Source organism: Lewinella cohaerens DSM 23179 (genome assembly GCF_000379805.1).
Lineage (GTDB): Bacteria > Bacteroidota > Bacteroidia > Chitinophagales > Saprospiraceae > Lewinella > Lewinella cohaerens.
The window spans coordinates 346,030-403,316 of record NZ_KB903532.1 but is presented as its reverse complement, the minus strand read 5'-3'; the positions used below and the strand labels follow the sequence as shown (position 1 = coordinate 403,316).

Annotated in this window: 38 protein-coding genes and 2 rRNA genes (1 of these 40 running past the window's edge); 12 read left to right on the top strand and 28 right to left on the bottom strand. The window is 46.6% G+C overall.

Annotated features, from left to right (window positions below; translation table 11 throughout):
* Positions 1-416 precede the first annotated feature (416 nt).
* The 3 genes from A3EU_RS0103800 to A3EU_RS0103790 all read left to right on the top strand — a co-directional run bounded on the left by A3EU_RS0103800 (position 417) and on the right by A3EU_RS0103790 (position 3,977).
* Positions 417-3,246, top strand: a 23S ribosomal RNA gene (locus A3EU_RS0103800).
* A 128-nt stretch (positions 3,247-3,374) separates the two neighbouring features.
* Positions 3,375-3,484: ribosomal RNA gene (gene rrf / locus A3EU_RS0103795) — 5S ribosomal RNA — on the top strand.
* 217 nt (positions 3,485-3,701) lie between these two features.
* Positions 3,702-3,977, top strand: a complete 276-nt coding sequence (locus tag A3EU_RS0103790) for a CBU_0592 family membrane protein (RefSeq protein WP_020534795.1) — start codon at positions 3,702-3,704, stop codon at positions 3,975-3,977.
* A gap of 82 nt (positions 3,978-4,059) precedes the next feature.
* On the opposite strand, the gene A3EU_RS0103785 is transcribed toward A3EU_RS0103790, so the two are convergent.
* The 4 genes from A3EU_RS0103785 to A3EU_RS0103770 form a co-directional block, all read right to left on the bottom strand.
* Positions 4,060-4,872, bottom strand: coding sequence for a hypothetical protein (locus tag A3EU_RS0103785; protein ID WP_020534794.1), 813 nt, complete (start codon positions 4,870-4,872; stop codon positions 4,060-4,062).
* 144 nt (positions 4,873-5,016) lie between these two features.
* Positions 5,017-5,772, bottom strand: coding sequence for a succinate dehydrogenase/fumarate reductase iron-sulfur subunit (locus tag A3EU_RS0103780; RefSeq protein ID WP_020534793.1), 756 nt, complete (start codon positions 5,770-5,772; stop codon positions 5,017-5,019).
* Positions 5,773-5,865: 93 nt separating this feature from the next.
* The gene (locus A3EU_RS0103775) at positions 5,866-7,866 is read right to left on the bottom strand and encodes a fumarate reductase/succinate dehydrogenase flavoprotein subunit (protein WP_020534792.1); all 2,001 of its coding nucleotides are present in this window, start codon (positions 7,864-7,866) and stop codon (positions 5,866-5,868) included.
* Between the two features lie 31 nt (positions 7,867-7,897).
* Positions 7,898-8,590: a succinate dehydrogenase cytochrome b subunit gene (locus A3EU_RS0103770; RefSeq protein WP_020534791.1), complete on the bottom strand. Its 693-nt coding sequence runs from the start codon at positions 8,588-8,590 to the stop codon at positions 7,898-7,900.
* 388 nt (positions 8,591-8,978) lie between these two features.
* On the opposite strand from A3EU_RS0103770, the gene A3EU_RS0103765 reads away from it, so the two are divergent.
* Positions 8,979-9,485, top strand: a complete 507-nt coding sequence (locus A3EU_RS0103765; protein ID WP_020534790.1) for a hypothetical protein — start codon at positions 8,979-8,981, stop codon at positions 9,483-9,485.
* A 279-nt stretch (positions 9,486-9,764) separates the two neighbouring features.
* Positions 9,765-12,059, top strand: coding sequence for a ribonuclease R (gene rnr, locus A3EU_RS0103760; protein WP_020534789.1), 2,295 nt, complete (start codon positions 9,765-9,767; stop codon positions 12,057-12,059).
* 175 nt (positions 12,060-12,234) lie between these two features.
* Here rnr and A3EU_RS0103755 read toward each other — a convergent pair whose 3' ends face one another.
* On the bottom strand, positions 12,235-12,921 hold the full coding sequence (locus A3EU_RS0103755) for a hypothetical protein (protein WP_020534788.1): 687 nt from the start codon (positions 12,919-12,921) through the stop codon (positions 12,235-12,237).
* 198 nt (positions 12,922-13,119) lie between these two features.
* Here A3EU_RS0103755 and A3EU_RS0103750 point away from each other — a divergent pair, with 198 nt between their 5' ends.
* A complete protein-coding gene (locus A3EU_RS0103750) occupies positions 13,120-13,584 on the top strand; it encodes a hypothetical protein (RefSeq protein WP_020534787.1) in 465 nt (154 codons plus the stop codon).
* 48 nt (positions 13,585-13,632) lie between these two features.
* On the opposite strand, the gene A3EU_RS0103745 is transcribed toward A3EU_RS0103750, so the two are convergent.
* Positions 13,633-14,343 (bottom strand): hypothetical protein, encoded by a 711-nt coding sequence (locus A3EU_RS0103745; protein ID WP_020534786.1) that lies wholly within the window; start codon positions 14,341-14,343, stop codon positions 13,633-13,635.
* A gap of 224 nt (positions 14,344-14,567) precedes the next feature.
* On the opposite strand from A3EU_RS0103745, the gene A3EU_RS0103735 reads away from it, so the two are divergent.
* The gene (locus A3EU_RS0103735) at positions 14,568-14,987 is read left to right on the top strand and encodes an Hsp20/alpha crystallin family protein (protein WP_020534784.1); all 420 of its coding nucleotides are present in this window, start codon (positions 14,568-14,570) and stop codon (positions 14,985-14,987) included.
* A gap of 108 nt (positions 14,988-15,095) precedes the next feature.
* Here A3EU_RS0103735 and A3EU_RS0103730 read toward each other — a convergent pair whose 3' ends face one another.
* From A3EU_RS0103730 to paaA, 14 genes are all read right to left on the bottom strand, one after another.
* Positions 15,096-16,328: a LamG-like jellyroll fold domain-containing protein gene (locus A3EU_RS0103730; protein WP_020534783.1), complete on the bottom strand. Its 1,233-nt coding sequence runs from the start codon at positions 16,326-16,328 to the stop codon at positions 15,096-15,098.
* 82 nt (positions 16,329-16,410) lie between these two features.
* On the bottom strand, positions 16,411-16,827 hold the full coding sequence (locus tag A3EU_RS0103725) for a YbaB/EbfC family nucleoid-associated protein (RefSeq protein WP_020534782.1): 417 nt from the start codon (positions 16,825-16,827) through the stop codon (positions 16,411-16,413).
* A 247-nt stretch (positions 16,828-17,074) separates the two neighbouring features.
* A complete protein-coding gene (locus A3EU_RS0103715; protein WP_020534780.1) occupies positions 17,075-17,818 on the bottom strand; it encodes a LamG domain-containing protein in 744 nt (247 codons plus the stop codon).
* A 313-nt stretch (positions 17,819-18,131) separates the two neighbouring features.
* Positions 18,132-19,268, bottom strand: a complete 1,137-nt coding sequence (locus tag A3EU_RS0103710; protein WP_020534779.1) for a T9SS type A sorting domain-containing protein — start codon at positions 19,266-19,268, stop codon at positions 18,132-18,134.
* A gap of 378 nt (positions 19,269-19,646) precedes the next feature.
* Positions 19,647-20,783, bottom strand: a complete 1,137-nt coding sequence (locus A3EU_RS32465; protein ID WP_020534777.1) for a T9SS type A sorting domain-containing protein — start codon at positions 20,781-20,783, stop codon at positions 19,647-19,649.
* A gap of 691 nt (positions 20,784-21,474) precedes the next feature.
* On the bottom strand, positions 21,475-23,139 hold the full coding sequence (locus A3EU_RS32460; protein WP_020534776.1) for a T9SS type A sorting domain-containing protein: 1,665 nt from the start codon (positions 23,137-23,139) through the stop codon (positions 21,475-21,477).
* Positions 23,140-23,224: 85 nt separating this feature from the next.
* Positions 23,225-23,809 carry a hypothetical protein gene (locus tag A3EU_RS0103690; protein ID WP_020534775.1) on the bottom strand — a complete coding sequence of 195 codons (585 nt, stop codon included), beginning with the start codon at positions 23,807-23,809 and terminating at the stop codon, positions 23,225-23,227.
* Between the two features lie 861 nt (positions 23,810-24,670).
* Complete coding sequence (locus A3EU_RS0103685) at positions 24,671-25,594, bottom strand: calcium/sodium antiporter (protein ID WP_020534774.1); 924 nt, start codon at positions 25,592-25,594, stop codon at positions 24,671-24,673.
* Positions 25,595-25,865: 271 nt separating this feature from the next.
* Positions 25,866-27,176 (bottom strand): adenosylhomocysteinase, encoded by a 1,311-nt coding sequence (gene ahcY / locus A3EU_RS0103675; RefSeq protein ID WP_020534772.1) that lies wholly within the window; start codon positions 27,174-27,176, stop codon positions 25,866-25,868.
* A 143-nt stretch (positions 27,177-27,319) separates the two neighbouring features.
* On the bottom strand, positions 27,320-28,420 hold the full coding sequence (locus A3EU_RS0103670) for a trypsin-like peptidase domain-containing protein (RefSeq protein WP_020534771.1): 1,101 nt from the start codon (positions 28,418-28,420) through the stop codon (positions 27,320-27,322).
* Between the two features lie 103 nt (positions 28,421-28,523).
* On the bottom strand, positions 28,524-29,654 hold the full coding sequence (locus A3EU_RS0103665; RefSeq protein ID WP_020534770.1) for an SGNH/GDSL hydrolase family protein: 1,131 nt from the start codon (positions 29,652-29,654) through the stop codon (positions 28,524-28,526).
* A gap of 81 nt (positions 29,655-29,735) precedes the next feature.
* Complete coding sequence (gene paaC, locus A3EU_RS0103660; protein WP_020534769.1) at positions 29,736-30,491, bottom strand: 1,2-phenylacetyl-CoA epoxidase subunit PaaC; 756 nt, start codon at positions 30,489-30,491, stop codon at positions 29,736-29,738.
* A gap of 91 nt (positions 30,492-30,582) precedes the next feature.
* The gene (gene paaB / locus A3EU_RS0103655; RefSeq protein ID WP_020534768.1) at positions 30,583-30,864 is read right to left on the bottom strand and encodes a 1,2-phenylacetyl-CoA epoxidase subunit PaaB; all 282 of its coding nucleotides are present in this window, start codon (positions 30,862-30,864) and stop codon (positions 30,583-30,585) included.
* Between the two features lie 159 nt (positions 30,865-31,023).
* Positions 31,024-31,983: a 1,2-phenylacetyl-CoA epoxidase subunit PaaA gene (gene paaA, locus A3EU_RS0103650; RefSeq protein WP_020534767.1), complete on the bottom strand. Its 960-nt coding sequence runs from the start codon at positions 31,981-31,983 to the stop codon at positions 31,024-31,026.
* Between the two features lie 270 nt (positions 31,984-32,253).
* On the opposite strand from paaA, the gene porN reads away from it, so the two are divergent.
* Positions 32,254-33,099: a type IX secretion system ring subunit PorN/GldN gene (porN, locus tag A3EU_RS0103645; RefSeq protein ID WP_020534766.1), complete on the top strand. Its 846-nt coding sequence runs from the start codon at positions 32,254-32,256 to the stop codon at positions 33,097-33,099.
* Between the two features lie 142 nt (positions 33,100-33,241).
* Here porN and alaS read toward each other — a convergent pair whose 3' ends face one another.
* A complete protein-coding gene (gene alaS, locus A3EU_RS0103640) occupies positions 33,242-35,857 on the bottom strand; it encodes an alanine--tRNA ligase (RefSeq protein WP_020534765.1) in 2,616 nt (871 codons plus the stop codon).
* Positions 35,858-36,635: 778 nt separating this feature from the next.
* Here alaS and A3EU_RS0103635 point away from each other — a divergent pair.
* Both A3EU_RS0103635 and A3EU_RS0103630 read left to right on the top strand, forming a co-directional pair.
* The gene (locus A3EU_RS0103635; RefSeq protein ID WP_020534764.1) at positions 36,636-39,767 is read left to right on the top strand and encodes a WD40/YVTN/BNR-like repeat-containing protein; all 3,132 of its coding nucleotides are present in this window, start codon (positions 36,636-36,638) and stop codon (positions 39,765-39,767) included.
* 83 nt (positions 39,768-39,850) lie between these two features.
* Entirely contained in the window at positions 39,851-41,062 is a 1,212-nt protein-coding gene (locus tag A3EU_RS0103630; protein WP_156825633.1) for a hypothetical protein, read from the top strand.
* A gap of 174 nt (positions 41,063-41,236) precedes the next feature.
* On the opposite strand, the gene A3EU_RS0103625 is transcribed toward A3EU_RS0103630, so the two are convergent.
* The 5 genes from A3EU_RS0103625 to A3EU_RS0103605 all read right to left on the bottom strand — a co-directional run bounded on the left by A3EU_RS0103625 (position 41,237) and on the right by A3EU_RS0103605 (position 48,031).
* Entirely contained in the window at positions 41,237-42,034 is a 798-nt protein-coding gene (locus tag A3EU_RS0103625) for a hypothetical protein (RefSeq protein WP_020534762.1), read from the bottom strand.
* Between the two features lie 141 nt (positions 42,035-42,175).
* Positions 42,176-42,964 carry a hypothetical protein gene (locus A3EU_RS0103620; protein WP_020534761.1) on the bottom strand — a complete coding sequence of 263 codons (789 nt, stop codon included), beginning with the start codon at positions 42,962-42,964 and terminating at the stop codon, positions 42,176-42,178.
* Positions 42,965-43,112: 148 nt separating this feature from the next.
* Complete coding sequence (locus A3EU_RS0103615; protein WP_020534760.1) at positions 43,113-43,871, bottom strand: LytR/AlgR family response regulator transcription factor; 759 nt, start codon at positions 43,869-43,871, stop codon at positions 43,113-43,115.
* A 1-nt stretch (position 43,872) separates the two neighbouring features.
* Positions 43,873-45,786, bottom strand: a complete 1,914-nt coding sequence (locus A3EU_RS29270) for a sensor histidine kinase (RefSeq protein WP_083937239.1) — start codon at positions 45,784-45,786, stop codon at positions 43,873-43,875.
* A 118-nt stretch (positions 45,787-45,904) separates the two neighbouring features.
* The gene (locus A3EU_RS0103605) at positions 45,905-48,031 is read right to left on the bottom strand and encodes a Tex family protein (protein ID WP_020534758.1); all 2,127 of its coding nucleotides are present in this window, start codon (positions 48,029-48,031) and stop codon (positions 45,905-45,907) included.
* Between the two features lie 288 nt (positions 48,032-48,319).
* Here A3EU_RS0103605 and A3EU_RS0103595 point away from each other — a divergent pair, with 288 nt between their 5' ends.
* Complete coding sequence (locus A3EU_RS0103595) at positions 48,320-50,767, top strand: ABC transporter permease (protein ID WP_020534756.1); 2,448 nt, start codon at positions 48,320-48,322, stop codon at positions 50,765-50,767.
* Positions 50,768-51,360: 593 nt separating this feature from the next.
* Positions 51,361-54,198 carry an excinuclease ABC subunit UvrA gene (uvrA, locus tag A3EU_RS0103590; protein ID WP_020534755.1) on the top strand — a complete coding sequence of 946 codons (2,838 nt, stop codon included), beginning with the start codon at positions 51,361-51,363 and terminating at the stop codon, positions 54,196-54,198.
* A gap of 734 nt (positions 54,199-54,932) precedes the next feature.
* Here the strand turns inward: uvrA and A3EU_RS0103580 are convergent.
* Positions 54,933-56,030: an alkaline phosphatase family protein gene (locus A3EU_RS0103580; RefSeq protein WP_020534753.1), complete on the bottom strand. Its 1,098-nt coding sequence runs from the start codon at positions 56,028-56,030 to the stop codon at positions 54,933-54,935.
* Positions 56,031-56,040: 10 nt separating this feature from the next.
* Positions 56,041-57,287, bottom strand: the 3' portion of a protein-coding gene (locus A3EU_RS0103575) for a DUF5690 family protein (protein ID WP_020534752.1). It continues 40 nt past the right edge of the window; only the last 1,247 of its 1,287 coding nucleotides appear in the window; its start codon lies off the right edge, out of view — the gene reads right to left on this strand; it ends in the stop codon at positions 56,041-56,043.

Genomic DNA, 57,287 nt, shown 5'->3' with positions numbered 1-57,287 from the left:
TAGAGGTTAACTGGTTCGTTACCAGCTTATGTTCCTTGAGAACTGTTTTATCCGCTGTTGTGGATTTCATTGTTAGGCAATGAGAGTGGGTTCTAGCCGACCTGAAGCAATAAGAAAGAACGTTAGGTTTTCAAAAAGTTCATTGACAAGGAGGGATAAAGTAACATCAAATATTATTTATAGTATTTGATTGTAGTAGACTAAGCATATGTTGTTGATTTTGTTCTTCGGAATAGAATTGATGTACATAAGCTCCGTTTAAAGCGTTTGAGATAAAGAATTGACTAATTGTTTTAACAATTTGTCTTACATATAATAACTCATTTGCATTCCATCTTTAAGTTGGAATTACCTGATTATTAATCAGGGTGCACTATTTGAGTTCTAAGATTAATTTTCCTTGTGGAAATTAAGACTAGGAAGCGAATAAGGGCGCACGGGGGATGCCTAGGCTCTCAGAGACGACGAAGGACGTGGTAAGCTGCGAAAAGCTACGGGGAGGTGCAAACGACCTATAATCCGTAGATGTCCGAATGGGGAAACCCGGCAGGTTGAAGACCTGTCGTCGAAAGACGGAAACCCGATGAACTGAAACATCTAAGTAGTCGGAGGAATAGAAAACAATAGTGATTCCGCAAGTAGTGGCGAGCGAACGCGGATTAGCCCAAACCATCATGATACGTCGTGGTGGGGTTGTAGGACTTGCATAAAGCTTGTTCACAGAAGTGGAAATGCTCTGGAAAGGCATACCATAGAAAGTGAAAGTCTTGTACACGTAAAGTGAACAAGTGGGCGAGTATCCTGAGTAAGGCGGGACCGGAGAAATCCTGTCTGAATCTAGCGGCACCATCCGCTAAGGCTAAATACTCCTGAGAGACCGATAGTGAACCAGTACCGTGAGGGAAAGGTGAAAAGAACCCCCAGAAGGGGAGTGAAAAGACCCTGAAACCGTGCGCTTACAAGCGGTCGGAGTCCCGATTTATCGGGATGACGGCGTGCCTTTTGCATAATGAGCCTACGAGTTACACCTTACTAGCGAGTTTAAGGCCTTCAGGGCTGTAGGCGAAGCGAAAGCGAGTCTGAATAGGGCGTAAGCTAGTAGGGGTAGACGCGAAACCTGGTGATCTACCCATGGGCAGGTTGAAGGTTGGATAGTCTCCAACTGGAGGACCGAACCGGTACATGTTGAAAAATGTTCGGATGACCTGTGGGTAGGGGTGAAAGGCCAATCAAACCAGGAGATAGCTCGTACTCCCCGAAATGCATTTAGGTGCAGCGTCAGATAGAGTGTCATGGAGGTAGAGCTACCGATAGGGCTAGGGGGCTTCACCGCCTACCAACCCCTGACGAACTCCGAATGCCATGACATTGCACTGGCAGTGAGGCAGTGGGTGCTAAGGTCCATTGCCAAGAGGGAAACAACCCAGACCATCAGCTAAGGTCCCCAAGTGTTTACTAAGTTGCATGAACGATGTGAGGATGCTAAGACAGCTAGGATGTTGGCTTGGAAGCAGCCATTCATTTAAAGAGTGCGTAACAGCTCACTAGTCGAGCGTTCTTGCGCGGAAAATACTCGGGCATTAAGTAAACCACCGAAGCTATGGAATCCGTAAGGATTGGTAGGGGAGCATTGTAGTTGGGCAGAAGCTGTGCTGTGAGGCATGGTGGACTGGCTACAAAAGCAAATGTAGGCATGAGTAACGATAAACAAGGTGAGAAACCTTGTCGCCGTAAGACTAAGGGTTCCTCGTTCGATGCTAATCAGAACAGGGTTAGTCGGGACCTAAGGTGTAGCCGCAAGGCGAAGCCGATGGCAAACGGGTTAATATTCCCGTACCTGCTCACAATGAAAGTGACGGAGGCGTGTAGATGGTGCGTACTGACGGAATAGTACGTTGAACCACATGAAAGTGTGGGATAGTACAGGGAGGGCTCCGGTCCGAACTGATAATCCATTGAAGCGACTTCCAAGAAACAGCGAGTGAAGCAGCCCGTACCGTAAACCGACACAGGTAGTCGAGGAGAGTATCCTCAGGCGCTCGAGTGATTCATGGCTAAGGAACTAGGCAAATTAGACGCGTAACTTCGGGAGAAGCGTCCCCACTCTAGTAGTGGGCGCAGTGAAAAGGCCCAGGCGACTGTTTAGCAAAAACACAGGACTCTGCGAAATCGAAAGATGAAGTATAGGGTCTGACACCTGCCCGGTGCTGGAAGGTTAAGGAAGGTAGTTAGGGGTAACCCAAAGCTATTGACTGAAGCCCCAGTAAACGGCGGCCGTAACTATAACGGTCCTAAGGTAGCGAAATTCCTTGTCGGGTAAGTTCCGACCTGCACGAATGGTGTAACGATCTGGGCACTGTCTCAGCCATGAGCTCGGTGAAATTGAAGTATCGGTGAAGATGCCGATTACCCGCAACGGGACGAAAAGACCCCGTGAACCTTTACTACAGCTTCACATTGTGTTAGGCTATAAGATGTGTAGGATAGGTGGGAGACTACGAAGCGGCAGCGCCAGTTGTTGTGGAGTCGTCCTTGAAATACCACCCTTCTTATAGTTTGATACTAACTCCAGCAACAACTGGAGGACATTGTGTGGTGGGTAGTTTGACTGGGGTGGTCGCCTCCTAAAGAGTAACGGAGGCTCGCAAAGGTACCCTCAGCATGGTTGGTAATCATGCGAAGAGCGTATGAGTATAAGGGTGCTTGACTGGGAGAGAGACATCTCGATCAGGTGCGAAAGCAGGCTTAAGTGATCCGGTAGTTCCGCATGGAAGGGCTATCGCTCAAAGGATAAAAGGTACTCCGGGGATAACAGGCTGATCTCCCCCAAGAGCTCACATCGACGGGGAGGTTTGGCACCTCGATGTCGGCTCGTCACATCCTGGGGCTGGAGAAGGTCCCAAGGGTTGGGCTGTTCGCCCATTAAAGTGGCACGCGAGCTGGGTTCAGAACGTCGCAAGACAGTTCGGTCTCTATCTGTTGTGGGCGTAGGAATATTGAAGAGATCTGTCTCCAGTACGAGAGGACCGGGATGGACGAACCTCTAGTGTACCTGTTGTGGCGCCAGCTGCATTGCAGGGTAGCTATGTTCGGAATGGATAAGCGCTGAAAGCATCTAAGCACGAAGCCAACTCTAAGATGAGTATTCCATGAGGGTCGTAGAAGATGACTACGTTGATAGGCTATAGGTGGAAGTGCAGTAATGTATGGAGCCAAGTAGTACTAATTACCCGAAAGCTTCCTTTTTAAAATATAACTTTACTTAACGCTTTGCGGTAGTAAGCGAAGTGTACTACAACTTTATCCCTTTTCTTGTCTGTGTTTATCATTGATAAACCAATAGAAATAACGCAGTTTACGAACTGTAAAGATTAATTGGTGGCTATAGCAAGGAGGTTCACCTCTTCCCATTCCGAACAGAGAAGTTAAGCTCTTTAGCGCCGATGGTACTGCCTTTAGGTGGGAGAGTAGGTCGCTGCCAATTTTTATGAAGGGTCATTCGCATATCGCGAGTGGCCCTTCTCCTGTTTTACTTACCTCCATTACATTACACATTACACAAGCTTGCCTCAGCACTGAAATGTTGGGCTTCTGTCGTTTACCTCCCTCCTCTGTTGAGCCTCTGTCAATCAATAGCCTAACCATCTATTACTTCCTCTTCTAAACAATCCTACTTAACTTTACAGCAAAAGTCGAATCCGATGGAAATACTGATTGAAACCTTTGGCTGGCTGGGGTCGGCCTTATTGATTTTAGCTTATCTCCTCAATAGCTTTAATTACTTGGCGGCACAATCATTATGGTATCAAGCCATGAACTTTGCTGGTGGTGGATTATTGATCATTAATACGATATTCCTGGGAGCATATCCTTCTAGTGCCCTAAATATTGTTTGGGTAATCATTGCAGGTGTCAATATGTTACAAGCCAGCCGTAAGGAGAAAGGAGTTAGTGCATTGGAAGTTGTGGGAAGTTGAGGTGATATGACGATTGTGAACTATCCTTTCATTTAGTTAAGGCATCTATCGCGAGAGGGTGTTGAGTTTTTATTATCAGGTGTCACCGCCTAAAACTATACTTAAGTTCATTAACCAGTTCAGAACTGATTTGCTGGATCAAATCGTTCATGAGTGAGTTGCACTCTGTCATATGGGCTTGAATAATTTCGTTACGACTCCCCTTGACCTTTTTCCCAATCTGACTTGCTGCGACAATTTGGCGAACCGATTTTGATCTTCTAAGAACTTTCCCGAAAGCATAGCAGGTGTATTCAATTTCTAGGTTAACTCTTGATGGGCCAATAACTTGAAAACGCCTATTCACACCGCTGCGTAGCCGCTGGTCATTGATTGGAACCATCTCATTTCCGTCAAAATAGGGAATAATCGCCTCGGTTGTTACTAGTTGTATTTGTAACGAATCCATTTGCTGATGAAAGGTTTGAGTGGCTAATAATCGGAGTAATTTTTGACGAAAATTTTCAATTAAAACGTCTTGATCGTCCTTGAAATGGATGACCTGGTAATAATCATATCTATTTTTACTGGCTAATAGGACAGGAGACCTTCTATCTCTTTTAGCAAAAGAGGTATCAGAAAGGGCAATACTATCGGTGTAGAAAATGTGTAGTTTTTTATTGAGGTCTTGATCCAAAATTCGTGGACCGGTATCTGGTGGTAGGGAAGTAAGGGTGATTGCACTCTGAATATTGGGGCCTTTAATACAACTACTCAATACAAAAAATAGACTTGCGAACAGGAGGATTTGATTCCTGTTTTTTACTTTAGTAAGAGTTGAGGATAGTATCCTTATAACCCAATAGAGGCCAAAACTTACAGTAATTATGGCTAAAAAGAGGAATAGGTGTTCCATTCGAGAAGCGTTTTGAACGATAATTATATAGGCAATATACTATTTTTAAAAAAACAAGGCCGATACTTACAGTTAAGTATCGGCCTCTTGGTATCCTATTATGTGGGAGGAAAAATGATAAGTTCTTCTCCAATAATTATAAAGTTATGCTTCTCCTGTAGAAGTTAATGCACTACTCAAATACTCTCGGTTCAAACGGGCGATATTGGTTACTGAGATTCCTTTGGGGCATTCCGCTTCACAAGCAGTGACGTTGGAACACATTCCAAACCCTTCTTCATCCATAACTGCTACCATACGCTGGGCACGACGAGCAGCTTCGACCTTACCTTGAGGCAATTGTGCCAAGTGGCTTACTTTCGCACTTACGAAAAGCATCGCTGAGGCATTAGGACAAGCAGCAACACAAGCGCCACAGCCAATACATTCGGCAGCATCCATAGCAAGTGAAGCCTGTCCTTTTTCAATAGCAATCGAGTTGGCATCCTGTGCCTGACCAGTATTGATAGAAACATAGCCCCCTGCCTGGATAATTTTGTCCAAGGAAGAACGATCAACTGCAAGGTCCTTAAGTATAGGAAAAGCAGATGCGCGGTAAGGCTCAATCACAACGGTCTCTCCATCTTTGAAGTGACGCATGTGTAGTTGACAGGTTGTGGTTCTGTGATTTTTTCCGTGAGGGTGGCCATTGATGACCAAGTTACACGTGCCACAAATACCTTCTCTACAGTCATGTTCAAAAACGACAGGCTCTTCTCTCTTTTGGACAAGATCTTCGTTTAAAACATCCAGCATTTCTAAAAAAGACATATGCTCCGTCACATTGTCCATTTGGTAAGTGACAAACTTACCTTTAGTGTTGACGTTGGGTTGACGCCATATTTTTAATGTTAGTTTCATTCTCTTTGATTTAGATGCAATTATTAGAAATTCGTAAGGAACTAAAAGTTAGCATACATTTACGCCCTTACATTTTCCAACCTTTACACTTAATTACTTATAAGATCTGGTTTTCAACTCTACGTTTTCAAAAACCAGCTCTTCCTTATGGAGAATTGGATCTTTACCACGCTCAGTAAATTCCCACGCAGATACGTAGGTGTACTCCTCGTCGCGACGAAGCGCCTCCCCTTCAGGGGTTTGGTACTCTTCACGGAAGTGGCCACCACAGCTTTCATTGCGGTCAAGTGCATCAAACATCATGGTTTCGCCTAGTTCCAAGAAATCAGCTACTCGTAGTGCTTTTTCCAATTCCGGATTGTACTCATCATTAGTACCCGGTACAAAAACATCTTTATAGAATTCTTCCTGAAGCTCACGAATCAGTTTGATCCCTTTATTGAGTCCTTCTGCACTACGAGACATACCACAGTGATCCCACATGATTTGTCCCAAACGACGGTGGAAGCTTTCCACAGACTGAGAACCTTGGATATTCAATAAGGTATTGATCCGTTCTCGAACTTCACTTTCTGCCTTTTGGAATTCTTCAGTGTTGGCATCAAAGTGAGGGGTGCGAATCTCTTTACTAAGAAAATCGCCAATAGTATAAGGAATGACAAAGTAGCCATCGGCAAGTCCTTGCATCAATGCGGATGCTCCCAGGCGGTTGGCACCGTGATCAGAGAAGTTAGCTTCACCGGCAGCAAAGAGGCCAGGGACGTTAGTCTCCAGGTTGTAATCTACCCACAGGCCACCCATGGTGTAATGCACTGCTGGGTAAATCTTCATTGGCGTTTGGTAAGGATTCTCGCCGGTGATCTTTTCGTACATCTCAAACAAGTTGCCGTACTTTTCTTCGATCACTTCTACGCCGAGCTCCCGTACACGGGCAGCACTGGCATTCTCCTCGCCACTACTCTTGGCTTTTGAGTGGCCGTAGCGATTAATCGCATCCTCAAAATCGAGGTATACCGCAAGACCGGTTGGTGCAACACCAAGGCCTTCATCACATGCTACTTTGGCTGCTCGGCTCGCTACATCACGAGGTACAAGGTTACCAAAAGCAGGATAGCGACGCTCGAGGTAGTAATCACGATCATCTTCTGGAATATCATCACCGCGCTTTTTACCCTCACGGATAGCTTGCGCATCTTCCTTCTTTTTAGGTACCCATACGCGGCCATCGTTCCGCAGTGATTCAGACATCAGCGTCAGTTTAGACTGATATTCGCCAGAAACAGGGATACAGGTTGGGTGAATTTGTGTAAAGCAAGGGTTGGCCATCAAGGCTCCTCGCCGAACGGAACGCCAAGCAGCAGATGTATTACACATCATGGCATTGGTACTCAAGTAAAAGACGTTGCCATAACCACCGGTACATAAAACGACAGCGTGTGCCGCATGACGTTCCAACTCACCAGTGAGGAGGTTACGCGCAATAATACCACGGGCTTTGCCATCTACTTTTACCAAGTCTACCATTTCATGGCGATTGAAAAGCTCCACGTTACCTAGTGATACCTGGCGGCTCAAGGATTGGTAGGCTCCCAAAAGCAATTGCTGGCCCGTTTGGCCACGTGCATAAAAAGTACGGCTTACCTGCACACCGCCAAAAGAACGATTAGCTAATAAACCACCATATTCACGAGCGAAAGGCACGCCTTGGGCTACAGCCTGGTCGATGATGTTACGACTCACTTCGGCTAAACGGTGTACGTTGGCCTCCCGAGAGCGGTAATCTCCTCCTTTGATCGTATCATAGAACAAACGGTAAACACTGTCACCGTCATTCTGGTAATTCTTAGCGGCATTGATTCCCCCCTGGGCAGCAATAGAGTGAGCCCGACGAGGACTGTCGTGGAAGGTGAAGGCCTTAACGTTGTAGCCTAATTCGCCGAAGGTGGCAGCAGCAGCGCTACCAGCCAATCCGGTACCTACAACAATGATATCAAGACGACGCTTATTATTTGGAGCAACCAAAGGCATGGTAGAGCGGTACTTCGTCCATTTTTCGCTCAACTCGCCTGGTGGCACTTTATTTTCGAGTTTCATATTGTTGATTTTATTATTTGCTAGTGCAGGGTTATTGATTAAGGTACATCAGGATAGGAATCATTGCAAAACCTAATGGAATGAGAATAGAATAAACCTTGCCTACCAGTTGAATAAACGGCGTGTACTTTTTGTGGTTGATGCCTAAAGTCTGGAAGGCACTTTGGAAACCATGCCACAGGTGGAACGCAATAACAATCATACTAGCCACATAGATAACTACATAGAGAGGGTCTGCAAAAGCAGCCATAACCAAAGTGTAGAGATCCTTTACTTGCTCACCGTCGCCATAACTGACCATATCCACTGCACCCATTTTCATTTGCAGCCAAAATTGGTACATGTGTAAAAGCAGAAAAATGAGGATAATTGTCCCCAACCAGCCCATGCTTTTAGCGATAGGGCCATTAGTGTTTACAGCTCTGGTAACTTTTACAGCATACCCTTGGCTACCACGGGCTGTCCGGTTTTTACTCCAGATAGCAAGTCCTTGAACAGCATGTAGTACGATGAAGAAGTACAATCCATAAGAGGTAAACTTGATCAATGGATTGGTGGTCATAAACTTGGCGTAAACATTGAAGCTTTCGCCCCCATCACTGGCCAGTAATTGGAGATTGCCAAGTAAATGGACCAACAAAAACACAATCAAGAAAAGCCCAGTGAGGCTCATCAGGAGTTTGCGTCCGATGGAAGAGGTTAGAAATTGCGTAAACCAACTCATGTTTTTCGTTTTTCGTTTGCCTAAGAACAGCACAAAAATAAATGGAGTCGACGTTTTTCAAAAAGCTGGCTAAGCGGTTCATTTAAAAGCGTGTCAGCTATTTGGAAAACCTAAAAGGAGGCTTGATTTATTTTTTGCGCAACACTAAGGCAACTATAGTTTAAAGAAGAATGGATATTTAATACCAATAATACAAATCTACATTTTATAAGCGTTTTTCCATAAGTGTAGTTAGCTAGGATGGCAAGTGTTTGTCTTATTTAGAATTATTCTAACTAGTGGGTGTTGGTATTGAATTATTCTGTCTTAAATGCGGTGAAAAATCGTACTTTTGCGCCGCAAAAACAGACACATGATTAGTGTTCCTGGTGCATCTCAATAATAATCAATGGCGAAGGAAGTAACAAATAAGCCGAGTTTTGAAGAATTTTTGAATTGTTTTCCGCCGGTAGAACTGCCGTTTACGCTGGGAGAGGATACGCATATGCTTTTCAGTAAAGAGAATGATCCCATTCCCGGTGCGATTATTGCGGAATATATTCTTCCATTAGAGGGCGAAGAGGAGACGGATGAGGTAACTGAATATATCGCTTGTTTTGCTTTGCCAGCATCGAAAAATTATCATGCGATCGTTTACTGGAAGGCAGGCTTGTTGAATTACGAGTACAAGCTGTTTACGTTTGATACAAGAGGTAACCTAATTGCGGAAAAGGTGATCGCCGGAACAACCTACGATGGAATGGAGTTGACCCAGACGATGGCCGCTATTCAGGAAGATTTATTGCTGTACTTGGTCTCTGGACAAAGCCAGTTGGTAAAAGAAGAGTACACGGCTGCCAATAGTACGGCCAACCGTTTTCAGATTACAGAAGAAGGTAAGATTGTGGAGTTGTAGGTTTAATTTATTCGTGAAGTGGAACTATTCTTGCCCATGAATCGTTTACTTGGTGTAAACATATGAACCCTATTAAATATTAATCCCCCAAATCGGCCACTTCTTAGAACATTCCCCTCTTCTGGTCGGTTCCAATTACAGTTGCTTACGAGCGAATATTTCCTTAGCTTACCGTTGTGCGAACTTATAGCAAAGTACCAGGTGCCAGCCTAAGGTATGCCGGAAGTTAGAATAAATAATCATGCTACCTGTCGCAACTGATTTAGACGAAAAAACAACATGAGTAAAAATAAAAAGAAGCCTAAAATTAAAGGCAGAAAATTAAGTGCCAAAGACTTACAACGCGCAGTATTAAGACTTTTTCAACGCCATCCCGGCAAACAGTACAATCCTCGCCAGGTTATTGCTAAACTTAAGATTACGAACAACAAGGATGCAGTTCAGTATGCTATCGAACAACTGGTAGCTGATAATGCATTGTATGCAAAGGATAAATTCAAATACCAGATAAACCGTGAATACGTGGCCGAAAGTGATCAGAAAACCGCTGAAGGTAAGGTCGATATGACCCGTTCTGGGGCAGCCTATATCGTGATCGAAGGTAGAGAGGAGGATGTATACGTCTCTCCTAAAAATGTAAAGAACGCCCTCAATGGAGATAAAGTAAAGATCCGTTACTGGAAACCCCGAGGGCGGCATAAAGCAGAAGGCGAAGTGCTGGAAGTATTGCAAAGAGCTACCGAGCACTTTGTCGGTATCTTGCAGTTATTCCCTCGTTTTGGTATTGTAGCCATTGAAGGCAATCAAACCATGGAGATAGCTGTAGAGCTCGAAGATATTCAGACTGCTGAAAATGGCGACATGGTTGTCGTAAAGCTGAACGAAGATGCGGAAGTAAACAGTCGTATCTCGCGCCCCAAAGGTATCATTACCTCTGTATTGGGTGCCCCGGGCAGTAGTAGCCTGGATATGCAAGCTATCTTGATTAACAACGGCTTTAATATTGATTTCCCACCGGAGGTAGTCAAGGAATCAGAAGAGCTGAGTACAGAAATTACGGAAGAAGAAATAGCAAAGCGCCGTGACTTCCGTGAAACTCTCACCTTCACGATTGATCCTTTGACGGCTAAGGATTTCGATGATGCTTTATCTTACAAAAAATTAGAGGATGGGCAGTTTGAAATTGGCGTACACATTGCGGATGTGAGCCACTATGTTCAGCCTAAAACAGCATTAGATAATGAGGCTTATAAGCGTTCTACTTCGGTTTATTTGGTAGACCGGGTTTGCCCAATGCTACCCGAAAAAATCTCGAATGAGCTATGTTCTCTTCGCCCTCATGAGGATAAGTTAACTTTTTCGGCGGCTTTCGTTTTTGATAAAGAAATGAAAGTGGTACGGCGTTGGTTTGGTAAAGCGATTATCCATTCAGATCGTCGTTTTACCTACGAAGAAGCCCAAGAGGTGCTAGAATCCGGTGAAGGCGACCATCCAGAAGAATTGCAGCTCTTGAATAATGTTGCCAAAAAGCTGCGCGAGCGCCGCTTCAAGCATGGTTCCATAGATTTTTCCTCAGAGGAAGTACGCTTCCGCTTAGATGAAGATGGTACGCCATTAGAGGTGTACGTCAAAGAGCGTAAAGATGCCCACATGTTGGTCGAAGACTTTATGTTGTTGGCCAACCGTGAGGTAGCAGGTTTTATTGGTAAAAAAGAGAAAGCTAGGAACAAGACCATCCCGTTTGTCTATCGAGTACACGATGAGCCAGATCCAGACAAAGCATTGGAACTATCATTGTTTGCCAAGGCCCTTGGCTTCGAAATGGACGTGAGTACTTCAGAGGCTATAGCCAAGTCTTACAATATGCTGATCACCCGGGCGGAGACGGACCCCGCATTGAAAATGCTGGCACCATTAGCGATCCGGACCATGGCAAAAGCCGTTTATACTACCAATAATATTGGTCATTATGGCTTAGGTTTTGAATACTATAGCCATTTTACGTCTCCTATTCGCCGTTATAGCGATGTGCTTACTCACCGTATTTTAGAGCTGAACCTGCCCAAGGGAAGTATGCACATTGTTAATGGCAATGAGTTGGAAGAGAAATGTAAGCATATTTCCAACCAAGAACGCCGAGCCACTGATGCCGAGCGAGAAAGCATTAAGTACAAACAGGTAGAGTTTATGGAAAAACACGTTGGCGAAGAGTTTGCTGGCGTTGTGAATGGCATTGCCGATTTTGGCGTGTTTGTTGAATTGACGGAAAGTCATTGTGAAGGAATGATCTCCTACGACAACATGGATCAGCCTTATGATATGGGCGATGGTCGCCTCAGTATCCACGGCCGTCATGATGGGCAACAGATCAAAATGGGTGATGAGATACGCGTGAAAATTCTGGAAACGGATATTAAGCGCCGTCGAATCGAAATGGCCCTGGTAGAAGGCCCTAAGCGTGATCCGCAAGAAGCGAGCACCTTTGTGAGGCCTAAAAACAAGCCATCGTTCCCTCGGAAGTCGGATAGGAGCAATGATAAAGGCCGCCGGCGTACGGGAAATAGAAGAAAATAGAAAGAGCATAAAAATGCAAACGCCCGCTGTGGATATGATCCGACAGCGGGCGTTGTTGTTTGAGAGTAGTTTGCTTTATCAGCAGCAAATATTCTTATAATCTATAGAAGACTATGATCCTATTTGTAGATAAGACTCCATTAGTAGCAAATACGCTGCCCGGGGTGTTGTTTTTTTATACTTTTTCTACAATGAAGCATCCAAAGTCAAAGGCCAGCAAGAGACTTTCTTCCTGATAGTGCTCAGGCCGTAGCCGTGCTTGGTGGCGCTCTAGTAGTGTTTGCTCCTTGTTGATGAAGTTTTGCAAGGTTCGCATCAATTTAATATGACGAGGAAAGTCACCCGCTAGCGGAACATTGGCCGCACCTAGTTTTTGGAGGAGCGTTATTTGGCGCTCGGCGGCGTAAGGAGCATATAGGGTAGGGTAGCGAAAGCTCAGATAAAGAGAGATTATTCCATAACCATCGTCATGGTAATGGCTGTTGTCAGTTTTTGCAGGATATTGCTGCCTATATTGCTGAAGTAATTGATCACAATAAAAAACAAAGCGGTCAACACGAGCGTGGGTCTCTTTGTCTTCATTGAAAAGATCAGAAAACATGCTGTGGACGAAGTGAGGTTCTATCGCTATGAATGCAAGGAGCATTCGTTTGGGGTCATAAGCTTCTCTTTTCCAGAGTCGGCGAGTGGTACTGTTTTGTAGAGATTGGTCGTACATCTGGCCAAAATCAGTAACATCGCTATCCCAGTTTTTTTGCCAAATTGCTTGGCTTTCCCAGTAGTGAAGGCGTTTTTCCGCTGCACGGCTATTTAGCCATTCGGTGTATTGCCCGAGATAATCTTTCAGTTTGTGGAGTTGCATACGGGCAAAGGTAATAGCTGGATGCTGAATGGAGTAAGAGGCCGCAAAAAAAATAAATTGAACCTTCTTTTATCCGAATGGATAGGTTTCTTTGCTAAACCAGCCTTAAGGCAAAAGTCCGAAAGTCAAGCTTACCCAACCCTGATAACGGCCCTTTACGTCTAACACAAAAAGGTCTTTGACAATAAAAAAATACCAATGAAGTACTTTATCCTTTGCTGTTTCCCTCTTTTCTTTCTTAGTGCTTGTGATGACGACGAACAAGTCACCACCAATAGCGTGGAAGACTATTTGATTTTTGGCCGCTATGGTTTTGAATGTTTCGGTAATTGTATCACGGTCTATAAATTGCAAGGAGGAGAGCTGTTTGCAGATGACTTGGAATACGGTTTTCCAGAAACGGACGATTTCCAGACGACACCTTTAAGTAACGCACAGTTTCAAATAGCAGAAGTGCTTTCTGATGAGTTTCCCGAAGAACTCTTGGAAACAGAGCAAAGAATTTTTGGTTGCCCGGACTGTGTAGACCAGGGCGGCTTCTATTTATCCTTAAAAAGAAATGGCACGGTCACCACTTGGCAAATTGATACAGATGATGTCGACCAAACCCAAGGTATTTTGGATTATAAGTCTCGTATTATTGAAGTAATGGAGGCACTTTAGGAAAATGGAGAACTGATTGTATGATCGCATTGGTACGATTGGGGGGACTCACGCTAGCGCGTTCTCCTGTTCAAGCATTTGTAAAACCACTGAAACTTTAGTCGCATATTCAGCATCAATAGCCTCCTGCTCGAAATAGTGGTGCTCTAATTTATCAATGCTTACACTGTTTTTGAAAAAAGAAGTAAGTAATGCTTGATCACCCTTTGTGATCGATTTTAAAGAGCTGCTAAAGATTTGAGTACCCGTTTCATAAAAGAAATAAACGTAATTTTTTAAAGCTGTTTCGCTTGTGCTAGGGCTCCACAAGTTGATCAGTTCTTGTGCTGATAGGAATTGTCGGTAAGTTTCAAAAAGGTATAAATTGATCTCTTTCTGATGATGAAGTAAATCTAGCCAATCTGCTTGGAGGTAATTTTGGATGGCCTCAATTTCGGCAGCATCCCATTTTAGCCAATCCGCATATTTTAGCTTCGCGTAAATATCATAGAGGTCAATCAAAGCACCTCGCCTATTGGAGGAATATAAGACGAGTATTCTTGGAAGGTAGTGTTTGTAATGAGTGATGTCACCCCAGGTGTACAATGCCGATCCATGGTATGGTCCGAGTGCTTCCCAATCTAATGAATGTAGTGGTTGTGTAGCAAGGCGTTTGACGTCTTCTTCGTCGATGCAGCCACAATCACAATGATGGATTCCTTGTGGGCTATATTTACTAAATACCTGGAATAACTCCTCATTTACGCTTTGAGCACTCATTTTTCAATGTTTTGACGGGCGAGATTAGCGGAAAGATAAGTGTGCTGACTTTTTGTCGTGCCTTTTTCGGCAAAACTGACTTTTTGTCATTTTGTTTTGAATTTTTGTCACCATTTTCTCTTTTTTGGCCCACTGGCATATCCTTTGCATAAAGATAAATGTAATTGAGATGATCCACTGGATCAACTCCAAAACAACTTAAAAAAACCAAAACATAATTAATCATGGGACTTGTAAGATTCAATCCAAACTTGGCAAACCGCGTTTTTGACGAATTTTTTAATAACGTACCTGCCCGTACCAATTTTAGCGGCACCTTGCCCGCAGTGAATGTAAAGGAAACAGAAGACGACTACGCTATAGAGTTGGCTGTTCCTGGTCTGAAAAAAGAAGACTTCAAGGTAGAGATCAATGAAGGTGTTCTGACGATTGCTGCCGAACGTAAGACAGAAAACGAAGAGAAGAAGGAGGGCTACACGCGCCGCGAATTTAGCTTTACCAACTTCACCCGCCGGTTTACCTTGCCAGAAACGGCTGATGAAAAAGGTATCAGTGCAAGCTATACTGATGGCATTCTGGTACTCAATTTGCCAAAGAAAGAAGAAGCTAAACCTCAGCCAGCGCGTCTGATTGAGGTTGGCTAAGAATAATGGGTGTTCCGTCCTTCTGACGGAATGGAGATCATAGGGTTTTGCACCCTGGGTTGGTTAACTACCAGCTCAGGGTGCTTTCATTTAGAACAACATAACTGTTTAACGAATAACGGTTACCGTACCCGTCTCATTGATTTCTTCACCATCACAGCGATAAGCCACTCGCCATAAGAAGACTCCAGGATTGACCGCTTCGTTCTTGTAGGTTGCATCCCATTTAGCAAACGGGTCATTGGTGCGGAATACAATTCCGCCCCAGCGGTCAAATATTTCAAAGGAAATAAGATCATTAATAGCAAAGGGGTTGCTCAGGCCATAAGTGTCATTAAGGTTATCTCGGTTCGGGGTAAAGGCTTTAGCCATCGCTACTTTACACGGCAAAGTATTGGGGTCTACGACGGTGAGCTTAAAGGAATCTACAGCGACACAAGTCGAAACCTGATCACTGATGGCCACGGTATAAACAAAATTACCGGGGGTGGCAGCATCAATTAATGGCTCGGCATCGCTTGGGCTTATTACATTGTCAATGGGTGTCCAGCTAAAGTCGGTGCCGCAGGTACTGTTGAGTGCTACCTGTAGCGAATTACCTTGGAAGACAATGGTGTCATTGGTAAGGATTTTATCAGGTGCTCCGTACAAGCCAGTCACTTCGTCATCATCAAGAGCACGATTGTAAATTCTTACTTCGTCAATCAGCCCGGAAAAAGGTGTTTCTATTCCTCCGATACAATCGGCTCCGCCAATATAGAGGGCTCCTTCTGTTTCCAGGTTGATCCGGCTGGCAGTACCCAGGCTAGACAGAAATTCTCCGTTGATAAACACCTTTACCCTCAGGTTTTCACGAACAACCGTGAGTTGTTGCCAACAAGCGCCGTTATTGATCAAGTTAATGATATTGACGTCTTTGTCTTCGTCCTGCGCCAAAAAGGTGTTGAGCGTCCGAGAACCTGGGACGTACCTGATACTCATCTCACGCGGATTGTTATCACAAGCGGTGTCTCTCTTAGAAAAGAGATACTGAGTACCATTGATACCTATAGGCTTGAAATAAAAGCTAACGGTGAAATCTTCCCGATCAAATTCCCCAGCAACACTGGCGGTATTAGGAATACGTACCTGGTCATTGGCACCATCCAGAAGGAGTGCCTGGCCGTCTATGCCACAAGAGTAGGTGGGGGTTCCCACAGCTATGCCTGTATTGGAGGTATTACCTGTACGATCAATTAAGTCGCCATCAAAGGTATAATACCCTACCAGGCCCACAGTTGTTTGGGCTTGAAGAGAAACCGTAAAAAGAAATAGTAAACTCAGAATCCGCAACGTCGTCATAAGGAAGTATTCTAAATGTAGGGGCGAAATTAACAATTCCTGAACGACCGCAGAAGAAGTTTAAGTATGATCTAAGCTTTATTTAGCCAAACATCCCGCCTAAGCCTCCGGGAAGCATGTTTTGTAATAGCGATTGACTCTCTGCGGCTTCTTGCTCTGCGGCTAATTCCAGTGCGCGATTAGTGGCCACCATCAGTAAATCTTCTAGTGCTTCAGCATCGTCCAATACACTGGGGTCTACCGCGATATTGGTGATTTCGCGGGTGCCGTTGGCGGTTACTTTTACCAATCCATCACCTGCTTCACCGGTTACATATATGGTGCGTAGTTTTTCTTTTATTTTGGCCTGCATCTCTTCCATCTGGCCCATCATATCTCCAAACATAATCTCTTTTTTTGCAAAAGTAACATTTAGGAATGGTTCATTAATAAATTTACATTCCTCTGCCTGTTGTTTTTTCCCTCTGCTGCGTTGAAAAGCCTCGCTGATGCTCTGCATCGCCTACGTTTTTCGCCTTGCAGAAGGAAAAAATAACTTACGCATAGAAACGCAATTTATTAATGCACCATTCCTTATACATAAAGACGTGTTCGCAGATTTAACTGTAAGTATTGGTCAAAAATTAAGTTCCCTCTTTCAATTTCGGTTTTTAGCTTGAATAAACTCATCCCGACTTTTAGTACGGGATCGTTTATATCTTCACTAAAAACCGAAAGTCGGGAATTAATTATTCGACCGTTACTAATCAACTCACACAATCCATCTGCGCATTTTCTACGGGCGTTTCTTCGTAAAGCCACTGCACTTCGTCATCAGTAAGCGCCCGGTCATAAACGCGCAATTCATCAATAACACCTCTGAAGCGCCGCATTCGGCCCGTTTGTACACAAGGGCTGTTACCAATTGAGAACGGAGCATCATTGCTCAGGTCAATGCCACTACAGCGTCGGCCCGTTTTTATCAATCTGCCATTGATGTAGGTCCGTGCGTAAACGCCTTCTCTTACCAAAGTGTAATGAAGCCAACTCCCCGAAGGAAGCGCCGGCCCTAGTTCTTTGAAAAGCTTGTTTTCAGTTTCTTTAAAGTCAGTTGTAAGCTCTTGCAAGCGGGTGTCCAGGGCAATATCCAGCAGGTGGAAATCATCGCAAGCCTCGCGTTTAGAGATCACACTTTGTGGAAACACGAGTGCTGCCTCAGGTTTGATGTAAAAGCTAAGCGTAAAATCCGAGGTGGTGAAATAGTCATTGATCGTACCACTAAAAACAACGTGTGCTTGCTGCCCATCTAGTAGTAGTCCATCGTCTTCTACACCACACCAACAACGTACATTGCCAATCAGCTGACCCGCAGATCCTTGCCCGCTATCGTCGCGCGCATCACATTCGTTGAAAGTAAAATAAGCAACCAGTCCTTTAGAAAGGTCAGGTGATGGCGTGATACTGAACAGTAAGAGTAAAGCCAAGCCAAGGAGTAGAGTGGTAGTACGCATCCGGGTTTTAATTGAAAAATACGGTATTTTTCCGAGGGAGACAAGTAGCGCTGTGATGGACCGCGGCCTTACGCTGGCGCTAGACTTTCCCTAACGTATTAACCAGTTAACCAATCTTTTGGTGCAAGCTCCTTCATGCGTATTAACCAGTTAACCAGTTTTTTGGTGCAAGCCCGTTCATGTGTATTGACCAGTTAACCAATCTTTTGGTGCAAGCTCCCCGCATTTGGCCAAGAATTGAGAAAATACCCCCCAAAAAAAAACATCTAACAATCAACCTACAACCACGAACCAAGCAAAATCAACCATCTTATCAAACCTTCAAAAACCACTTTCGCCCACTCCGCTTACCGTTGCACCACTGTAGGAGGTAGCTGCCCGCTGGTAATCCCTGTAGATCAAAAGAGATATCTACGCCTTGCTGGTTCCCGCTTTGCTGCAATAATCGAAGGCCACTTTGATCGAAGATTTCCAACCTCCAGTTGCCGTTAGCGGTAGGCAACGCGACCTCTAGGTACGCTTGGGCCGGTACTGGCCATAGCGTAACCTCCACCTTTGTCTCACCGCCAAAATTAGCAGTCATCGGTCCGAAAAACGCGTTGGAGCCATCAAAATCAAATTGCTGTAGGCGGTAATAGCTTTGTCCGGCATGGGGTTGCTTATCAATAAACTCATAGTCTACGGGACGGTTACTGTCTCCTTGCCCGACAATTCGCCCGATGGTTTGAAAGGTCTTCCCTCCATCACCGCTGCGTTGCACTAAAAAATAGGCGTTGTTTTGTTCCGTGACAGTCGTAAAAGTCAAGCTAATGAATTTTGGAAAAGCAGTAGCCTTCATGTCTATGAGTTCCACCGGCAATACCGAGTAGTGAGTTCCGAGGTAACTGGATTCCTCCGGCCCGGCAGTATTCACCGCACTGAGCAAAACGGCATTCCATTCCGACAAAGAGAAATTAACATTCGGCTCCAGTATCGTGTTTTTCCGCACATAAGCAACGTCGATTCCCCACGAGGTACCATTGCCTACTACGTCAATGCGATTGTCCCAAGCGCTACCGATGACCGAAAGACCGTCAGCGGCGGTAGATAAAACGAGGAGGTCGTCACCGTTAAAACCACAAAAATTGACACCAACGGCCTCGCCCACCGTATAACCCGGCTGCACGGCCAGCCCATTGCAAAAGACCAAACTTTCAAAAGGCAAAACCGTACCACTGAGTGCTTGCCCAATAGAGGCGATATTGTTGGCGGGGTCATCCGCTCGATCATTGGCAAAAAGGTAGGCCCTGATCCCCTCGGCGGCGAGGTCAATCGTCGTATTCCCAAGGTTTGTCACCTCCAGGTACTTATCGTTGCTGTCGCCTTCATAATATTGGCTGATAATAAGCTGAGCAGAGAGCGGCATGATCGTCAATAACGGCAGCATAAAAGAGAGAAATGCGTGTTTCATAACATTGCTTTTTAGTAATGCCGATAAATTAAGGGGAGAAAGTCCCAAAATCTGGGACTTTGAAAATTTCCTGGTTTTTTTCTAATAATTTGGGGCCATGCCATCGTTCCTCGGCACCGCGCTCTCCGCTGCCCTGCGGAGCAGCTACTATCGCTTGTCCTTGCCGCCTCCGGCCCCCGTCTCCACCTGTTCGGTTCCGACGGTGCTTAACATCACAAAAAAGCCCTGCCTCCGTCACCGGAAGCAGGGCTTTCTCTTAAAGCTTGTTTTATGGCATCGCCATTAAGCATTCACAAATACCTAGTACAAAGTACATCGTACCAAGTACCATAAGGTTTGTTGTGATTCATCCCTGTACAGGGAACTAAATCACAAACCTCATACTTTCAAAAACCGCTCTTGTCCGCTCTGGCTGCCATTGCTCCAACGCAAGAAGTAGCTACCCGCAGGCAAAGAGTTCAAGTCAAAGAAAGTGTTGATCCCTTTCTCTTCCGTAGTCTTTTGCAGTAAGCGACGACCATTCAAGTCAAACACCTCCAGCTGCCAATCGCTATCAGATGCTGGCAATTGAATCTGCAAGCGATCACGCGCTGGCACTGGCCAGATCACAGGAGCATCAGCCACCTCGCCGCTAAAGCGTACTGCCACTGGCCCAAAGAATTCGTTGGTTCCATCATAATCAAACTGCTGCAAACGGTAGTAGTTCATCCCCGCCGCTGGCTTGGTATCCACAAATTTGTAGTCCACAGCACTATTGCTAGTCCCTTTACCATCTACCTGACCAATCGTCTCAAACGTCTTCCCCTCATCCGTACTCCGCTGAATCAGGAAGTGAGAGTTGTTCTCTTCCGTAGCGGTAGTGAAAGAGAGCTGGGTTTGGTTGTTGATGGCTTTGGCGGTGAAGGAGAGGAGATTGACGGGCATTGCTCCTGTTATTGTGAAATTAGAACTATTAAAAGGTGTTACTCCACTTCCACTAGTTGTCCAATTTGATGAATCATTAATTAGCGCTAAAAGGTCAGCAGCTGTTCCCATTCGAGTGCCATTGTATTCTCCATCGTCAGCACCCATTAAAACATAACTTGTGAAGCCGATAGGAGGAGTCCCAAGTGTCCCTGTATTTTCTGCGACAGCATGTAATAAACTAGTAGGAGAGCCTAATGTTCCTTGGTATGCAATTAACCCATCCCCGCCATTCGCTAGGGCGATATTACCGTCAGTGGTAGACGAAAATCCTCCTGAAAGGCCAGTGAAGGTTATTACAGTACCTGCTGTGATTGCATTAGGTGCAGTATACAATATAGTTCCTTCACCAGATGAAGCACTTATTAAACCAAACTCTTCATCTGTAAAATATATTTCAGTATTAGCATCAAGATCAATGAATGAGATGAACATGAAAGATTCGTCTCCTGTGTCCATTCCAATTATGGCAATGTCTCCCTGCGATAATGATGTCTGAGCAATTACAGAGATACAGAAGAAAAAAAAGATAGTAGTGTGAAAAATCTTCATATTTCGCTTCGTTTTACGGAGTTATAAAAACTGTTTTTTTAGAAAAAGATAAAGCCCGAGTGTTGTTACACTCAGGTTGTTTTTTGTGTCTAGTTCCGGTTAGTTGAATATCAGTTGAAGGGGTTTGAAACTACAGGTAGTACAGAAGTCATAAAGATAAATGAAAGCTTTTAAAACTGAAATACGTAGGGTTTAAGTTATTGTAAATTAACGATTGAGGTATACTGCTTTTTATAGCCGCGGAGGCTCGGAGGTGCGGAGTTTTTTTTAGCTAGGGAGGGTTTTAGCCACGAAAGCACAAAAACACGGAATTGTACGGAAGGTTTTTATTTGCCGCGGAGGCTCGGAGACACGGAGGTTTTTTTAGCTAGGGAGGTTTTAGCCACGAAAGCACAAAAACACGGAATTGCACGGAAGGTTTTTTGTGCTTTAGTGGCTATTCCTGCTTCCTTCCGCAAATATATGGGGTACTAAAGCACTAAATTACACGGAGGTTTTTTTGTGATTTTTAGTGTGTTGGTGGTTTAGTGGCTACTGAACCTTGTCAAAAAAAATCCCCCACCAGCAAAGCCAGCGGGGGAAAGGGGAGCAAAATCTTAAGTGATAATGCCAGTTTTCGGGATGTTTGTTTTTTGAAGCACGAAGGCACTTAAGGAAAAAAACTTTGGTGCCTTTGGTGGTTTAATATTTCCTACCGCTTCACCACCTTGCGTATTTCACTGTCGTGTGCACCTTCCAATCGTATGAAATAGATGCCGGCGGGGTAGTTGCTCATGTCTAGTGAACGGGCGCCGCCGTCACCCGCAGCGTCTAGCGGGATGGTTTGCAAAAGTCGCCCTTGTGCATCGCTGATTTGTAGTGCCTCGGCGGCGTGCGACCAGCTTACGGTTGTGCGATCTATCACCGGGTTGGGGAATACGCTCAGCGGGCGAGGAGGCCCGTCTTCAAAGCGAACGGTCACAATGCCTTCGTCATGCACTGTGCCGTCGTAATCAACCTGCCTCAGGCGGTAATAGTTGAGGCCATTGGCGGGGTGGAGGTCATAGAGTTCATAATCGCGTGCTTCCATACTGAAGCCAGCAGCGGCAGTCGTGCCGATTTTTGCAAAATTACGACCATCCGTACTTTTCTCTACTTCGAAGTAATCGCTGCCTGATTCGGCGCCTGTTTGCCAATAAATCCTGGCCGTCTTCCCTGCTGCTTCAGCGGCCAGGAAGTTGAGGGTCACAGGCAAAATCGCCTGCCCAGGGTTCAGAATGCCGCGCGAGTGGGGGAGCCTGGCCCAAATGAAATCAGAAGGGCAGCTGCCTTCGCCTACCCGCTGTACGGAAAAGCCGGGCGCATCTGTTGGTAATTCCAGGTAATTATTGGAGCCAACAAGATCAAAACCTGGTGGAGAGTTGATATCCTGCCAACCAAACGCTGGATCGTAAATCACAAAGTCTACGACTTCCCCTGTGATGGTATTCACCAGACTTAGATGCCCCCGATAAAGCGGCATGGCAGCTATTGGAAACCAGATAGCACCAAATTCGTCACCTTCGTCATCAATGATGCCGCTGAGTTGACTGCGGTAGACTTCTACAAGGAAGACATTGATATTGCTACCGACTCGTTGCTGAACAATCAACTCGTAATTGCTCAGGTCAACACCTGCCGGCCCGGCAATCTCTATACCCTGGTCCTGGCTCACGGGGCCGTTGGAATAGTGGAACTCATTGATGAAAATACGCTCGGGATAAAGGCGTGGGCAGCTTTCTTCCGGGATGGCCTCAAAAGTATAGGCTGCCGACCATTGCCCGTTGAGTAGTACGTACACCGCAAAATAGTAGGTTGTACCATTTGTCAATCCAGTAACTACCAGCGGATCGTCACTGGCACCGAAATAAAGAGGGTAGGTGGTATTGGCAAAGCCTGCTGCCGGAGAACCGTCGCCAAAGTTTTCGTCGGGCGTAAAGTTGACATCTACGGGGCCACCAACAATAACTTGTTCTGCTGCAACAACAAGGTAGCGATCTACACAGGTAGGGCCTGACCAGCGCATGGCAGTACTTGCGTCGAGTGAGGTAAAGGCCACTTGTTCTACCGTTCGAGGGGCAGGTGAACAGAGCGTGGTGAAGTTGAGGATCATTGATTGTTGGGCGTAACACATTTGTCCCGTGTTGTACTCAATAATCGCCAGCTGGTATGCGGTACCAGGCTCCAGGCCATCAATCGTAAACGTTGTATTGGTAGAGGTAGTCGTGGCTATTACATAAGTATTGGTACCCAGCAGTTGGCCATTGCCAAAAGTGAGGTTTCCGCTGTATAAATCACCTTGGTAAGGGGTGCTCAATGCTTGTGCTGCAGTAGACATGACAAGTATGCGTGCCTGCCCGTTTCCTGCGCTTAGGTTTACTTCAGCTGAGGTTTCATCGGTAGTGATAAGGCTTAGTGTGGCACTAGAAGTAGGGGGGGCTACAGGCCTCCATGGCTGTACCTGCGATGCTTAAAGTGTTGGCTCGGATCGTCCATGAACCGCTGTTGCTCTGGGCGGCAGAGGCATAAAAACGGAAAAGGAGACTTTCGCCGTCTTTTATTTTTTCATGGAAGTTGAAACTGTGACTACGGGAATTAATGTTATCAGGTAAATTCACTTGTGCCAGTTCCGTTTCGGTAGCGAAACCATCACGGGAATAAACGATACGGAAGGCCAAGGGCCCTGAAGAAGACCTACGCTCCATAAAGCTGAGCTGGGTGAGTTCAAGGGTGGCACCGGAGATTGATTTTAGGCCAAATTCGTAATAGTCTACCTGGTTGTCGTCACCAGCATCAAGCGGCCAATTTTGAGCGCTGACCCCGGAACCGGAGTAGCTGAGGACACTTAATCCATTGCCTCTGACAAATGGGAAGCCAATGGCTTCGTCAACGAAGGTTTTGGCTTCGGCCAGATGATCAGGGGAAAGCGCCCAATGTGCAATTGTTTGAGAGGATAGGGGAATACCCAAACCCAGGCTGATGAACAGCCATGTGTAGAAAAATTTCATAGTACTTTGTTTTTGTGCCGTTTCTTTCTCATTTCCGGAGAATAAGTATTGCGCAGAAAATGAATGACGATTTTTTTTTGGTTTCCCAAATAGTTAACACACTTTAAGTGAATCGTTTAGTTAACTATTATGGAAAACAAAATCGCCCTTTATTTTCGTGCTGTTCCTAAGTTATTCGCGTTCCTTTTGAAGTCCGGATTTGGGCAAAATCAACAAAAGCACTCGTCCATGAGACCAGTCTTTGATTTGTTGTTCGGGTAGAAGTTACTATGCTAAACAAAAGCATGAGGTGTTCAACAATGGCCTAGGCTACTGTTGAATAAATTCGCAAACTCTTTGCGAAATCCTTTTGAGAAATTGGAAGTGGATAGTTGAAAAAAAGCAAAATATACGGTACAGAATGACCGTAATGTGTAGTTGCTATGGATAGTCAAGTAAGACTATTTTCCTTTTGATATAGCTAATTTAACAATTTATCAAGAGTTTAGCAAATATTCATGTCAAATAAAATCAGCATGGTTCGTGCTAAAAATATTTGAGTATGATAGTTTAGAAATAGTGGTGGGGCTTTTTCTCGATTCGTGTAAATGCATTTATACGAATAGGGTTGGAGGAATTTCTAGTTCGGCAGCCTTAATATTGGTAAAGACAAGAAGATGGAATTGATATAATACCCGTTACTTAGCGTCGGGTATAGGTGTGTAAGGCGGAGCCTGGAACACGGCGGACGGAGGAGCGGGCCAAAGGATAGTAGGAAGCGATAGCGACCGAATAGCCTGGTGCCGTAGTGGTGTTTGCGAAGCAACGCCGCTACCGGCATGGCCCCAAAATAACCAGCACCTTAAGCATTTTTTTTGGTTACTACGACTGAACAATTTGGCCCATAAATAGGAGGTAGAAAAGGAGTAAGATCCAGCCTTCCCAGCGGGTAATCAGGCGATCGAAGGCCATGACGCCAAAGAGAATAGTCATGACTATCATGAGGGGAAGGTAGAATGAAATGATGTCGGCAGGGATTTCCAGGTTGCCGATTAAACCAGGAATGGCCATCACGATGAAAGTGTTGAAAATATTGGAGCCTAAGACATTACCGATGGCAATGGATGCTTTTCCGCGTCTGGCGGCAGTAAGGCTCACTACCACTTCGGGTAGACTAGTGCCAATGGCTACGGCAGAAAGCGCAATCAATTTAGGCGGAATGGTAAGGATGGTGCTAATTTCGGTGATGGCATAAATCGTGTATTCGGCACCGAAATAGACCAATACGCCACCCAAAACGAGTAATAGGTAATGTTTGGGTAAGGCTTTGGGGCGGTCAGCACTGTCTGCTCGTTCGTTGCCTTTAAAGGAATAGGTAAGGAACAGGATCAAGCCAAGGATTAAAAGTATGCATTCAAAAGTACCCAGGTGCGAATCGGCGAGTACAAACCACAACATGAAAGCTGATGCCCAGAGAAAAGACATGTCTATTAGCCATAGGTCATTGTCGAGGTGAATATTTTTCACAACAATGGCGGTAAGGCCTAAGACTAAAGCAATATTGGTAATGTTAGAGCCAATGACATTGCCCACTACTATTTCGGATTGTCCTGCAAAAACAGAGGCAAGAGAAGTGGCCAATTCCGGCAAGGAGGTGCCAAAAGCAACAATGGTCACACCAATAATAAAGGGAGAAATACCCATTGAAAGTCCAATGGATTCAGCAGAATCTACAAACCAGTTGGATGCTTTGAGCAGGGTAGCCAGTGCTGCAATAAAAATACCAATATAGAGGAGTAAATCCATGTCTTATTATTGCTCAATGTGTTTTTGTGCTGTCTTGTTATTGCGCAAAAAACAAATTGCGCCTTCTTTGAGGTTTTCCGAACAGCTAACACGCTTATGCGATGGGGCATCCCTTTTGGGAAGTGAACCGCTTTGTTATCTATTAGGAAAACGAATGCTCAATGTGTTTTTGTGCTGTTCTAAAAGAATTGGCAGGCCGTAACGGTCCTGCCAATTCTAATGATGTTAGTAAAACAATTTTTCTCCGACTTGAGTCGAAGGAAAAGTGGTCTTAGTAACGGTAGTATTCTGGCTTGAATGGGCCTTCTTTCTTTACCCCGATGTAGTCGGCTTGGTCGGTAGAAAGTTCTTCCAATTCTACGCCGATCTTAGCAAGGTGAAGACGTGCCACCTGCTCGTCGAGATGCTTAGGCAGGGTGTATACCTTGTTTTCGTAGTTGTCTTTNTTGGTCCAAAGTTCGATTTGTGCCAATACTTGATTGGTGAAACTGTTAGACATTACAAAACTTGGGTGGCCAGTAGCACAACCCAGGTTTACCAAGCGGCCTTCGGCCAACACGATAACGTCTTTGCCGTCGATGGTGTATTTGTCTACCTGCGGCTTGATTTCTACTTTCGTAGAACCGTAAGTATCGTTTATCCAAGCCATGTCGATTTCGTTATCAAAGTGGCCGATGTTACAAACGATCGCTTTGTCGCGAAGTAAACGGAAGTGCTTCTCGGTGATGATATCCTTGTTACCAGTAGCGGTGATTACGATATCAGCGCGAGGGATAGCCGTTTCAGAACGCAATACTTCGAAGCCGTCCATCGCTGCCTGTAGTGCACAGATGGGGTCTACCTCAGAAACGATTACACGACAACCAGCACCACGTAGGCTCGCTGCGGTACCTTTACCCACGTCACCATAACCAGCAACGAAAGCAACTTTACCAGCCATCATTACGTCTGTCGCACGGCGGATAGCATCTACTGCAGATTCCTTACAACCGTACTTGTTGTCAAACTTAGACTTGGTTACAGAGTCGTTTACGTTGATCGCTGGCATCGGAAGGGTGCCTTTGTTCATGCGCTCGTACAAGCGGTGTACACCAGTAGTGGTTTCTTCGCTCAGGCCGTTGATGCCTTTTACCAATTCGGGGTAATCATCGAGTACCATGTTGGTCAAATCACCACCATCGTCGAGGATCATATTGAGGGCCTCTCCACCAGGGAAGGCACGTAGTGTCTGTTCGATTGCCCAGCTGAATTCTTCCTCGTTCATGCCTTTCCAGGCGTATACAGGAATTCCTGCTGCTGCGATAGCTGCTGCAGCGTGGTCTTGGGTAGAGAAGATGTTACAACTAGACCAGGTAACTTCAGCACCTAATTCTACCAGTGTTTCGATCAACACAGCGGTTTGAATAGTCATGTGTAGACAACCTGCAATGCGCGCACCTTTCAGTGGCTTACTGGCTCCATACTCTTCCCGGAGTGCCATTAAACCTGGCATTTCCGCTTCCGCTAATCCAATTTCTTTACGGCCCCAATCGGCCAGGTTAATATCTTTAACCTTGTACTTCAATGTTTCTGTTGCAGACATGCAATTAAATTTTCAATTTGGCAATGGTCAAATATTAGCTACCGACCAGAATTCGACCGCAAAAGTACGCAATTATTCGCGGTTTTGAGGTCTTTGTTTCAATGCTTTATGGAGGATTAACAATAGAGAAGGGCGAAGTGTTTTCACTCTTCGGCGCTGTCTTCGTATTTCCATTTGGCACCGAAGCGCTCTACCAGGATATTGTCATAATAATCGGCGCGTTCAAAGAGGTGCTGAAAACGCTTCTTGCCACTCTCTACTTCGAGATAGCGGTCATAAATCAGGATAGAAAGAATAACATCACGCCCTTTGACGCTAAAAGTGAGACCGTCGTCTTCGTAATTTTCCCGTAGTAAGTATTCGTACAATTCGCCCAATTGATCCTGTGGTAATCGGCAAAGGTGAGCATCACCCGTAATTAAGCCTGAATCTTCGTGGTAAGATACGAGTATACGGGCGCTTCCTTCCTGGATTTCCCATGTGTTCAGGCCCCGGCGAGCGAGGCGCACATCATGGTCGAGTGCTGCCAGTAGCAGTTCTATGGTGTAGGGAGTGCCTACGGGTTCAAATGCTTCGGCCTCGGAGGCCAGGCGCAGGTAGGCTCCGCAATTAGGGCAGTAAGAGGTTTCTTTTTGATCGGAAAAGACCACATTTCTACAGGAATTGCAGCGAGCTGCAGTCTCATTCCGCTCTGCAGCTAAATAGAGATTAATGGTTTCCAGCACAAAAACGGCTGGCAGTGAAAATCCAAGCCCTTGGGCTTCTTCCAGGTCTAGTACGTTAAGCCCGATGATTTGGCCTTGCTTATCGACCAGTGGGCCTCCGCTGTTGCCGGGGTTGAGTGCGGCGTCGTGTTGGTAATAATAAAAGTCTTCGTGTTTGCGACGGTTATTGGACAGATTACCGATGGTGCTGGAAAACCGCAAACCAAAAGGATGCCCCATTGCCAATACCTGATCACCGGCTGCGGGTTCATGGTCTTCGCAGAATTTTACGTTGGGCAATTCATAAGTAGTACTCAGTTTGAGGAGAGCGACATCGTAATAAGCATCCCAATAGACGATTTTGGCCATCTGCCGGGGGAGGTCTTCTGCTTCGATGATCACTTCCCGATTATCGCGCACAAGGTGTTCGTTGGTAACGATCAACTGTAGATCCTGAAGGAAAAAACCAGTTCCACCCATGTTGTAAGGAGTGGCAATCTGGACGAGAACGGGGCGAAACTGTTGGATGATATCCTGCATGCGGGCAAAAGCGGTGATTTGAGCGTTAAGTTAAGGAAAAAGCAGTAGATTTTGTCAAAAGCAAGGTCTATCGGATGAAAGTACACTTGGGGTAAAACCCTGCTTAGTTTTTGTCGATGGATTGAACGAATGGTAACAAAATTTCCTCCCTGACCGGTTTAAATGCCTCAATGTGTCCTTTTTCGCTTAGATGATCATCGTTTTCGAAGTAAAGATCAGCAGTGTTTTTGTGAGCTTTAAACGTTGGTAAGAGGTCTATATATTGAATGCCGGATTTTGCTGCCCACTTGGCCAGGTTGTCCTGTGGTGTATGCGCATTGGTTAGTTTTTTTTCTACATTGAAAGTGATTTTTCTATAAAAATCATGATGACTTTCGTCGACTTGGACAGTAGAAGGAATACAAACTAATTTTAGTTCTGCGTCGATTGAATGAACCAATTGAAGTATTTCGTCCAGTTTTTGTTCGATGCTTTTCCAAGCAATCTTACTTTCTGACGATTGGATGGTAAGGTTGTCAAAAAGATAATTGGGCTTCCAAGACCCCATGACCAAGATGTGTGGATTTACATACTCACGCCCTATTTTCCCAGGATGGTATAACCGGTTTTGGGCATAAGCAATAATATTGGAATCTATTCCAGCTTGCTTAAAAGCGGGCCAGTCAAAATTATAGTTTTGTAATATTTCCTTTTTTTCTTTGGGCTGCAATACGATAGGCTCTTTTGAAAACGGATTTTTCTTGCGTGCCTCAGTAAACGTATCGTCGGTAAAAGTTAGTTGTTTCCACCAAGGGAAATCTGGTCGCTTAGGTTTTTGGTCGCGTCGGTACAAGACGTCAGTGAGGTCATTACCTGAATAATAGAAAAGAATGACCAGGTTGGGCTTGTAACCTGGGCTTATCGCTTTCATTCTATCTAGGTACTCAATTGGCCCAAACCCACCCATGGAAGCGTTGACATAGCCGATATCATGATCATTAGAAAAGTGTCTGATATCTTCATATAGACAATGATCAAGATTCCACCAAGTGAGCTGAGAGTCGCCTAGGACTAGTATACGATTGGCTTTTGTTTTGCTTTGGTCATAATTCCACTTGGCAAGAATTTGATTGCTCCATTCAAATCGAATTGTTTCCGTATAAATAAGTATTGAAGCAGTTAGGAAAAATATTAATGCGCTAAATAATACAATGATCAACTTAAAAGCGGTTTCTCTTGAGATAGAAATAGACATGCTTTTAATAGAATTCGTTACACATAAATAAGTGTTTATTGTTTTTGGGGAGAATAGATGTTTTGTAGACGCCCTTGCCTTTTACCACTCTGCCCCCGGATAGGCCCGTTGCATCCACTGCAATTCAGTGAGGATATAGCCTAGTGCTTCTGTGTGCATGCCTTGTTTTCCGCCCTGCTGAGGATATTCGTTTTCAGGAATGGTAAGCGTGGCTTCTGTGATAATGGCCTTTCGCTTAGCTTCCACCAGCGGGCGCAATACTGCCAGGTCAGGGCCAATACCTGCCGCGTGAGCAGCTTGGTCGATCTCGTCGGGTAGGAGCGCTTCTTCAGCATACATCCAGAGGTCATCCAGTGCTTGTTGCATCTTTTGATGACTTTCTGCGGTACCATCTCCCAGGCGAATCATCCATTCAGAAGAGTACCGCAGGTGGTAGGTTACTTCTTTAAGCGACTTCTGCGCGATGGCTTTTATCTGATCGTTGTTACTATTTACGAGTGCTTCGTGCAAGTAATAGTTAAAACTATCAAAGAGAAATTGACGAACAATCGTGTAGGCAAAATCTTCATTAGGGTGCTCTACGAGTAGGAGGTTTCTGAACTCCCGGTTGTCACGCAAAAAAGCGATCGCATCTTCGTCACGCCCTTTACCTTCTACTTCGCCAGCTAGTGCTAGCCAGCTACGCGCTTGTCCCATAAGGTCGAGCGCAATGTTGGTAATGGCAATGTCTTGCTCCAGGATGGGACCGTGCCCACACCATTCGCCGAGGCGCTGGCCAAGAATCAGGGTATTGTCACCGAGGCGGAGGAGGTAGTCGAAGTGTTGCTGGTTCGTCATAAGGAGGGTGTAAGGGTGTAAGGGTGTAAGGGTGTAAAGGTTGGGTGTAGAAAACGCTTACACCTTTACACTATTCTACTTTTACACCTAACTACATGTGTTTAATATTATCCGGGACATCATAAAAAGTGGGGTGGCGGTAGACCTTGTCGTTGGCTGGTTCAAATAACTCCTCGCTTTGGTTAGGGCTGGAGGCAGTAATGTGTCGGCTTTCCACCACCCATAAGCTTACGCCTTCGTTACGGCGAGTATATACGTCACGGGCATTTTCCATCGCCATTTCGGCATCAGCAGCGTGTAGGCTACCAGCGTGTTTATGGCTTAAACCATTCTTGCTACGGATAAAAACTTCCCAAAGTGGCCAGGAATTCATAAGGTTTATTTTTTTGCAGAGGGTTATTCTTCTCTACACTTTATTGTTATCATGTCGAATATCACTGCACATGGTCGTATAGCAGGTGGTGTTGGGAGAGAATCAATTTGGGACAATCAAAGTCCCTCTTCCTTATACCAAGTACCTTGTACCATAAAACTAAGCTACCTCTTCGCGTGCTGCTTCGGTACGTTGACGGCGTTTTTCGGCGTAAGCCATAGCTGCATCACGCACCCAGGCGCCTTCTTCGTGGGCCTTGCGGCGGGCACGTAGACGCTCACGGTTACAAGGGCCGTTACCTTTGACGACGTTCCAGAATTCATCCCAATCAATAGCACCGAAATCATATTGACCCGTTTCTTCATTCCATTTAAGGTCAGGATCAGGAATGGTAAGCCCCAGGAATTCTGCTTGAGGGACGGTAGCGTCGACAAAACGCTGGCGCAGTTCGTCGTTGGTGAAACGCTTGATACGCCAAGCCATGCTCTGAGCAGTATTCGGCGATTCATCATCGGCAGGGCCAAACATCATCAAGGAAGGCCACCACCAGCGATTGAGGGCATCTTGGGCCATGGCTTTTTGAGCTTCATTCCCTCTGCTGAGGGTGAGCATGATCTCATATCCTTGGCGTTGGTGAAAGCTCTCTTCTTTACATACGCGTACCATAGCACGAGCATAAGGGCCGTAAGAAGTACGGCAAAGTGGCACTTGATTCATGATCGCTGCACCGTCGACGAGCCAGCCGATAGCACCCATATCTGCCCAAGAGAGGGTAGGGTAGTTGAAGATACTACTGTATTTAGCTTTGCCGCTGTGCAGTTGATCAAGGAGTTCTTCCCGATCAATCCCCAGCGTTTCACAAGCACTATAAAGGTAGAGGCCATGGCCGGCTTCATCTTGTACTTTCGCCAATAAGGCCACCTTGCGGCGAAGGTTGGGGGCACGCGTGACCCAATTGCCTTCGGGCAACATTCCTACAATTTCACTGTGGGCGTGCTGGGAAATCTGGCGAATAAGCGTCTTACGGTATCTTTCCGGCATCCAATCCTTAGGCTCGATGCGTTCATCGGCATCAATACGGGCTTGGAATTGTTCTTCTAATACGGTTACTTTCTCCATGATCGCTAGTTTAAAATACACTCAAAGATAATGTATTTCTAGAACACGAACAAATGTTCGTTTGTTGCGAATTGCTGATTTTTTCAATGAAAGCTTGTTACTTTTTAGAGGTCTTCCATTATACTATTAGACACTCTCGTAAAAACGCGCTCCAATTGTATTGTTTTTTGACTTTAAGAGGCGCCAAAAGAATGCTTGTACAAGCGCTTGACTTTCTGATTCAACTTACTCCGTTTTAAACTTTATTGTAAATATTTAATTCAGAACATCATGTTGAAAAGATGGATCTGCTGCCTATGTATTGTAGGTAGCTTAGCTACGCTAGTGGCCCAAACGGAGAGCACCCCTAACACTATGGCCGGAAAAACCTGGCTGGAGGGAGGCGCAGAAAATGCCTACGAATCCTCTGCACCCTTGCCTTACGCAGGTGTGCGCGAGGCTGATATCATGTGGGAAAAACGGGTATGGAGAGTGATTGATACGAGAGAGAAGATTAACCTTACTTTCCGCCATCCGGAATTTGCATTATTCAGTGTTCTTGCAGAAGGCTTGGCTGCTGGAGCGTTATCTGCTTACAGCCCCGAAGATGATCGCTTCAATGAACGTGTTTCCAGTGAAGAAATATTAAGTCAACTTAATAAATCGGATACGGTAACGGTTATTGATCCTGTTACTGGAGACTTTACTGTTCAAGTGGTAACCAATAATTTTGACCCGGAGCGTATCAAACGCTGGCGCGTACAGGAGGTATGGTATTTTGATACCCGTTACAGCGAGATGAAAGTGCGGATTATTGGTATAGCTCCTTTGGTGGAAACAACCATCTCTGATGGCGATGGTGAACTAGCTTTTGAATCCCCTATTTTTTGGATCAATTATGCAGAGGCAAGGCCGTGGTTGGCTCAGCATACTGCCATTATTCCCGGGAATGACCATAGCCGTACTTCCTGGGAAGACCTTTTCGCTATGCGCCGCTTTGATTCCTATGTTTATAAGGAAAACGATATGCGGGGTCGGCGCTTGGAGGATTATCTTTCCGGAACGGATTTGTTGCTAGAAAGTGAAAAGATAGACCGAACTATTCAGAATAAGGAGATGGATATGTGGAGTTATTGATAGTGGGTTACTATCACATAGCCACATAGAATTAGCGTGAGATGCGATATTAGCATCTCACGTTAGTTTATTGTGTATTTTGATTCGAAATTTGCTTTCCAACTTTATATTAAAGTTAGGTGGGCATGTGGTAAGAAAAGGATCAAACCATCTCCCCAACCTTTGCCACTGCGCGATCCAGTCCTTCGGCGTCTTTACCACCAGCGGTAGCAAAATGCGCCTGACCACCACCGCCACCTTTGATCTCGCGAGCGAGTTCACGGATAATTTTGCCCGCATTGAGGTCTTTGGCTGTAGCCAATTCCTGGTTGATAATGAGGGTCAATAGTGGCTTGCCTTCGTTTTCAGAAGCCAGAAGTACAAAAGCATTTTCTACTTCTTTTTCCAGCTGGAAAGCCAAGGTTTTCACCGCGCCAGCATCACTCAATGGAATACGTGCCGCGAGGAAGTTGACTCCGCCGCGGTCTTCAAATTTCTGTTTGAGGTCGCCTTTGAGGTTGGACGCCTGAGCGGTAACCAGTTTTTCTACTTCCCGCTTCAGCGTCTTGTTTTCTTCTTGCAGGCTGGTGATGCCTTTAACGAGGTCGTTGCTTTTGAGCAGGTTGCTGACTTCACTCAGTAGCTGCAGTTGCTCGTTGATGTAAGCCTCTGCACCGGCACCAGTCACCGCTTCGATTCTACGGATACCTGCTGCAACTGAATCTTCCTTCACTATTTTAAATAGGCCAATTTCACCAGTAGCGGGTACGTGCGTACCACCACAGAGTTCCTGCGAGAAGCCTTCCTCAAAGGTGATTACCCGCACAGCATCGCCGTATTTTTCACCAAACAGCATCATCGCGCCCAGCTCTTTGGCTTCGGCAATGGGTACGTCGCGGCGCTCGTCCAGTGCAATGTTTTGGCGAATTTTTTCATTCACCATCTTCTCAATGGAAGCTAACTCCTCGTCGGTGACCTTCTGGTAGTGCGAGAAGTCAAAGCGGAGACGATTGTTGTCAACGTTTTGTCCTTTTTGCAGCGCGTGTTCACCTACTATTTGGTGTAGTGCAGCGTGCATAAGGTGTGTAGCCGTGTGGTTCTGCGAAGTAGCTGCCCGGCGTTCGGGGTTAACGCGTGCCAGTACTTTGCTCTCCAGGTTGTCGGGTAAGCGATTTACAATGTGAATGATCAGGTCATTCTCTTTTTGGGTGTCTATAACCTTCAAGCTTTGGCCATCGACGATAAGCTCGCCGCGGTCACCCGCTTGTCCACCGCTTTCTGCGTAGAACGGAGTGGTAGCCAGTACCACCTGGAATTGATTCTTCTTTTTGACCACAACGGTGCGGTACTTCAGTACTTCGGTGTTCTCCACTTCGAGTTGGTCGTAGCCTACAAAGCTCACTTCGCCATCGTTGACGGTCTGCCAGTCGCCTACTTCCTTCTCTGCGTCTTTGCGCGAGCGTTTTTTCTGTACTTGCAGCGCGCTTTCGAAGCCCGCTTCGTCGATGGTTAAGCCCTGCTCGCGCGCCATCAGGCGAGTAAGGTCAATCGGAAAACCAAAGGTATCATAAAGCTCAAAAGCATCCTGCCCACTGATTTGTCCACCAGTGGTTTCCAGCGAAGCGAAGCGCTTGAGGCCATTCTCCAATGTATTCAAAAAGGTCTTCTCCTCGCTTTCAATAATTTTTGCAATCTGCTCCTCTTGGGCTTGTAATTCAGGGAAGCTTGCCCCCATTTCTTTAACCAAAATAGGCACTAATTTGTGGAGCAACGGTTGCTTTACATCCAGGAAAGAGTAGTAATAACGTACTGCTCTGCGTAGAATACGACGGATTACGTAGCCCGCTCCACCATTATCGGGAAGCTGCCCGTCGGCAATAGTGAAGGATACGGCGCGGATGTGGTCGGAAATCACCCGCATCGCCATATCAGCTTTCGCCTTGGGGCCGTAGTTGTAGCCGTATTTATGGCCAGTTTCTTTTTCGAGGAAAGAAATCAGGGGGGTGAAAATATCGGTGTCGTAGGTAGCGGTCTTATTTTGCAATACCATACACAGGCGTTCGAAGCCCATGCCGGTATCCACGTGCTTAGCGGGCAGGCTTTCTAGGCTGCTGTCGGCTTTGCGGTTGAATTGGATAAATACGTTGTTCCAAATTTCTACGACACCGCTATCGTCTACATTGACGAGTGTAGCACCGTCGACTTTGGCGCGTTCTTCGTCGCTGCGGGTATCTACGTGAATTTCGGTACACGGGCCGCAGGGGCCAGTGTCACCCATCTCCCAGAAGTTATCTTTTTTGTCACCATCCAGGATGCGGTCGGTAGGGAGGTGGCGTTTCCAAAATTCGCGGGCTTCTTCGTCGGAAGCTAACTTTTCATTAGTATCACCGCCAAAAACGGTTGCGTAAAGGCGGTCTGCCGGGATGCCCATACGGTCGGTAAGGAATTCCCAGGACCAAGCAATAGCTTCGTCTTTGAAGTAATCGCCAAACGACCAGTTGCCCAACATCTCGAACATGGTGTGGTGGGTGCCGTCGAGGCCAACATCCTCCAGGTCATTGTGCTTGCCAGATACACGCATACACTTTTGGGTATCTGCAATCCGCGAGGCGGCAGGCGTCTGATTACCAAGGAAGTAGTCCTTAAACTGATTCATACCCGCGTTGGTGAACATCAGGGTAGGGTCGTTGCGTAACACAATCGGTGCAGAAGGCACTATTTTATGTTGTTTCTCAGCAAAAAAGTCTAAAAAAGCCTGGCGTATTTCGTTCGCTTTCATCGCGGTCGTTGGTTTGCGGTCTGGTAATTTTGGGCTGTCTGTTGAGTAGTATAAAGTGCTACTGAAAGATCAAAGTTCCCAACACTACAAAGTAGATCTAAAATTTGAGCGACAAAGATACAGAATTGTAGAAAGGGTGTAGAAGAAGTAGTACATAAAGTTATGAGCGGTTCTGCTTTGGTCGGGTTTAAAACCCGACCTTAGGGAGCAGAGCGGCTGCCCATGCCTCGTCCTGCCCTCCCGATGGATCGGAATGCGCCGTGCTTCAGGCCCGGCCTTGCGGAGTGCTGATCGTACCAGTGCGATAAACTATATAGGCTTCCCGACCTTCTTGGTCGGGATAGCCCCCAGACTACGATGCCTTGTCTTGCTGGTCCCCCGACCAGCGTAAAAATGCGTTAATGCTGATTGCTGGTCAGGGGACCAGTGGGATATGACATGTTAGTTAGGGAACTAACATGAGCAATAATGTTGGAGATTAAGATTTTTCAATCTTCCACCTTTCCGAGGTGTTTTTTCTTGATTCTGCTATTGTTTTTCTAAGATGTGTCCCAACCGTAGAGTGCGATCATACGATTAGGTGCAAAATCCACCGCAGCGAATGCCCTGCGCTAGGGGTGGGAGCCAGCACCGGGCACCGGGGCGCCCGCAGGGCCAAGCGAACAGCGCGTGGCGGACGACCCGACCCCGACCCTCAGGGAGGGGAAGCGCCCAAAAGAGGATTCCTTATCAAAATTTCCGGCAAACAGGTTATCTTGGTTTCTCAAACTACATTTGTATGAAAAATAGCGCTGCTTTATTGCTTATCCTCCTCGTCGCTGGCGGCCTTTGGGGGCAATCTGTTGGTATTGATGATTATTTATCGCCCGCTAAATGGCGGAATATTGGACCTTTTCGAGGAGGGCGTTCTGTAGCATCCTGCGGAGTAGTCGGTGATCCGCTGACTTACTATATGGGTACGACTGGTGGAGGCCTTTGGAAGACGACAGACGCGGGACAATACTGGCAGAACATCTCTGATGGTTACTTTGAAACAGGTTCGGTAGGAGCAGTAGCCGTAGCCCAAAGCGACGCCAATGTGGTGTACGTGGGGATGGGCGAACACGCACCCCGAGGCGTGATGACGACCTATGGCGACGGCGTGTACAAGTCGACAGATGCCGGTAAAAGCTGGCAGCACCTAGGACTGGAAATGACACGCCACATTGCGGGCGTAAGCATTCACCCAAAGAATCCGGAAGTAGTATATGTAGCGGCGCAGGGAGCACTGCATGGGCCCTCGACCGAACGTGGTGTCTACAAAAGTAGCGACGGTGGTAAAACCTGGCGCAAGACGCTGTACGTGAACGAAGATACGGGCTGCGCCCACTTGGTGATGGACCCAAGCAATCCGCGTATTCTCTACGCGGCCATGTGGGAGCACCGCCGACTACCTTGGCAGGTGATCAGTGGTGGTGCAGGCAGCGGCTTGTATAAATCGACAGACAGTGGCGAGACTTGGAATAAAATAGAAGAAGGTCTGCCAAAAGAACTGGGCAAGATGAGCATTGCCGTGAGTGGTGCCAATCCGGAGAAGCTATACGCCCTGGTGGAGAGCGATACCGAAAAAGAGCAAGGCGGCTTATTTGTTTCCCAAAATGGTGGTAAATCTTGGTCGCGGATCAGCAAAGAGCACCGCTTGGTGCAGCGGGCCTGGTACTATATTGAGGTCTTTGCTGACCCGCTGGACGAAAACACGGTCTATGTGCTCAATGCCTCCGCCATGAAATCTACCGATGGTGGTAAAAGCTGGTCGGGCGTGGGCTATACGCACGGCGATCATCACGATCTGTGGATCAATCCAGACAACAGCGACAACATGGTCCTGTCTAACGACGGCGGCGCGGCCATAAGCTTCAATGGTGGCGATAGCTGGTCGACGCAGAGTAATATGCCTACGGCTCAGTTTTATCGTATCAATGTTGACAATCATTTTCCGTACCGCATCTATGGAGGGCAGCAAGATAACAGCTCGGTAAGAATTGCCAGTCGCAATATCAGCGGCCGGAGCATCACTGAAAGCAATTGGACTTACTCGGCTGGTGGCGAGAGTGCCTTTTTGGCCTTTGACCCAGACAACCCGCGCTATGTGATGGGAGGCAGCTATCAGGGTACCATTGAACTACTGGACAGCGAAACGGGTGATGGCCGCGACATCATGGCTGCGCCCTACCAATATCTGGCCCTGGAAGCCAAGGATATGCGCTATCGCTTTAACTGGAACGCACCGATTATCTGGTCGCAGCACGAGCCAAATACCTTCTACCACGGTGCCCAAATGCTGCTAAAAACCCAGGATATGGGCATCAGCTGGACAGAAGCGTCGCCAGATTTGACGCGTAATGACAAAGCCAAGCAAGGCAAGGGCGGTGCTCCTTATACCAACGAAGGCGCTGGTGGCGAAAACTACGGCACGCTGAGCTACGTGATAGAGTCGCCCCACACTGCGGGCACTATTTGGACAGGCAGTGATGATGGACTGGTACACCTTACACGAGATGGTGGCAAAACCTGGAACAACGTCACTCCGAGTGGGCTGGCGGAGTGTCTGATCAATGCTATTGAGGTTTCTCCGCATGACCCTGCAACGGCCTACCTGGCAACGACGCGTTACAAATTCAACGACTTTGTGCCAGGCTACTACAAAACCACCGACTACGGCAAAAGCTGGACCAAGATCAATCAGGGCATCCCCGACGGCGCTTACTCGCGGGTGATCCGGGAAGACTCTGAACGCGAGGGGCTGCTCTTCGCTGGTACGGAATTGGGGCTGTACCTTTCGCTAGACGGGGGAAGCAACTGGGTGGCCTTCCAGGGCAACCTGCCAGCGGTGCCAATCACCGATTTGAGGATTCACCAAGGAGACGTGATTGCCGCAACGCAGGGGCGTTCCTTTTGGGTGTTGGATGACCTGGAGTTGATTCGGCAGTATGAAGGTGCTAAAAAAGGATTATTTCTTTACCAGCCCGCTGATGCTATCCGCTTGAATGCCGGTAGCCCGCTGGATGGCAATACCGATAATTTTGACGGAATGGATGCTACTACAGGTATAAACCCCGCTACGGGCATGGTGCTCTACTATGAGCTAACCGAAGCAATGGCAGGGGAAGACCTGGAATTACAGATCATTGGCTCTACCGGAAATTTACACCGCACTTACTCCTCTGAGGCTGAAGCTGATTTCAAATCCTACGCCGGTGGCCCCTCTGCGGAGGCTACGCTCCCTAAAAAAGTGGGCCTAAATCGTTTTGTGTGGGATTTGAGAAACGAGCCCTTGCTGGGCGCACCTGAAGCTTATATTGAAGGCAGTTTTCGTGGGCACCGGGTAGCACCGGGTACCTACACTTTGCAATTGAGTGCAGGCGAAGTTACCCAAAAGGTGGAAGCTAAGGTCTTGCCTCACCCTGGCTACGAGATCGACGACAAAGTCTACGGTGAGCAAGATGGGTTCCTACAAGCGGTAAGTGTGCAAATCAATACCATACACAAGGCCGTCAACGAGCTAGAACAGGTAAAAGAAAGACTGGTAGATGTGATCCCGCGGATTGATGCAACATCAACAGAATTGCGGGCCAACTGCCAGCAGCTCCTTAAGACGATCGACGCCTGGGATGGTAAGCTGGTACAGCGAAAATCGCAGAGTTACGATGATGTGATCAATTTTGAGAATGGCCTTACGGCGGATTATTTTTTCCTGAAAGGGCAGGCAGATTCCAACATTCCCAATGTGACCCAAGCCATGGGAGCGCGCCTCAATGAACTGAACAAGATGTGGCAGCCGCTGGAGCAAGAGTACCAGAGGATGATCAATACGATTATTCCTGGATTGGAGAAGCAGTTGTTGGCTGCGGGGGTGGGGGTGTTGCGGTAATTTTCTGCTTCTCTGATGTGGTTTCTCTGACGTGTTGATATTGGAATTATTTGAGTTTTATTGATGATTAAATGCGTGCTCTTATGCGATTACAACTGTTGTGTGGCCTAGTGTTGCTGGGGACGATTTTGTTTGGCCAAAGGTCTTTGCTCGTAACATGGCAAAGCACCAGCGGAGTCGTGGACAGCGGAAGATTAAAAAAGATCCCTTCCCGATTTATGGATGACAGCGAGTTGGTTTTTTATAAAGAAAACCAGGACGAGATAGCTATTTCGCCAGAAAGAGTAGACTGGGTCATTTACAACAGCGACACCATCCTCCAGCGACGGCATCACAATAGTCGTTACCTATTCATGCAACTGCTTTACAAAGGTGAAGTGAGGCTTTACAAGGTTATACAGTCGTGGGCTTATCCGCAATATTACCTTGTGAGAGGTGAACAATGGGAGCAATTAAACCACTTGGTTCCCAAGGAGGCTGGTTACCGTATATTGCGACAAAACTGCCGCGGGTTCAAGCCTGCCAAACGAATCCGCAATGATTATCAGGCAGTAGCTGTAGCTCAACAAATAAATGATTGCCTTGGTGTGGAAAAACATGCTCCAATTGAGACGCTGACAAACTTTAGAAATCAGATGGGCATCTCTTACAATTTGCCGGCCAAACCTTATTCAAGATTTGATGATCGCAACCGAGGCTATCCTGGAAACCCCAGTAAATATTGGCCTATCTATCCCCCCTCTTTGTCTTTATTTTATGAGCGCCAGGTCTTTCCTTATCGAACGTGGCTCAAAGCCCAACTAAATGTCGTTTTCATTCACCGTGACAACCAAGAGTATAGTAAATTAGTCTACCCTGGAAATACGTATCAAGTAAAGGAAGCTTTTGAATATACCGCCTTCCAATTCTATCCCGGACTGAATTTTGCAACAACACCCAAGAAACGACTACAGTTTCGCCTTGGTCTAGGAGCGGTTTTTACTGCACCACTGGCTTCGCGCAGGGTTGTCACTTTACAAAAGCCTATCTCCATCCCGAACATCCCGGTAAAGCAGGAATTCATCAACATTGTAGCTACGGACTCTGGATATTATGCTCAAACTGGCGCCCAATTCCGCGTTCATCGTACGTTTCAACTGGGCCTTAATTTCCGGATTGAATCCTCCCATCAATATTTACGTCATGAGAATATAGGCAGTGATTATATACTGTATTCTCGTTCTTTTTCGGAAAGAGCACATATCGCTCGAAACACTGTCTATCGACTGCAAATGCAAGTGGCCTATAGCTGGTAATGGCAACTGGTACACCTGGTGAAGACATCAAACAGGCGATGTAGGAATAATAGCATGACACCTTATGCTTGTGAGCCTCTGATTTCCCCTGACACATAAAAACGCCTTGATGATTTCCTAAGGAAACCATCAAGGCGGATAAAATATGGGTTGTTGTGCTACCAAGTCTTCCTCCTAGATATATTCGAAACCTTTGGTTGAAGGTCCGATCACGAAGGTTACAATATCGTGGCGCTTCTTTTCTTCTTTCCGGCCTCCCACTCTAGTAATAGAAGGATGTTGTACTTCTGGCTCCGGCGAAAAGACGAAACTGTTTCCATTGACACTGGTGGGCAAACTGGTACTGTAAACTGCTTGACGCGCTGGCCCATCAGGACCAAGAGGGTTGTCCCAGTTAACATGAAAATGTTGCTTCTTACCACTTTTGTTAAAGGTAAGCTCTACTTCAAAGTGTCCTTTCGAACGGCCCGCACTTCGGTAGGGTTCAGAACGGAAGATCAAGGCTGCTGCCTCCGCTTCATTGGTCAGGGCTTTGTCGCGGAGAATAGCGGCTTCATCTGTATCAATCCATTTGCCGCCATCTTGTACGACTTTGGTGATTCTCATGGTTGAATTGGGTACTGTATTGAGTAATACCATCGAGGTGGTATTGGCTTCGCGGATAATATTGACCAAAGCTGGCACAAAGATCCCCAGTGCAACTACTGCTCCGACAATACCTACTGCCGAGCCAATGATTCCGGCAGTGATCGTCACCGCACCAACGGTAGCCACGGCTGCTCCTCCAGCACCCCCGACCGTAGCGAGGGTCGTCATTACTGCCAGGATAGACCCACCCGTAAGAAAACTGGCATCGAGATTGATCTTCGTCAGGTCTTTATCCGAAACCGTTACAGGGACATCTACATTATAGGTGCGTCCTTTCATTGGACCATTTTGAATACGAATAGGCAAAGAAAATAGCTTTTTCATGACAAGGTATTTTTAAAGTGAAATATTAATACTGTTCTTTATGTATTGCGCAGAAAACAAAGTGTGTGTTCAAGTCCTCCAAATAGTTAAAGGGCTTATTCAACTATTATGAAAAATAAAACCACACTTTCATACTGTCCCTTAGCTTAGCTGAAGTTGCTGAGCGTAGCTAAAGAATTTCGCCGTTGGCAATAGCATTACTGTTACGATATCGTGGCGTGATTTTTCCACACCCCGCTTTCCTTTAGCGTGAGAGGAGGTGACGGTCGCAAAGGCATATTGATTTGCGGCCATCTCTTTGTTAGGACTGGCATTGTAAGTTGCTTGCCGGATAGGGCCATCTGGTCCTAAAGGATTATCCCAATTGAAGGTTAACTTTTGGAGTTTATCGCCCGGCAAATCCAGCCCCAGAAGAATACGCCCTTTTTGCAATCCTGCGCTGCGATAGGGCTGAGAGTTGTAGACCAGTGCTGCAGCCTCTTTATCTGTTCCTACCACTGCTTTATCTTGTCTCATGGTCGTCTCAGAAACATCTACCCATTCCCCATCTTCTTGATCAATATTGATTAGTCTTAAGGTAGAATCAGGAACCGCGTTGACAAAAACGAAAGTGGTTGTATTGGCAGAGCGAACGACGTCTACGATATCAGTTACCAGAAAAGCTATGTCAGAAATTACTTCCGCAGCAGTAAGTATATTCCCTCCTACTTCTGCCACTTCTGATAGTTTGCCAGCGTTACCCGCAGCCTTAGTGGAAGGTTTCTTGGCAGCAATAATCTCATTGAATGTCTCCATCAAATAAGTACTGATTTTTACACCCAATTCTTCGCCCAGCTCTTTACCGGGGCCTGATACTTCAATATCAACTTTCTTGTTCTTGATTTGATACCCGCCATTCTTAAAACGAATCGATAATATAGCCTTAGTCATCACCCCTAATTTTGGTTAAGTATTTTGATTACACTTCCAAAACTAGGCGATGATTAGCCCCTAAGACAGCAGTTTTACCCCAACGGTGGCTATTGGCTTCCGAGTGGTGAAGATTAAATTCCGAATGGAAAACGGTAAGAAATCGTTATTAGATCAACTTTAAGCGATTGAGTACTGCTTCTTTAAAGCGACGACTGATAGGCACATTCTTATTCCCCAGTACCAAGAATTCCTGGTTATCAGTTAGCGCATCAATTTTACTAAGATTAACGACGTAGGAACGGTGTACTCGCATAAACTGCTCGGGAGGTAAATTTTCTTCCAGCACCCGAAGGGGAACGCTCAGTAGATACTCTTTTTCAGCAGTATGAATCAGGCAGTAGTTACGGTCAGCTTCCGCAAAAAGAATATCACCAATGTAGACCTTGATCATGCGATCTTTGTGCCGCACGAATATTCTGTCACTGAGAATGAAAGAATTATCCTGGTCGCCACTTAACTTGCTGTTTTGATCGAGGCCTCCTTCCTCTCTAATGCGTTGCACAACCAGTTCCAGCGTCCGTTTTAGACCCCTGTGTTGAAAAGGTTTAGAAAGAAAAGCGTAAGGATGAGCCGTTTTGGCTTGTTCAAAGTGCTGGTCATCTGCATTGGCTGTAAGGAAAACAACAGGAATACTGAATTGCGTACGAATGGCTTGAGCTGCTTCTATCCCGTTCCATTCTCCTTTTAAGGCAATATCCATCAAAACGATATCAGGTCGGGTAGCCTCAATATTTTTCATAGCGTCTTCTCCTCTTGGCGTAATGCCACTGACTTCGTAGCCCATTTTCTCCAAGGCTAAAGAAATATCGGCAGCGATGATCATCTCATCTTCCACAATCAAAATTTTCAAAGGACTTGTTTCCATTTTAACTAGGATAAGTAATTGTGATCGCTGTCCCATTCGAATAATCGCGTGAAAGCTTCCCATTGAGTTGCAGGGTCAGTAGCTCGATTAAACGTGTACCGAAACCCGTTCCCTTGTGATTTTCAGTGGCTAAACCTTGTTCTCCGATACCATTATCTGCAACGCTTAGCTGGTAGTGCCCACTAGGGGTTTGCTTCAAACTGAGGGATATTTCGCCTTCTTGGTCATCAGGGAAGGCATATTTACAGGCATTGATAGCCAACTCATTAACAATCAAGCCCAAAGGCACCGCCGTGTCGACATCTATCTCTAAAGGTTCCATCGGCACCCTGATTACAACATTGGCCGCCGAACTGCCAAAGGTATCCAGGATCGTCTGTCCCATGGTTTCCAAATAATCCTTCATTTCTACTGCCGCAAGGTTTTTGCCCTGGTAGAGCTTCTGATGAATCAACGCCATGGAGCGCACTCGGTTTTGGCTTTCCTGAACCGCCTGCAACGCATTTGGATCATTAATACTAGCCGACTGCAAATTCAATAAGCTAGAAATAACTTGTAGGTTGTTTTTTACCCGATGGTGAATTTCCTGTAACAGTAATTCATTTTCTTCCATCTTTTGCTCCAATTCCTCATTTGTTTTTGCCAGCAATTGGTTGGCAGATTGCTTCTGGCCATAACTCCGGTAGAGGAGAAAAAGGATTAAGCCCAATAAACTCGCAATTCCAATAACGAAAACCTGGACCGTTCGCTGTTGATTCAGTCGCTCTTCCTGGGTAGAAATCAGTGCTTCTTTTTTTTCGGTTTCGTACCTGGTGCGCAATTCGCTCGTAGCCTGATCTTTCTCTAGTGAAAGGGCCTCGGCACTGAGATCAGCTTGCTTCTCACGATACAACAAGGCATTTTCAAAATCCCCCAAGGCCTTATAGGTTTCACTTAAGTGGTCATAGTTTTCGGGCAGATTAGAAGAGTACCCATATTCTTCTTGTAAGGCCACCCCTTCCAGTAAAAAGGGTAAAGCTTGAGCATATTTTTTTTGTCTAAGGTAAACGTCACCAATGTTAGCAGCAGTAGCGCTGATTCCTCTTGGAAAATTCAGGTTCCGCGCTACTTTAATGGCCTTAAAGTACCCCACTAAAGCTTCATCGTAACGTTCCAATTGTTTTAGCACGTTCGCTTGTGTATTCACGAGGCTGGCCATCTCAATTTCGGGAGCGTCTAGTTTTTTCTTTATCGTCACAGCTTCGGTGACCATTTGTAGTGCACTTTCGTAATCCCCTGGTAAAATATAGGTATTAGCAGCGTACTGATAAGCATCAGCTAAGCCTTCCAAATCGCCTTGTTGCTCTAACATTTCTATTGCTTGTAAACAATAGTCAATTGCCTCGTCTGTTTGTTCTAAATAACCAAGTATATCCGCTAGTCCGAGGTACATTTTTGCGATTCCTTCTTCATCTCCAAGTTCTTCGTAATATTCAAGCCCATTCAAGCTGTGCTCGAAAGCCAATTGATACTGCCCTTGATTTTGGTAAGTAAAACCCATCTGTCGCAAACACCAGGCAGCCTTGCTCTTTTCTTGCTCTTGCTCATAGAATTCAAAAGCAGAAGAAAAATACCATTGCGCAGAGTCATACGCTCCCATCATTTGTAAAACATCGCCTTTCTGAAACTGGAAATCTGCTACCTCTGCAGCTAGCTGAGATTGTTCAGCGATTTGCAAACCTTGCTCGGCATAAAGAAGAGATTTTTCTAAGTCCAGATCGCTCGCTACAACACTCAATTGAGTCAACAGCGCCAACTGGCCTCTTGGGCCTACAGCTATCTCCAGCGCCTGCTCCAGGCTATCGAGAACTTCTGATTGACAATAAACACTACCCGAAGTGAGTAGCACAAACATTATGGTGTATATGGGTTTCATACCGTTAGTTACAGCAATGTTGATGTTGTTGCCACTAACGGAAAGATAACATTTAAGTAGTGTCTAAAAAACTAAATCCTCTTTTTGATTTGCCCAACAGGCTCAAAGTCAGGCTTTGCTAATTGGACTTCATGGATAACTGTATCCGCTTGCGTTCCCGATCAATGGACACTACCCGGACCTGTACCTGCTGGTTCAGACTAACCACATCCGCTGGGTTTTTCACAAACTTATCGGCCAACTGGCTGATGTGTACCAGGCCATTTTCCTTAATGCCAATGTCTACAAAGGCACCAAAATTGGTCACGTTGGTCACAATGCCTGGCAATTGCATGCCCTCATGAAGGTCATCGATGGTACTGACGTTGGCAAACTGGAAGGACTTGGCTTCGCCGCGTGGGTCCAGACCGGGTTTGGCCAATTCCTGGAGGATGTCTTTCAGCGTAGGCAGCCCTACCTCTTCGGTGATGTACTGGCGGAGGTTGATCTGTTTGCGCAGTTCTCCGCGCTGAATCAAGTCAGTGACGCTTACGCCTAAATCGGTGGCCATCTGTTCTACCAGCGCATAGCGTTCTGGATGGACGGCCGTATTATCCAGCGGGTTCTTGCCGTCGCGGATGCGTAAGAATCCGGCTGCTTGCTCGTAAGCTTTATCGCCCAGGCGAGTTACCTTTTTCAAGGTTTTACGTGATTTGAAGGGGCCATTTTCCCGACGGTAATCGACGATATTCTGGGCCAGCGTGGGACCAAGACCAGAGACATAAGTCAGCAGATGTTTGCTGGCGGTGTTGAGGTTGATGCCTACTGCGTTGACGCTGCTTTCTACCGTACGATCTAGGCTATCTTTCAGCATCGTCTGGTTTACATCGTGCTGGTATTGACCAACGCCGATGCTCTTGGGGTCAATCTTTACCAGCTCGGCCAATGGGTCCATCAAGCGGCGACCGATAGAGACCGCACCGCGCACGGTAAGGTCCAGCTCTGCAAATTCTTCCCTTGCGGCTTCAGAGGCCGAATAGATGGATGCTCCCGCTTCGTTGACCGAGAATACCTCTACGCGGCGGTCAAAATTGATGCTGCTACACAAGCTGAGCGTTTCCCTCCCAGCGGTACCGTTGCCTACCGCTATCGCCTCGATATTGTAGCGATCGACCATGTCCTCCAGCATGTAGCGGGTTTCAGCATCTTTATTCTGAGGTGGGTGTGGGTAGATGGTGGTGTGGTATAGCAAGTTGCCATTGGCATCGAGGCATACGACTTTGCAGCCCGTCCGAAAACCAGGGTCAATGCCCAGTGTTGCTCGTTGCCCAAGAGGGGGAGCTAGTAGCAATTGCCGTAGGTTGGTGGTAAATACTTCGATGGCCTCCTTGTCGGCTTTGTCTTTGGCTAGCTTCCGGAATTCAGTTTCTATGCTAGGGCCAAGTAACCGCTGGTAGCCATCTTGCAGCGCCATTTTCACCTGCTGGCTGGCTTCGCCGTAACCATCCAGGTAGCCACGTTCCAAATCGGAGAGCACCAATTCGTCTTCGGGAGCAATGATCACGCGTAAAAGGCCTTCTTCTTCACCACGGCGTATCGCCAAAAGGCGGTGGCTTGGGCATTTGCTCAGCGGTTCGCTGTAGTCGAAATAGTCCTGGTATTTAGCCGCCTCTTTGTTTTTACCACGTGCAACCTTGCTGGTAATGATTGCGCTGCGGCGAAAGTGTTTACGTGCGGTATTCCGTGCTTTCTCGTCTTCATTGGCTATTTCAGCGATGATGTCGCGGGCGCCTTGGAGGGCGTCTTCTACCGTGGGCACATCGTCGTTTAAATAACTTGCGGCCATCGTTTCAATGCCCTGCTGCTGGCGTTGGTCCAGTATCTTCAGTGCAAGGGGCTCCAAGCCTCGTTCGCGAGCCACACTAGCTCGGGTTTTGCGCTTGCGTTTATAAGGCAGATACAAATCTTCCAGCTCATTGGTATCGTAAGTATTACGGATACGTTGTTCCAATTCGGGCGTAAGCTTGCCCTGCTCCGCAATGGCAGACAAGATGGTTTCGCGGCGCTTTTCCAAATCGGTCAGGCGCTTGTGCTCTTGTTGAATTTCAGCCAACTCTACTTCGTCCAACTCTCCGGTAGCTTCTTTCCGGTAACGGGCAACAAAAGGAATGGTTGCGCCATCGTCAAACAGCCGTAAAGCTGCTGCTACCTGCTTCTCCGAAATATTAACCGCCTTTGCAATTCGCTTAATCAACGCTGATGACATGAGCTTCTTTTTTGGGGAACGCAAAGATGGGAAATTGGAAGCAGAATATGACTGGTTACAAGGATTCTTTATAGCAATTGAATTGAACCATATAAGAGCATATAAGAAAATATAAGCCTCTCTTTTTGATTCTCTTCTAGCAACATAACTGTCCATTTTCGTACAATTATGTTCATGAATGCACACTGAATTGGCCATTAGTAACTGTGTAAATTACTGATTATCAATTAAATATCCGAATGGCACAACACTTGCAATATAATTATCGAATTGAAATCACCCGACATTATGTTTAAGAACTATATCAAGACCGCTTTAAGAAACCTTTGGAAGAACAGGTTCTATAGCGGCATCAACTTACTGGGGTTGAGCAGTGGGATGCTGTGTTTCCTTTTCATTGCGGCTTTCGTTCAGGACGAACTGAGTTTTAATCGTTTTCACGAAAAAGGAGAACGGATTGTTCGCATGAATTTCCTTGGAGAGATGGGCGAAAACGATCTTACCGTGCCACAGCTTGGCGCACCCGTAGGGGCTGTAATGAAGGAAGAATTTCCGGAAGTAGAAAGCTTCGTTCGCTTTCGGGAAACAGGGGAGTACCTCGTACGCTACGAAAACCAAAGCTTTCAGGAAAGGAAAGTTGTCCATGCAGACAGTACACTATTGGATATTTTTGACTTTGTGCTAATCGATGGCGACCCCAATAGCATTTTGCGACAAGCAGGAACGGCTATCGTCACCCAATCCATTGCTAAAAAGTATTTCGGCAATCAAAACCCCATCGGTAAAACGATCCAATTAGACAATGAGTCAGACTACGTTGTTAATGGTGTTTTGGCCGACTTGCCTGAAAATTCCACCATCCAGCAAGACATCTTTTTGGCCATGGCTGACCTTCCGGAAAGTCGCGAGACCTTGTGGACCAATATGAATTTCGAGACTTACTTTCTGCTTCGTGAAGGGGCCAAGATTGCCAAAATAGAAGCCAAACTCCCTGAGTTTCTTCGTCGGCACCTGGGCAGTGAAATGGAACAGTTTTTGAAAATTTCTTTCGATGACTTCCTCGCAGCCGGTAATTCAGGAGCCTTTACCATTTTGCCCCTGCACGATATCTATCTCCATTCTGAATTCCAGGAGAACCTCGGACCTAGTAGCGACATCAAATACCTCTACATTTTTGGTGCCGTGGGCTTATTTATATTATTGTTGGCGGCCATCAACTTTGTTAACCTGGCGACAGCAAGAGCCTCTACTCGTTCCCGAGAAGTAGGCGTCCGCAAAGTCGTAGGTGCTGGTCGGCGCCAGCTTATGGGGCAGTTTCTGTCAGAGAGTACCCTGCTCGCTTTTATGGCATTGGGGGTAGCGCTGATTGGAATGGCGATTACCTTACCTTATTTCAATGAACTGGCAGGCAAATCCATCAGCATGGGTTTCTTTACCGAGCAACCGCTGATGGTTTTTATCGGCTTTTCGCTGGTAGCTCTTATTGGCTTGCTTGCAGGGGTTTATCCTTCCTTTGTTTTGGCGGGTTTCAAACCGCTCGAAGCCATTCAGCAACGCGTACAAGGCAATGGCAGGAGCCACCAATCGGGATTGCGGGGCGCGCTGGTGGTCTTTCAGTTTGCTATTACGACCTTACTATTGGTAGGAACGCTGACCGTATACCAACAGATGCAATTTGTACAAGAGAAAAAACTCGGCTATAACAAAGAGCAGCTGTTGCTCATTGACGGTGCTTATGGTTTGGGTGATCAACTATCGGCCTTTACCTCTCAGTTGGAGATGGACGCCAGGGTAAAACACCTTGCGACGACCAGCTATCTGCCGACCCCTTCCAGCCGCAATAAAAGTGGCTACTTTCTGGGCAATAGCCCTGATAAAAGTGCGCTGTACATGATGCAAGTATGGTATGTAGATGAAAACTACCTGCCTACCATAGACATTGAATTGGTAGAAGGCCGCAACTTTGAGCCTACTACTGAAACAGGAACTACGACCAATGTTATCGTTAACGAAGCCGCCATCCGCGAGTTTCGCCTCACCGGCGACGTCATTGGTCAACAGATCAGCCGCAACTTCGGCGAGGATGCAGGCGATCAGTCTGAACTTCATGTCTACAATATTGTGGGTGTCGTAAAAGACTTCCACTTTGAATCACTTCATCATAAAATCGACCCACTGGTATTGCATCAAAGCCAAAGTACTCGCTTTGTAGCTGCCCGTGTGACACCAACGGACCTGCCTGGGTTACTTACCGATATTGAGCAAAAATGGAAGGCATTAGCTCCTCATCAACCTTTTCAGTACACCTTCCTGGATGAAGGGTTTTCACAAATGTATGAGGCTGAAATTCGGATGAGCAAGGTGGCACGACTCTTTGCCTTCTTGTCGATCCTGATTGCGAGTATTGGGCTATTGGGTTTAGCGACCTTCACGGCACTCCAACGCCAGAAAGAGGTAAGTATCCGCAAAGTGTTGGGTGCTTCGGTCAGTGGTTTGTTCCTACTGCTTACCCGTGACTTCGGCAAACTGATTCTTATTGCATTGGTGATTAGCTTGCCGCTGTCGTGGTACCTGATGCAGCAGTGGTTGCAGGGATTTGTGTACGCCACGGCGATCAGTATCGGTACTTTCTTCCTTACGGGTGGGGTGTTGTTATTGGTGGCGCTACTGGCGGTAGGGTTCCAGTCGTTGCGGACGGCGCTGGGGAACCCAGTGGATGCTTTGCGGGGGACGTAGGGTATAGAAATTCGCTTAATAGACTGCCTCGTACAAAGATGTGGTTCCCCATCATTTATGGCGGGTACAACCACTCCCCCCTAAAGGATGAAGAACCTTTATTGAATGGCACTTACTCAAAATATATCCTGTTGGAGTAGCATACAAGCCTATCGGTGAGGGCAGTCCTCCTCCGTCCTTCGGACACCTCCTCCAAAAGGAGGACAATTACCCCCCTGCCTCCAGCTGGGAATTACGCATTGCTCCATCCTAGCGCGCAGGCCAGCGGCCGGAGCGCGGTGGCCGGAGGCCGCAAGGACCAGCGGTGGTAGCACTGTGGCGCCAGCGCAGTGCGGACGACGCGGCACCGAGCCCGCAGGGCGCAGGTGGGGCCCAAAAAAAAAGAAGAACCTCCCCAAAAAAGTAGCTTGTGCAGTGGCGCAGAGATTTTTTCTTTTGAATGCCCAAAATATTGTAGTTCCAGTGCCTGTGGCAAAACAAATAATTAAAACAATTCGACAAAATCAACAAATAGAAACAAATCCTCTAATTATCCTTCGGTGGACAACTCAAAGCGTGTATCTTTGTTGCTTACTTTAGACCAAAAAGAACGCATGAGTTCCGTAGATACGACCCGAGAAATCACCAAGGCTGACTTGCGCAATACGATCTTTATCAAAGGTGCACGCAGCAACAACCTGAAGAACATAAGTCTGGATATTCCGAAGAACAAACTGGTAGTGGTTACCGGTGTTTCGGGGTCGGGGAAATCGTCGATAACGATGGATACGCTGTTTGCGGAAGGGCAACGGCGCTATGTGGAGAGCCTGTCGAGTTACGCGCGGCAGTTCTTGATGCGGATGAAGAAACCGGATGTGGACTACATCAAAGGCATCTGCCCTGCCATTGCGATTGAGCAAAAGGTGAGTACGGCCAATGCGCGTTCGACGGTGGGTACACTGACCGAAGTTTACGATTATTTGCGCTTGCTGTATGCTCGGATTGGTAGAACAGTGAGCCCTGTGTCGGGGATGGAGGTAAAGAAACACGAGGTGTCGGATGTTGTCGACTATATACTGCAACTGCCTGAGGGTAGCAAGGTGCAACTATTGGCACCAGCCCCTGCAAAATACCGCGACCGAACGCTGGGTGCCGAGCTGCAACTGTTGCTACAAAAGGGATATACCCGCGTATTTTGGGACGGCGAACTCCAGGATATTCAAGAGTTGATGGAGTCGAAAGATAAAAACCTGCCTAAAAAGCTGGAAAAGCTGAAAGAAGAGTTGCTGATTTTGGTAGACCGGATAGTGATAAAAGCGGACGACGAAGAGAACAATAAGCGTATTGCGGATTCGGTGCAAACGGCCTTCTACGAGAGTGAAGGCGACTGCCAGGTGATGACGATTGGTGGTGAAACCAAGAACTTCAACAACCGCTTTGAGCTGGACGGGATGACCTTTTTGGAACCTTCTCCACAGCTTTTCAATTTTAACAATCCCTACGGCGCCTGCCCTAAATGTGAAGGCTTCAGTTTGGTGATGGGCATTGATGAAAACAAGGTGATTCCCAATCCGGCGCTGAGTGTGTACGAAGGCGTGGTCGCTTGCTGGAAAGGAGAGCGCTATGGGCGTTGGTTGGATGAATTCTTGAATGTAGCGCACAAATTTGACTTCCCTGTGCATACGCCTTACCAGGATTTGAGCAGGGCTGAACAGCGCTTATTGTGGCGCGGAAACAGCTTCTTTAATGGCATAGATGCCTTCTTTGGCGAGCTGCAGGAGAAGATGTACAAAATACAAAACCGCGTAATGTTGGCCCGCTACCGTGGGCGTACGCGCTGCCCAGAATGTGATGGTAGCCGCCTGCGGCAGGAGGCCAGTTATGTGCTGGTGAGCGGGCACCCGATCACCCATTTGACGGATATGCCGATCAAGAATTTACTGACCTTTTTTACGGAGCTTAAACTCAATGAAAACGACCAGCAGATTGGTCGTCGCTTGCTGCTGGAGGTCAATAATCGACTGAAGTTTATGTTTGATCTCGGGCTGGGATATCTAACCTTGAGCCGCTTGTCGAATACCCTTAGTGGTGGGGAAACCCAGCGAATCAACCTTACTCGGACACTGGGCAGCAATCTTACCGCATCGATGTACTTGCTGGATGAACCTAGTATTGGTTTGCACCCACGCGATACCGGGCGACTGGTAACGGTGCTGGAGCGCTTGCGCGACCTGGGCAATACGGTCGTGGTGGTAGAGCACGAGGAAGATGTGATTAAAAGCGCTGACTACCTGATCGACATCGGCCCGGCGGCCGGTATCCACGGTGGAGAGGTCGTCTTCGCCGGGCCTTACGAAGACATCTACGACGAAGCAACAGAAAGCCTGACCACCAAATACATGAGCGGTCGGATGGCCATACCCGTCCCCGAGAGCCGCCGCCCGGTGAGCAACTACCTGCGGATACGTGGAGCACGACAAAACAACCTGAAAAACGTAGACGCCGACATTCCGCTGAATGCGCTGACGGTAGTAACAGGCGTATCGGGTAGCGGCAAGACCAGCTTGGTAAAAGACATCATTTACCGGGCGCTAAAGAAAGAACTAGAAGAAACGTATAGCAAAACGCCCGGTGTTTTCAAGGAATTGGAGGGCGAAGTAGGGATGCTGACACAGGTCGAGCTGGTGAATCAGAAACCTATTGGAAAATCATCGCGCTCGAACCCAATTACTTACGTGAAAGCTTATGACGCTATCCGCAAATTGATGTCGGACCAACAATTGTCGAAAATCCGGGGCTATAAGCCGGGACACTTCTCGTTTAACGTGGATGGTGGCCGCTGCGACGAATGCAAAGGCGATGGTGAAATTGTGGTAGAGATGCAGTTTTTGGCGGACATTCGTCTGGAGTGCGAAGCTTGTGGCGGCAAGCGCTTCAAGTCGGACGTACTGGATGTTACTTACAACAATAAAAACATCCACCAGATCCTACAGATGAGTATTGAAGAAGCGCTGGATTTCTTCAAGGAGCACAATGATATTCTTAGTAAAATACAGCCGTTATTTGATGTAGGGCTGGGTTATGTGCAATTGGGGCAAGCCTCCTCTACCTTATCGGGCGGTGAGGCGCAGCGGGTGAAGCTGGCTTCGTTTTTGAGCAAAGAAAGTGCCCGCGATCACGTCTTCTTCATTTTTGACGAACCTACGACAGGCCTTCATTTTCACGATATCCGCAAATTGCTGGATGCGCTGAATGCATTGGTAGAAAAAGGCCATACCGTACTGGTGGTAGAGCATAACCTAGAGGTGGTGAAATGCGCCGACTGGGTGGTAGACCTCGGCCCTGAGGGCGGTGTAGAAGGTGGCCACTTGGTGTTCCAGGGCCGCCCGGAAGATTTGGTCAAAGTCAAGGAATCCTATACGGGGCAGTATTTGGGGGAGAAGTTGGTTTGATCGTTTGTTGGTTTGATGGTTCTATTGGATGGTGTAAGGGTTAGAAAGGTGTAAGAGTTGGAAATCAGAAACATTCAACCAGAGTAGAAGTAGCCGAGAGCGACCACGCTCAACAAGCCTCCCTTCCCCTGCGATAAAGATCCCGAAAACAAGACCATGCTTGCCAATAGAAAGGGCCGAAAATGGGGCTGTTGTTGGTGTAGAAGTTGGACAGGTTTATGGGTGTAAGGGTTGGAAAAGTCGGAAAGCGGAAATATTGGGGTCCATAATTATAGGTTGGATACATGGATTCAACCATGGTAAAAGCAGCCTGAAAAAATATAAAAAGGCGGAGACTAAGCCTTTTGCGCCAGTGCCTTTGCTGCATTATCCACGATCTGCTACAACCATGGTTCTCAGCTTGTCCACCAACCGAGCTGGTACACTGACAGCGCCGCCTTTTTTGGAGAGTGGCGTGTCTCTCGTCGTATGGGGCATTCTCGACTGCTGTTTTTCCCTCTGCTCTTGCGGAGCATTCGGTTACGCTTGGTATTGCGCAGAAAATAAATTGCGATTTTTTTGAGTTTCTCAAATAGTTAACACACTTGAAATGAATCGTTTAGTCAACTATTTGAGAAACAAAATCGTATTTTATTTTCGTGCTGTTCCTTACCTAAAGTGCAAACATTCATCAAATACCGTAGCCTTGCGAGCTTTGGTTACTCCTGGTTAAGCCGAAGCTTCCAGGGAAACCCTTATTTCTTCAATACACTTTCTATTATGGCTCCTACTTCTTCCTTAGGGTTAGAGTAATCCAGTCCTAAGCAAGCGGCCGCTGTCTTGGCAACTTGGTTTTGCCACCATTGACCCTCCGTTTTCACTTCGCCCAAGGCTGGGATATCAGGTCCCAGCGCTGCAAACCAAATAGCATTTGACCCATCGTAAGTTTTGCCGTGACTCTTCCATTCCGTCATCGGGCTATTGCCGCGACCGTGATCGGTGGTGATCAGAAGGGTGGTTTTTCCTGCGTAGACCGGATCACTTTGTATATATTCCCACAATTCGCCAATCATTTGATCGGTTTGGTGGGCGCTGTAGAGGTAACGATTGTAAGAACCATCGTGCGCAAAATCGTCGGTTTCACCGTAACTGATGTATACAACCCGGGGGTGCTGTCGCTTAACATATTCCATCATATAGTTATGGGTCAGAAAATCTGGACGAACGCTGTTCCAAAGCAGGGGTGCCTGCTGGCTCAATTCATTGAGGAAGACTTCCTTGGCGGATAAATTGTCTCCCTCTGCAAGGTCGTAGCCGCAATTAACGGGAATACCGCTGCGCTCTTCATTCACGATATAGTCAAATACATCCCAGGAACCAAAGGCAGCGACCCGACCATGGAAGGCAGGCTTTTTGTTGAGCCACTCCAACAAGGTGGTATTCGGGTTATTGACCTTATTATTGCTATTTATACGAGGATCGCTAAAACCACTGAGGATTTCATTGTAACCAGGATAGGAAAACCAGAAGAAATTGGTCAGGTTTCCTTTATTTCCTTCCCAACGGTTACCATACAACTGGCCCTGCTTAGCGATGGTATTCCAAAAGAAAGGCATCAATTTCACCCGGCGCTCTTCTAATGTTTCACCACCAAAATCCTTCTTGACTTCGTCTTGGTAGCTTGTCAGGTCCCTGTTGTCGACCATAGAATCGACGATACCTCCGTAAAGTTCCTCCCAGCGTAGGCCATCGAGCGTGATGATAAAAACGTTTTCCGTAAGGGGTTCACTGTTTTGCCCGGTAAGGGAAAAGCAGATGAAAGCAATAAAAAAAACAGCCATTAAATTTTTCATGACATTGGTTTTAAGCAGCCCCTAAAACAGGTACTTGCTTTATTTTTCGATAGAAATAGACAATAGCAATCATCGTAGCTGCACAGCACACGAGTGAAACTGCATAGCTCATTTTGATAAAAAAGTTCAACCAGCTGAGTTTACCTTGACCAAAATTTCGATAAAGCAAGGTCAAGACGCTACCCGCATACCCCCATGCATCTGCCAGGTACATCAAAAAGCCTACATTGGCTACACTACCCAAGGCAGCGATGAGTCGTTCGAAAAGGATAGCATTGTAGGGGATGTAGATGATATAAAGCCCGGCACCAATCAATATCATCCACCACGCACCGGGCAAAACGCCCGCCTGAAAAGCAATGGTACTCCCACCCACGATAAGGCTACCGGCAAGGATAAGCCAGAGATAAAGTAAAAAAGCCGTTCTGTTTTTGCGAACAAACATGGTAAGCGCCAGCATCACCAAAGTGAGTACCGCAATGGGTAGTTCTGCCAAAGTAAAAACAGAAGGAGCATCTCCATAACCGAGATTTGTCCATAGCTCAAGGGCAAAATTATCGCGAAAATCACGATAGATAGTGATGCCTACATAGCAGAAAATGAGCGCCAGCAGGCCCGGTGCATATTTTTGAAAAAAAGCACGTCGCTCTGCTTTGGTCATAGGTGCTCGTTGTGTACGCATCGCAATGTCTTCTTTGCTTGGTGGTGGAATTTTTTCCATCAGCCATCCCCCCAGGATTAAGCCTGGTAAGAAGACTGCCCCCGTAGCAAAAGGCATCCAATATTCGCTAAGGCCTTGATCCTGAATCAGCCAAGCTCCTACTGATTTCACTACGCCGGAAGCGACTATAAAGCTCGTACAAAGCGCTGCCCCTAGTAATTCCGTCGTTTTCCGGCCTTCGAGATAGCTGAAGACAAGGCCCCAAACCATGCCCAATGGCAATCCATTGAGGAACAAAAAAAGTAAACTCCAACTAGCATCTTTACAGAGTGCAAATCCCAGCAAGGCCAACCAAGCGAGCCCCACCAAGCCTACTAACATTCGGAAACGCACGCCGGGGCGCAACTCCGAAATGACTTTGATACCAATAAATTTGGACGTTGCATACCCCAAGACCTGTGCGATGACAATCGCGATTTTAAAATCAACGACCGCTCCGATGGCAGTAGCCGATTCGTAGGCCGCCACTGTAAATGGTTTACGAAATGCGTACATGCCGAAGTAAGTCGCAAAGGACGTACACATAGCAAAGACCG

What these genes read in the sequence shown, in the direction of transcription:
- A3EU_RS0103790 (WP_020534795.1), top strand. Translation starts at nt 3,702, where the DNA reads ATGGAAATACTGATTGAAACCTTTGGCTGGCTGGGGTCGGCCTTATTG.
- A3EU_RS0103785 (WP_020534794.1), bottom strand. Translation starts at nt 4,872, where the DNA reads ATGGAACACCTATTCCTCTTTTTAGCCATAATTACTGTAAGTTTTGGC.
- A3EU_RS0103780 (WP_020534793.1), bottom strand. Translation starts at nt 5,772, where the DNA reads ATGAAACTAACATTAAAAATATGGCGTCAACCCAACGTCAACACTAAA.
- A3EU_RS0103775 (WP_020534792.1), bottom strand. Translation starts at nt 7,866, where the DNA reads ATGAAACTCGAAAATAAAGTGCCACCAGGCGAGTTGAGCGAAAAATGG.
- A3EU_RS0103770 (WP_020534791.1), bottom strand. Translation starts at nt 8,590, where the DNA reads ATGAGTTGGTTTACGCAATTTCTAACCTCTTCCATCGGACGCAAACTC.
- A3EU_RS0103765 (WP_020534790.1), top strand. Translation starts at nt 8,979, where the DNA reads ATGGCGAAGGAAGTAACAAATAAGCCGAGTTTTGAAGAATTTTTGAAT.
- rnr (WP_020534789.1), top strand. Translation starts at nt 9,765, where the DNA reads ATGAGTAAAAATAAAAAGAAGCCTAAAATTAAAGGCAGAAAATTAAGT.
- A3EU_RS0103755 (WP_020534788.1), bottom strand. Translation starts at nt 12,921, where the DNA reads ATGCAACTCCACAAACTGAAAGATTATCTCGGGCAATACACCGAATGG.
- A3EU_RS0103750 (WP_020534787.1), top strand. Translation starts at nt 13,120, where the DNA reads ATGAAGTACTTTATCCTTTGCTGTTTCCCTCTTTTCTTTCTTAGTGCT.
- A3EU_RS0103745 (WP_020534786.1), bottom strand. Translation starts at nt 14,343, where the DNA reads ATGAGTGCTCAAAGCGTAAATGAGGAGTTATTCCAGGTATTTAGTAAA.
- A3EU_RS0103735 (WP_020534784.1), top strand. Translation starts at nt 14,568, where the DNA reads ATGGGACTTGTAAGATTCAATCCAAACTTGGCAAACCGCGTTTTTGAC.
- A3EU_RS0103730 (WP_020534783.1), bottom strand. Translation starts at nt 16,328, where the DNA reads ATGACGACGTTGCGGATTCTGAGTTTACTATTTCTTTTTACGGTTTCT.
- A3EU_RS0103725 (WP_020534782.1), bottom strand. Translation starts at nt 16,827, where the DNA reads ATGCAGAGCATCAGCGAGGCTTTTCAACGCAGCAGAGGGAAAAAACAA.
- A3EU_RS0103715 (WP_020534780.1), bottom strand. Translation starts at nt 17,818, where the DNA reads ATGCGTACTACCACTCTACTCCTTGGCTTGGCTTTACTCTTACTGTTC.
- A3EU_RS0103710 (WP_020534779.1), bottom strand. Translation starts at nt 19,268, where the DNA reads ATGAAACACGCATTTCTCTCTTTTATGCTGCCGTTATTGACGATCATG.
- A3EU_RS32465 (WP_020534777.1), bottom strand. Translation starts at nt 20,783, where the DNA reads ATGAAGATTTTTCACACTACTATCTTTTTTTTCTTCTGTATCTCTGTA.
- A3EU_RS32460 (WP_020534776.1), bottom strand. Translation starts at nt 23,139, where the DNA reads ATGTCTACTGCAGCACAAGCATTGAGCACCCCTTACCAAGGTGATTTA.
- A3EU_RS0103690 (WP_020534775.1), bottom strand. Translation starts at nt 23,809, where the DNA reads ATGAAATTTTTCTACACATGGCTGTTCATCAGCCTGGGTTTGGGTATT.
- A3EU_RS0103685 (WP_020534774.1), bottom strand. Translation starts at nt 25,594, where the DNA reads ATGGATTTACTCCTCTATATTGGTATTTTTATTGCAGCACTGGCTACC.
- A3EU_RS0103670 (WP_020534771.1), bottom strand. Translation starts at nt 28,420, where the DNA reads ATGCAGGATATCATCCAACAGTTTCGCCCCGTTCTCGTCCAGATTGCC.
- A3EU_RS0103665 (WP_020534770.1), bottom strand. Translation starts at nt 29,654, where the DNA reads ATGTCTATTTCTATCTCAAGAGAAACCGCTTTTAAGTTGATCATTGTA.
- paaC (WP_020534769.1), bottom strand. Translation starts at nt 30,491, where the DNA reads ATGACGAACCAGCAACACTTCGACTACCTCCTCCGCCTCGGTGACAAT.
- paaB (WP_020534768.1), bottom strand. Translation starts at nt 30,864, where the DNA reads ATGAATTCCTGGCCACTTTGGGAAGTTTTTATCCGTAGCAAGAATGGT.
- paaA (WP_020534767.1), bottom strand. Translation starts at nt 31,983, where the DNA reads ATGGAGAAAGTAACCGTATTAGAAGAACAATTCCAAGCCCGTATTGAT.
- porN (WP_020534766.1), top strand. Translation starts at nt 32,254, where the DNA reads ATGTTGAAAAGATGGATCTGCTGCCTATGTATTGTAGGTAGCTTAGCT.
- alaS (WP_020534765.1), bottom strand. Translation starts at nt 35,857, where the DNA reads ATGAAAGCGAACGAAATACGCCAGGCTTTTTTAGACTTTTTTGCTGAG.
- A3EU_RS0103635 (WP_020534764.1), top strand. Translation starts at nt 36,636, where the DNA reads ATGAAAAATAGCGCTGCTTTATTGCTTATCCTCCTCGTCGCTGGCGGC.
- A3EU_RS0103630 (WP_156825633.1), top strand. Translation starts at nt 39,851, where the DNA reads ATGCGATTACAACTGTTGTGTGGCCTAGTGTTGCTGGGGACGATTTTG.
- A3EU_RS0103625 (WP_020534762.1), bottom strand. Translation starts at nt 42,034, where the DNA reads ATGAAAAAGCTATTTTCTTTGCCTATTCGTATTCAAAATGGTCCAATG.
- A3EU_RS0103620 (WP_020534761.1), bottom strand. Translation starts at nt 42,964, where the DNA reads ATGACTAAGGCTATATTATCGATTCGTTTTAAGAATGGCGGGTATCAA.
- A3EU_RS0103615 (WP_020534760.1), bottom strand. Translation starts at nt 43,871, where the DNA reads ATGGAAACAAGTCCTTTGAAAATTTTGATTGTGGAAGATGAGATGATC.
- A3EU_RS29270 (WP_083937239.1), bottom strand. Translation starts at nt 45,786, where the DNA reads ATGAAACCCATATACACCATAATGTTTGTGCTACTCACTTCGGGTAGT.
- A3EU_RS0103605 (WP_020534758.1), bottom strand. Translation starts at nt 48,031, where the DNA reads ATGTCATCAGCGTTGATTAAGCGAATTGCAAAGGCGGTTAATATTTCG.
- A3EU_RS0103595 (WP_020534756.1), top strand. Translation starts at nt 48,320, where the DNA reads ATGTTTAAGAACTATATCAAGACCGCTTTAAGAAACCTTTGGAAGAAC.
- uvrA (WP_020534755.1), top strand. Translation starts at nt 51,361, where the DNA reads ATGAGTTCCGTAGATACGACCCGAGAAATCACCAAGGCTGACTTGCGC.
- A3EU_RS0103580 (WP_020534753.1), bottom strand. Translation starts at nt 56,030, where the DNA reads ATGAAAAATTTAATGGCTGTTTTTTTTATTGCTTTCATCTGCTTTTCC.